55 protein-coding genes and 1 pseudogene (2 of these 56 cut by a window edge) are annotated in these 57671 nt (G+C 38.7%); 27 read left to right on the top strand and 29 right to left on the bottom strand.

Annotated elements, in window-relative coordinates; translation table 11 throughout:
• From I6F54_RS07730 to I6F54_RS07740, 3 genes are all read right to left on the bottom strand, one after another.
• On the bottom strand, positions 1-54 hold the 5' portion of the coding sequence (locus tag I6F54_RS07730; protein ID WP_007586810.1) for an outer membrane beta-barrel protein. The gene continues 516 nt to the left of window position 1, outside the view; 54 of the gene's 570 nt are visible here — the first part of the coding sequence; the start codon lies at positions 52-54; its stop codon lies off the left edge, out of view.
• Positions 55-313: 259 nt separating this feature from the next.
• A complete protein-coding gene (locus tag I6F54_RS07735) occupies positions 314-778 on the bottom strand; it encodes an acyl-CoA thioesterase (RefSeq protein ID WP_007586808.1) in 465 nt (154 codons plus the stop codon).
• A 132-nt stretch (positions 779-910) separates the two neighbouring features.
• A complete protein-coding gene (locus I6F54_RS07740; RefSeq protein WP_165741278.1) occupies positions 911-2557 on the bottom strand; it encodes an electron transfer flavoprotein-ubiquinone oxidoreductase in 1647 nt (548 codons plus the stop codon).
• A gap of 221 nt (positions 2558-2778) precedes the next feature.
• On the opposite strand from I6F54_RS07740, the gene I6F54_RS07745 reads away from it, so the two are divergent.
• Both I6F54_RS07745 and I6F54_RS07750 read left to right on the top strand, forming a co-directional pair.
• Positions 2779-3528, top strand: a complete 750-nt coding sequence (locus I6F54_RS07745; RefSeq protein ID WP_165728683.1) for an electron transfer flavoprotein subunit beta/FixA family protein — start codon at positions 2779-2781, stop codon at positions 3526-3528.
• Positions 3529-4455 carry an electron transfer flavoprotein subunit alpha/FixB family protein gene (locus I6F54_RS07750; RefSeq protein ID WP_197140597.1) on the top strand — a complete coding sequence of 309 codons (927 nt, stop codon included), beginning with the start codon at positions 3529-3531 and terminating at the stop codon, positions 4453-4455.
• Positions 4456-4595: 140 nt separating this feature from the next.
• On the opposite strand, the gene asnS is transcribed toward I6F54_RS07750, so the two are convergent.
• Positions 4596-5993 (bottom strand): asparagine--tRNA ligase, encoded by a 1398-nt coding sequence (gene asnS, locus I6F54_RS07755; protein WP_010552735.1) that lies wholly within the window; start codon positions 5991-5993, stop codon positions 4596-4598.
• A gap of 297 nt (positions 5994-6290) precedes the next feature.
• Between asnS and I6F54_RS07760 the strand changes: the two genes are divergently transcribed.
• Positions 6291-6725, top strand: coding sequence for an ATP-binding protein (locus tag I6F54_RS07760; RefSeq protein ID WP_007586798.1), 435 nt, complete (start codon positions 6291-6293; stop codon positions 6723-6725).
• Between the two features lie 218 nt (positions 6726-6943).
• Here the strand turns inward: I6F54_RS07760 and I6F54_RS07765 are convergent, their stop codons facing one another.
• The 8 genes from I6F54_RS07765 to bioA all read right to left on the bottom strand — a co-directional run bounded on the left by I6F54_RS07765 (position 6944) and on the right by bioA (position 16136).
• A complete protein-coding gene (locus I6F54_RS07765) occupies positions 6944-8008 on the bottom strand; it encodes an HD domain-containing phosphohydrolase (protein ID WP_165728680.1) in 1065 nt (354 codons plus the stop codon).
• A gap of 40 nt (positions 8009-8048) precedes the next feature.
• Positions 8049-8414, bottom strand: a complete 366-nt coding sequence (locus tag I6F54_RS07770) for a response regulator (RefSeq protein ID WP_010552738.1) — start codon at positions 8412-8414, stop codon at positions 8049-8051.
• Complete coding sequence (locus I6F54_RS20455; protein WP_010552739.1) at positions 8389-9579, bottom strand: sensor histidine kinase; 1191 nt, start codon at positions 9577-9579, stop codon at positions 8389-8391. The genes I6F54_RS07770 and I6F54_RS20455 overlap by 26 nt, the downstream gene beginning before the upstream one ends.
• Positions 9580-10020: 441 nt before the next feature.
• Positions 10021-11037 carry an ABC transporter ATP-binding protein gene (locus I6F54_RS07780; RefSeq protein ID WP_197119336.1) on the bottom strand — a complete coding sequence of 339 codons (1017 nt, stop codon included), beginning with the start codon at positions 11035-11037 and terminating at the stop codon, positions 10021-10023.
• 14 nt (positions 11038-11051) lie between these two features.
• Positions 11052-12551 carry an ABC transporter permease gene (locus tag I6F54_RS07785; protein WP_197140599.1) on the bottom strand — a complete coding sequence of 500 codons (1500 nt, stop codon included), beginning with the start codon at positions 12549-12551 and terminating at the stop codon, positions 11052-11054.
• Positions 12551-13591 (bottom strand): extracellular solute-binding protein, encoded by a 1041-nt coding sequence (locus I6F54_RS07790; protein WP_197140607.1) that lies wholly within the window; start codon positions 13589-13591, stop codon positions 12551-12553. The genes I6F54_RS07785 and I6F54_RS07790 overlap by 1 nt, the downstream gene beginning before the upstream one ends.
• A complete protein-coding gene (locus I6F54_RS07795; protein WP_007586790.1) occupies positions 13592-14404 on the bottom strand; it encodes a hypothetical protein in 813 nt (270 codons plus the stop codon).
• 424 nt (positions 14405-14828) lie between these two features.
• Complete coding sequence (bioA, locus tag I6F54_RS07800) at positions 14829-16136, bottom strand: adenosylmethionine--8-amino-7-oxononanoate transaminase (RefSeq protein WP_197140609.1); 1308 nt, start codon at positions 16134-16136, stop codon at positions 14829-14831.
• Between the two features lie 94 nt (positions 16137-16230).
• Here bioA and bioB point away from each other — a divergent pair, with 94 nt between their 5' ends.
• From bioB to I6F54_RS07835, 7 genes are all read left to right on the top strand, one after another.
• The gene (bioB, locus tag I6F54_RS07805; protein ID WP_197119338.1) at positions 16231-17271 is read left to right on the top strand and encodes a biotin synthase BioB; all 1041 of its coding nucleotides are present in this window, start codon (positions 16231-16233) and stop codon (positions 17269-17271) included.
• Positions 17272-17283: 12 nt separating this feature from the next.
• On the top strand, positions 17284-18435 hold the full coding sequence (locus tag I6F54_RS07810; RefSeq protein WP_197140612.1) for an aminotransferase class I/II-fold pyridoxal phosphate-dependent enzyme: 1152 nt from the start codon (positions 17284-17286) through the stop codon (positions 18433-18435).
• Positions 18432-19295, top strand: a complete 864-nt coding sequence (locus tag I6F54_RS07815; RefSeq protein WP_197140614.1) for a methyltransferase domain-containing protein — start codon at positions 18432-18434, stop codon at positions 19293-19295. The genes I6F54_RS07810 and I6F54_RS07815 overlap by 4 nt, the downstream gene beginning before the upstream one ends.
• Before the next feature lie 28 nt (positions 19296-19323).
• Positions 19324-20007, top strand: a complete 684-nt coding sequence (gene bioD, locus I6F54_RS07820; RefSeq protein ID WP_197140616.1) for a dethiobiotin synthase — start codon at positions 19324-19326, stop codon at positions 20005-20007.
• A gap of 129 nt (positions 20008-20136) precedes the next feature.
• A complete protein-coding gene (locus tag I6F54_RS07825; protein ID WP_197140618.1) occupies positions 20137-21720 on the top strand; it encodes an FAD-dependent oxidoreductase in 1584 nt (527 codons plus the stop codon).
• Between the two features lie 212 nt (positions 21721-21932).
• Positions 21933-22796 carry a protease HtpX gene (gene htpX / locus I6F54_RS07830; protein ID WP_197140620.1) on the top strand — a complete coding sequence of 288 codons (864 nt, stop codon included), beginning with the start codon at positions 21933-21935 and terminating at the stop codon, positions 22794-22796.
• A gap of 246 nt (positions 22797-23042) precedes the next feature.
• On the top strand, positions 23043-23558 hold the full coding sequence (locus tag I6F54_RS07835) for a hypothetical protein (protein WP_197140622.1): 516 nt from the start codon (positions 23043-23045) through the stop codon (positions 23556-23558).
• Between the two features lie 70 nt (positions 23559-23628).
• Here I6F54_RS07835 and gloA read toward each other — a convergent pair whose 3' ends face one another.
• The gene (gloA, locus tag I6F54_RS07840; protein WP_165728670.1) at positions 23629-24156 is read right to left on the bottom strand and encodes a lactoylglutathione lyase; all 528 of its coding nucleotides are present in this window, start codon (positions 24154-24156) and stop codon (positions 23629-23631) included.
• A 253-nt stretch (positions 24157-24409) separates the two neighbouring features.
• Here gloA and I6F54_RS07845 point away from each other — a divergent pair, with 253 nt between their 5' ends.
• Positions 24410-24952: a hypothetical protein gene (locus I6F54_RS07845; RefSeq protein ID WP_165728669.1), complete on the top strand. Its 543-nt coding sequence runs from the start codon at positions 24410-24412 to the stop codon at positions 24950-24952.
• Positions 24953-24957: 5 nt separating this feature from the next.
• Here I6F54_RS07845 and I6F54_RS07850 read toward each other — a convergent pair whose 3' ends face one another.
• Positions 24958-26547 carry an MASE1 domain-containing protein gene (locus I6F54_RS07850; RefSeq protein ID WP_197140624.1) on the bottom strand — a complete coding sequence of 530 codons (1590 nt, stop codon included), beginning with the start codon at positions 26545-26547 and terminating at the stop codon, positions 24958-24960.
• The gene (locus I6F54_RS07855) at positions 26534-27163 is read right to left on the bottom strand and encodes a response regulator transcription factor (protein WP_165728667.1); all 630 of its coding nucleotides are present in this window, start codon (positions 27161-27163) and stop codon (positions 26534-26536) included. Before I6F54_RS07855 ends, I6F54_RS07850 begins: the two co-directional genes overlap by 14 nt.
• Before the next feature lie 147 nt (positions 27164-27310).
• On the opposite strand from I6F54_RS07855, the gene I6F54_RS07860 reads away from it, so the two are divergent.
• Positions 27311-27763: a DUF302 domain-containing protein gene (locus I6F54_RS07860; protein WP_165742091.1), complete on the top strand. Its 453-nt coding sequence runs from the start codon at positions 27311-27313 to the stop codon at positions 27761-27763.
• A gap of 64 nt (positions 27764-27827) precedes the next feature.
• Complete coding sequence (locus I6F54_RS07865; protein ID WP_165742093.1) at positions 27828-28331, top strand: DUF421 domain-containing protein; 504 nt, start codon at positions 27828-27830, stop codon at positions 28329-28331.
• A gap of 81 nt (positions 28332-28412) precedes the next feature.
• Here the strand turns inward: I6F54_RS07865 and I6F54_RS07870 are convergent, their stop codons facing one another.
• Positions 28413-29030, bottom strand: coding sequence for a trimeric intracellular cation channel family protein (locus I6F54_RS07870; protein ID WP_165742095.1), 618 nt, complete (start codon positions 29028-29030; stop codon positions 28413-28415).
• 460 nt (positions 29031-29490) lie between these two features.
• Here I6F54_RS07870 and I6F54_RS07875 point away from each other — a divergent pair, with 460 nt between their 5' ends.
• Both I6F54_RS07875 and I6F54_RS07880 read left to right on the top strand, forming a co-directional pair.
• Positions 29491-30090, top strand: a complete 600-nt coding sequence (locus tag I6F54_RS07875) for a cold shock domain-containing protein (protein ID WP_197140634.1) — start codon at positions 29491-29493, stop codon at positions 30088-30090.
• 182 nt (positions 30091-30272) lie between these two features.
• Complete coding sequence (locus tag I6F54_RS07880; RefSeq protein WP_197140642.1) at positions 30273-31004, top strand: SinI family restriction endonuclease; 732 nt, start codon at positions 30273-30275, stop codon at positions 31002-31004.
• Between the two features lie 26 nt (positions 31005-31030).
• Here the strand turns inward: I6F54_RS07880 and I6F54_RS07885 are convergent, their stop codons facing one another.
• Positions 31031-32458 carry a DNA cytosine methyltransferase gene (locus tag I6F54_RS07885; protein ID WP_197140644.1) on the bottom strand — a complete coding sequence of 476 codons (1428 nt, stop codon included), beginning with the start codon at positions 32456-32458 and terminating at the stop codon, positions 31031-31033.
• Positions 32459-32788: 330 nt separating this feature from the next.
• Here I6F54_RS07885 and I6F54_RS07890 point away from each other — a divergent pair, with 330 nt between their 5' ends.
• Positions 32789-33232: a hypothetical protein gene (locus I6F54_RS07890; protein ID WP_024598369.1), complete on the top strand. Its 444-nt coding sequence runs from the start codon at positions 32789-32791 to the stop codon at positions 33230-33232.
• 253 nt (positions 33233-33485) lie between these two features.
• Here I6F54_RS07890 and I6F54_RS07895 read toward each other — a convergent pair.
• Positions 33486-33707, bottom strand: a pseudogene (locus tag I6F54_RS07895) (thiamine biosynthesis protein ThiC); the annotation flags it as partial.
• 77 nt (positions 33708-33784) lie between these two features.
• Between I6F54_RS07895 and I6F54_RS07900 the strand changes: the two are divergent.
• Positions 33785-34759 carry a transposase gene (locus I6F54_RS07900; protein ID WP_197140646.1) on the top strand — a complete coding sequence of 325 codons (975 nt, stop codon included), beginning with the start codon at positions 33785-33787 and terminating at the stop codon, positions 34757-34759.
• Positions 34760-35218: 459 nt separating this feature from the next.
• Here the strand turns inward: I6F54_RS07900 and I6F54_RS07910 are convergent, their stop codons facing one another.
• The gene (locus tag I6F54_RS07910) at positions 35219-37285 is read right to left on the bottom strand and encodes a hypothetical protein (protein WP_197140648.1); all 2067 of its coding nucleotides are present in this window, start codon (positions 37283-37285) and stop codon (positions 35219-35221) included.
• 772 nt (positions 37286-38057) lie between these two features.
• On the opposite strand from I6F54_RS07910, the gene I6F54_RS07915 reads away from it, so the two are divergent.
• Complete coding sequence (locus I6F54_RS07915) at positions 38058-38624, top strand: PD-(D/E)XK nuclease family protein (RefSeq protein ID WP_165742165.1); 567 nt, start codon at positions 38058-38060, stop codon at positions 38622-38624.
• 271 nt (positions 38625-38895) lie between these two features.
• On the opposite strand, the gene I6F54_RS07920 is transcribed toward I6F54_RS07915, so the two are convergent.
• Together I6F54_RS07920 and I6F54_RS07925 are read right to left on the bottom strand one after the other, a co-directional pair.
• Positions 38896-39498, bottom strand: coding sequence for a thiamine biosynthesis protein ThiC (locus tag I6F54_RS07920; protein ID WP_197140650.1), 603 nt, complete (start codon positions 39496-39498; stop codon positions 38896-38898).
• 355 nt (positions 39499-39853) lie between these two features.
• Positions 39854-40555: a metal-dependent hydrolase gene (locus I6F54_RS07925; RefSeq protein WP_165728657.1), complete on the bottom strand. Its 702-nt coding sequence runs from the start codon at positions 40553-40555 to the stop codon at positions 39854-39856.
• Positions 40556-40781: 226 nt separating this feature from the next.
• Here I6F54_RS07925 and I6F54_RS07930 point away from each other — a divergent pair, with 226 nt between their 5' ends.
• On the top strand, positions 40782-41204 hold the full coding sequence (locus tag I6F54_RS07930) for a hypothetical protein (RefSeq protein WP_165728656.1): 423 nt from the start codon (positions 40782-40784) through the stop codon (positions 41202-41204).
• A 31-nt stretch (positions 41205-41235) separates the two neighbouring features.
• Here I6F54_RS07930 and I6F54_RS07935 read toward each other — a convergent pair whose 3' ends face one another.
• The 3 genes from I6F54_RS07935 to I6F54_RS07945 are packed head-to-tail and all read right to left on the bottom strand — an operon-like array spanning position 41236 to position 44562.
• Positions 41236-42864: a sensor domain-containing diguanylate cyclase gene (locus I6F54_RS07935; RefSeq protein WP_197140652.1), complete on the bottom strand. Its 1629-nt coding sequence runs from the start codon at positions 42862-42864 to the stop codon at positions 41236-41238.
• The gene (locus tag I6F54_RS07940; RefSeq protein ID WP_165728654.1) at positions 42851-43297 is read right to left on the bottom strand and encodes a hypothetical protein; all 447 of its coding nucleotides are present in this window, start codon (positions 43295-43297) and stop codon (positions 42851-42853) included. The genes I6F54_RS07935 and I6F54_RS07940 overlap by 14 nt, the downstream gene beginning before the upstream one ends.
• A gap of 2 nt (positions 43298-43299) precedes the next feature.
• Complete coding sequence (locus I6F54_RS07945; protein WP_165728653.1) at positions 43300-44562, bottom strand: hypothetical protein; 1263 nt, start codon at positions 44560-44562, stop codon at positions 43300-43302.
• A 473-nt stretch (positions 44563-45035) separates the two neighbouring features.
• On the opposite strand from I6F54_RS07945, the gene I6F54_RS07950 reads away from it, so the two are divergent.
• The 4 genes from I6F54_RS07950 to I6F54_RS07965 are packed head-to-tail and all read left to right on the top strand — an operon-like array spanning position 45036 to position 50646.
• The gene (locus tag I6F54_RS07950; RefSeq protein ID WP_165726101.1) at positions 45036-45752 is read left to right on the top strand and encodes an ABC transporter ATP-binding protein; all 717 of its coding nucleotides are present in this window, start codon (positions 45036-45038) and stop codon (positions 45750-45752) included.
• Complete coding sequence (locus I6F54_RS07955) at positions 45752-47200, top strand: ABC transporter permease (RefSeq protein WP_197140654.1); 1449 nt, start codon at positions 45752-45754, stop codon at positions 47198-47200. Before I6F54_RS07950 ends, I6F54_RS07955 begins: the two co-directional genes overlap by 1 nt.
• A complete protein-coding gene (locus tag I6F54_RS07960; RefSeq protein ID WP_197140656.1) occupies positions 47197-48510 on the top strand; it encodes a DUF3526 domain-containing protein in 1314 nt (437 codons plus the stop codon). Before I6F54_RS07955 ends, I6F54_RS07960 begins: the two co-directional genes overlap by 4 nt.
• Positions 48511-48534: 24 nt before the next feature.
• On the top strand, positions 48535-50646 hold the full coding sequence (locus I6F54_RS07965; RefSeq protein ID WP_197140658.1) for a TonB-dependent siderophore receptor: 2112 nt from the start codon (positions 48535-48537) through the stop codon (positions 50644-50646).
• Positions 50647-50741: 95 nt separating this feature from the next.
• On the opposite strand, the gene I6F54_RS07970 is transcribed toward I6F54_RS07965, so the two are convergent.
• Both I6F54_RS07970 and msrA read right to left on the bottom strand, forming a co-directional pair.
• Positions 50742-51656, bottom strand: coding sequence for a 2OG-Fe(II) oxygenase family protein (locus I6F54_RS07970; RefSeq protein ID WP_197140660.1), 915 nt, complete (start codon positions 51654-51656; stop codon positions 50742-50744).
• A gap of 226 nt (positions 51657-51882) precedes the next feature.
• On the bottom strand, positions 51883-52482 hold the full coding sequence (gene msrA / locus I6F54_RS07975) for a peptide-methionine (S)-S-oxide reductase MsrA (protein ID WP_166420300.1): 600 nt from the start codon (positions 52480-52482) through the stop codon (positions 51883-51885).
• Between the two features lie 287 nt (positions 52483-52769).
• On the opposite strand from msrA, the gene I6F54_RS07980 reads away from it, so the two are divergent.
• Positions 52770-52964, top strand: a complete 195-nt coding sequence (locus I6F54_RS07980; RefSeq protein WP_166420301.1) for a CPXCG motif-containing cysteine-rich protein — start codon at positions 52770-52772, stop codon at positions 52962-52964.
• A 61-nt stretch (positions 52965-53025) separates the two neighbouring features.
• Here I6F54_RS07980 and I6F54_RS07985 read toward each other — a convergent pair whose 3' ends face one another.
• Positions 53026-53226, bottom strand: coding sequence for a hypothetical protein (locus I6F54_RS07985; protein WP_002962626.1), 201 nt, complete (start codon positions 53224-53226; stop codon positions 53026-53028).
• Positions 53227-53332: 106 nt separating this feature from the next.
• Here I6F54_RS07985 and I6F54_RS07990 point away from each other — a divergent pair, with 106 nt between their 5' ends.
• The 3 genes from I6F54_RS07990 to I6F54_RS08000 all read left to right on the top strand — a co-directional run bounded on the left by I6F54_RS07990 (position 53333) and on the right by I6F54_RS08000 (position 55506).
• Positions 53333-53815 (top strand): GNAT family N-acetyltransferase, encoded by a 483-nt coding sequence (locus I6F54_RS07990; RefSeq protein WP_197119842.1) that lies wholly within the window; start codon positions 53333-53335, stop codon positions 53813-53815.
• A 167-nt stretch (positions 53816-53982) separates the two neighbouring features.
• Complete coding sequence (locus I6F54_RS07995) at positions 53983-54594, top strand: MarC family protein (RefSeq protein ID WP_024593948.1); 612 nt, start codon at positions 53983-53985, stop codon at positions 54592-54594.
• A gap of 30 nt (positions 54595-54624) precedes the next feature.
• A complete protein-coding gene (locus tag I6F54_RS08000) occupies positions 54625-55506 on the top strand; it encodes an alpha/beta hydrolase (RefSeq protein ID WP_010552777.1) in 882 nt (293 codons plus the stop codon).
• A gap of 527 nt (positions 55507-56033) precedes the next feature.
• Here I6F54_RS08000 and I6F54_RS08005 read toward each other — a convergent pair.
• Positions 56034-57173: an MFS transporter gene (locus I6F54_RS08005; RefSeq protein WP_197140662.1), complete on the bottom strand. Its 1140-nt coding sequence runs from the start codon at positions 57171-57173 to the stop codon at positions 56034-56036.
• A 24-nt stretch (positions 57174-57197) separates the two neighbouring features.
• Positions 57198-57671, bottom strand: partial view of an MFS transporter gene (locus tag I6F54_RS08010; protein ID WP_197140664.1) — the 3' portion only. 699 nt of this gene lie beyond the right edge of the window; the window shows 474 of its 1173 coding nt (coding positions 700-1173); its start codon lies off the right edge, out of view; it ends in the stop codon at positions 57198-57200.

A 57671-nucleotide genomic window follows, 5' to 3' on the forward strand; every position in this document is an offset into this window, starting at 1 on the left:
GTTAAAACCCAGTGTTGCTAGTGCAATAGCTGAAAGAGAAAGTGTTTTAATCATTGAATAGCTCCTTTACAAAAAATAATCAAATGCTTGATTTCATTAATCAAACTTCAATTATCTACTTGCAGCGAGCGTGCCAATATTAAAATGAATTAAAAACACGCCTTAATTAATTCTTTTGTATTGGTTTTTACGGTGTTTAGCGTGTTTTATAATCAAAGTGAACTTTTGTGTAATTGAGTACTCTAAAATAAGTTGTATCTTTTACAAAGTATAATGAGTTTTTTACATAGCCTGACTTTATTTAAACTAGTAATTACACTGTATGAAGCAAGTTTTCTGTTTCAATTGCTATTTCTTTCATTTTTATAGCGTAATTTTCTAATTTAATATCTTCTTCTGTTACAGCTTTAAACGAAGGCACTTCTATTGGGTAGCCCGTTTCATCCATAGCAATAAAGCTGATAACACAATGATTTGTTTCAACCATATTTTGTGTTTTTGGATCGCCACAACGCACTTGTATAAATATTTGCATACTACTTCTACCCGTATGGGCAATTTTAGCTTCTACTTCGACTATTTGACCTACTAGAATTGGGCGTCTAAATTTAACACCCGCAACTGAAACCGTTACGCAGTAGTGACCACTCCAACCCGCAGCACATGCATAGCCTGCTTGGTCAATCCATTTCATGACGGCCCCACCATGAACTTTACCACCAAAATTAACATCGGTAGGCTCTGCTAAAAAACGAAAAACAACTTTTGACGACGGCATAGATAACACTCTTATTATTAAAACTACTATTAGCATAACGTAAAAAAGGGGCCGAAGCCCCTGCAATTTAGGATATGTTTATAATTTATATGTAAAAAAAGTGATTATATGTGTATATAACGCATAATTTAGTTACATATTAGGGTAGTTTGGCCCACCAGCACCTTCTGGGGTTACCCAAGTAATGTTTTGGCTTGGGTCTTTAATATCGCAGGTTTTACAGTGCACACAGTTTTGGGCGTTAATAACAAACTCTTTATTGCCTCCTATTTCTTGTACTTCGTAAACGCCTGCTGGGCAATAACGTTGTGCGGGTTCATCAAATTTAACTAGGTTTACGTTAATAGGAATTGACGCATCTTTGAGCTTTAAATGACAAGGCTGTGATTCTTCGTGGTTAGTATTTGATAAAAACACACTTGAGAGTTTATCAAAGCTAAGGTGTCCATCTGGCTTTGGGTACGCTATTTTGTCAGCGGCGTTAGCATCAACAAGGGTTGAATGATCGGGCGTATTATCTTTAAACGTAAAGGGTAAACCACCATTAAAAATGTTTTGATCAAGCGTGTTATACGCACCCCCTATAAACTTACCGAGTTTGTGCATTGCAGGGCCAAAGTTACGAGATTGATATAACTCTTTATATGCCCACGATTTCTCAAACGCAGTTTGATAATGAGTTAAATCGGTATTTGCCAACTCATTTTGCAATGCTTCAAAAATAACCTCAGCGGCAATCATTCCCGATTTCATTGCAGTGTGATTACCTTTGATTTTTGCAAAGTTAAGTGTGCCTGCATCACAACCAACAATTAAGCCACCCGCAAAATGCATTTTTGGTAATGAATGCAAGCCACCTTTAGCAATAGCACGTGCGCCGTAAGCAATACGTTCGCCACCTTCTAGTACGTCTTTAAATACTGGATGGTGCTTCATTCGCTGAAACTCATCGAACGGGCTTAAATGTGGGTTCGAGTAATTTAAATCAATAATCAATCCAACAACAACTTGGTTGTTTTCACTGTGATACATAAATGCACCACCATTAGTATCGCCGCTAAGTGGCCAACCTGTACCATGAACAACTTTGCCAAGCTCATGCTTACTTTCATCAATTTGCCAAATTTCTTTAAAGCCTAAACCGTAATGCTGCGGCGATGAATCTGCATCAAGTGCAAACTCATTAATTAGCTGCTTACCTAAATGACCTCGGCAGCCTTCTGCAAATATGGTGTATTTTGCACGAAGCTCCATACCTGGCATGTAACCGTCTTTTTCATTACCGTCTTTGTCGACACCCATATCGCCAGTAATAATCCCTTTTACTGCTTTATCTTCAATTATTAAAGAGTGAGCACTAAATCCTGGAAAAATCTCTACGCCTAAGCTTTCAGCTTGCTCTGCTAGCCATCGACATACATTACCCATAGATACAATGTAGTTACCATCATTATGAAATGTTTTTGGCGTAGCAAAGTGGGGGATTGATGTCGCTTTTTGCTCGTTATTAAACCAATAAATTTCATCGTTGGTTACTTTGGTTGTAACCGGTGCGCCAAGCTCCTGCCAATTTGGTAGCAGTTCATCCAAAGCTTTGGTTTCAAAAACAGCACCAGAGAGTACATGTGCACCCACTTCAGAACCTTTTTCGACTACGCAAATCATGCACTCTTGTTGTTTTTCTTGTGCTAGTTGCGCGAGTTTAATTGCACTTGAAAGCCCCGCAGGGCCAGCGCCAACAATTACTACATCAAATTCCATGGTTTCACGTTCGACCATAATAACCTCTTTATCTATGACGGACTTATTCGAATGTTTACTACGCATTTAAATAAGGTGTACAGCCTATTTTTAACCTTGCAAATTAAACGTTACAGACTGTGAATAGTTAAAGGTTATTTTAGGTTGACGTTTACGTCAACAGGAAGTAGTCTAATTTCATAAAATAAATAAGTTGACGTGCACGTTACCTTGTAGGTTTAAATAATTATGGAGTTCCTATGAAAGTTCTCGTACCAATAAAAAGAGTGATTGATTACAACGTAAAAGCACGCGTTAAAAGTGATAACAGCGACGTTGATTTAACTAACGTAAAAATGGCAATGAATCCGTTTTGTGAAATTGCCATAGAAGAAGCCATTCGCCTTAAAGAAGCTGGTACAGCCAGTGAAGTTATAGCTGTTACTATTGGTCCTAAAGCATCGCAAGAGCAATTACGCACAGCATTAGCACTGGGTGCCGACAAAGCCATTCACATCGAAACCGATGAAAAGCTCGAGTCACTCCATATTGCAAAGCTCTTGGCTAAAATTGTTGAGCAAGAGTCTCCTGAACTTATAATTTTAGGTAAACAGTCAATCGATTCAGATAATAATCAAACAGGTCAAATGCTTGCTGCGCTTACTAATCGTGGGCAGGGTACATTTGCATCCAAGGTTGTTATTGAAAATGGCAAAGTAAACGTGACCCGCGAAGTTGATGGGGGCCTGCAAACGGTAGCACTTAATTTACCGGCGGTTGTTACAACTGATTTACGCTTAAACGAGCCTCGTTACGCATCACTGCCAAATATTATGAAAGCCAAACGTAAGCCGCTTGAAGTAATAGCAGCTGATTCGCTTGGTGTTGATTTAACACCGCGTATTCAATTAATAAGTGTAGAAGAGCCAGCTAAACGTACCGCAGGAATTATTGTTGAAGACGTTGCACAGCTTGTAGAAAAATTAAAAACAGAGGCAAAGGTGATTTAAATGAAAACACTCGTAATTGCAGAGCACGACAACGGTGCCTTAAAACCAGAAACCTCAAAAACGATTAACGCTGCAGTAAAAATAGGTTTTCCTGTTGATGTGCTTATTGCAGGGAACAGCCTAAGCGCAATGAGCTCACAAGTGGCCAGCATTGATGGCGTAGCTAATGTTTTAGTTGCCGATAATAGTGTTTATGAACATCAGTTAGCTGAGAGCATGACCGATTTAGTTTTATCGCTTAGCGACACCTACAGCCACATTGTTGCAAGTGCAACGACAACAGGCAAAAACTTTATGCCACGTGTTGCTGCGTTATTAGATGTTGCACAAATTTCTGAAATTATCGCAGTAGTGGACGCCGATACATTTAAACGTCCTATTTATGCAGGTAATGCAATCGCCACGGTTAAATCACTCGACAGTAAAAAAGTAATTACCGTACGTGCCAGTAGCTTTGATTTACAAGGTGAGCAATCAGCTGCTGCTATAACAAGCATTGATACAGTGTCTGATTCGCAATTAAGTAGCTTTGTAAGTGTTGAACAAACAGAGTCTGAACGACCTGAACTTACGGCTGCCACTGTGGTTATATCGGGTGGTCGCGGTATGCAAAACGGTGAAAACTTTGCACTACTTAATGGTATTGCCGACAAATTGGGAGCAGCCATTGGTGCGTCGCGCGCAGCAGTTGACGCAGGCTTTGTACCTAACGATATGCAAGTAGGGCAAACAGGTAAAATTGTAGCGCCTAATTTATACATTGCAGTAGGGATTAGCGGTGCTATTCAGCATTTAGCCGGTATGAAAGACTCAAAAGTAATTGTCGCGATTAATAAAGACCCTGACGCACCTATTTTTCAAGTTGCAGATTACGGGTTAGTGGCTGACTTATTTGAAGTACTGCCACAGATCGAAAGTGCTTTATAGCGCTTAATTAAGCAAAATTTATTCTGGTTGAAAGCCGTGGTGCTCTTTGAGTGCTGCGGCTTTTTTATTCGGTAAATCAAAGACACAAAAAAACCAGCCAATTGGCTGGTTTTTAGTATTTATAAACGGCTAACTTAGTATTAGTAAGTTGCGCTGCCTTTAGTACGAGGGAAGGCAATAACGTCACGTACGTTGCCCATACCTGTTACATAAGCAACTAAGCGTTCAAAGCCTAAACCAAAGCCTGAGTGCGGCACGCTACCGTATTTACGTAGATCGCGGTACCAGCTGTAATCTTCTTTGTTTAAGCCCATTTCTTCTAAGCGTGCATCAAGTACATCAAGGCGTTCTTCACGTTGTGAACCACCAATGATCTCACCAATACCTGGTGCTACAATGTCCATTGCGGCAACGGTCTTACCGTCTTCGTTTTGGCGCATGTAGAATGCTTTAATATCACGTGGGTAGTTTTTAATAACTACCGGTGCTTTAAAGTGCTCTTCAGCTAAGTAACGCTCGTGCTCAGACTGTAAATCTACACCCCATTCAACAGCGTACTCAAACTTTTTACCACAGTTTTTAAGGATCTCTACTGCTTCAGTGTAATTTACCTGCGCGAAGTCTTTTTCTACAAATTCTTCTAAACGCGTAATTGCGGTTTTTTCTACACGTTGTGCAAAAAATTCCATGTCATCACGGCGCTCTTCAAGTACGGCTTTAAACACATACTTAAGCATATTTTCAGCAAGTTTTGCGATGTCTTCTAAATCAGCAAACGCAACTTCAGGCTCTACCATCCAAAATTCTGCAAGGTGGCGTGATGTATTTGAATTCTCTGCACGGAATGTTGGGCCAAACGTGTAAATTTTTGACATTGCAGACGCGTAAGTTTCGCCATTTAACTGGCCAGATACAGTAAGGAATGCTTCTTTACCGAAGAAATCTTCGCTGTAATCAACTTCGCCTTTGTCTGTAAGCGGTAAGTTTTGCATATCAAGCGTAGATACACGGAACATTTCGCCAGCACCTTCACAGTCACTTGCCGTAATAATTGGCGTGCTGATCCAGTAAAAGCCTTGCTCGTGGTAAAAACGGTGAATAGCTTGTGCTAAACAGTTACGTACACGAGTTACCGCGCCAATCATATTTGTACGAGGGCGAAGGTGAGCGTGCTCACGTAAGTACTCAATGCTGTGGCGCTTTGCCGACATTGGGTATGAATCTGGGTTTTCTACCCAACCTAATACAGTCACTGTATTAGCTTGAATTTCGTAAGATTGACCTTGACCAGCAGATTGTACTAAAACACCAGTAACCGACACAGAACAACCGGCTGTTAAGCTAGTAACTTCATCATAATTATTCAGTGAATTAGGAACTACCGCTTGAATAGGATCAAAACACGAACCGTCATGAACGGCTAAAAATGAAATTCCTGCTTTTGAATCGCGGCGAGTACGGATCCAGCCCTTAATTGTTACTTGGCTGTCTACCGCAACATTGCCTTTTAATAGCTCTGAAATCGCTAAATGGCTCATCTTCACTCCAATGATATAAGTTGCCTAACTATTTTATTTTAACTGTGCGCAGCACTGTGGCATAAATTGCACATAAACGGCGCTGCACTTGAACCCTGTATCTTACCTAGTAAAGTTGAATAAAAAAACTATTGTGGGCAACTCTTTAAAAGTTTTTATGCATGCGGTTTATTTTTAAACAGTTTTTAGAGTTTAATTACTACTATTATGATTTGTTGCTCTTAAATTTAATGATTTTGTGGCATTATTAACAAACAAATCAAATTAATATTTATTCACACTTAAAAAATCGATGCTATGAAACAAGTTTTTATTTTACGAGGACTACCAGGAAGCGGTAAGTCTTACTACGCGCAAAGCCTTGCTGACGAATTAGGTGGAGTTGACGAAAGCCAATACCTAATCTGCTCAACTGATGATTACTTTATTAATGAGCAGGGCGAATATCATTTCGATAAATTTAAATTGTCGCAATTTCATAATTTAAATTTAGCGCGCTTTATAAATGCACTTGCTCAAGGTATGCCATTGGTAATTGTAGATAACACCAATATTAAAAAGTGGGAATTTATAGCTTACACTCAAGCTGCTGTTGCTTTAGGTTATCAAGTAAAAGAAGTGATAGTGGGTGAAGTGAAAGACAAATCAATGCAGCACTTATATGCTAAACGTAACTCGCATAATGTCCCGCTTAAAACCATAAGCAAAATGGCCTACATGTTTGAGTGGTAGTGCTGAATTTTAGACAGCACGTCTAAATTATTTTGAGTTATAGTATTTAAATGAGCAGTGATTTTATCATTGCTCCAATCTCACCAAGATATATCTAGCAGCGTATTTATTGTTTTATCGTCAAATATAAAAACCTACTTGAGGAAAACCTTCCATTGGTGAAGGATTATTGGGGTTTGGTCCGTTCATTGGGTTTTCTCTAATTAATTATGGACGTGTTACTTTTCAGCATACTTTTGTTTAATTGCTAAAATTTCTTCTTGAACTGCAAAAAAAGCATCCACTACTGCGGGGTCAAAGTGCTTCCCACTACCTTCTTTAATAATGGCAAATGTTTTTTCTTGTGAGAATGATTTTTTATAAGGACGCTTTGACGAGAGAGCATCAAATACATCAGCAATAGCAACTACGCGTGCTGCAATTGGAATTTCACTACCTTTTAAGCCATCAGGATAACCAGAGCCGTCCCACTTTTCATGATGTGAGCGTGCAATAATTTCACCGAGTTTAATAACCTCAGAATCAGAACCCGAAAGTATGCTAGCGCCTACAACGGTGTGCTGTTTCATTATTTCCCATTCTGCAGCATCTAATTGTCCTGCTTTTAGCAAAATATGGTCAGGTGTAGAAATCTTTCCGAGATCGTGCATCGACGCTGAAAATAAAATATTTTCAACTGTTCCCTCATCTAACCCTACACTGCGTGCAACGGCCTCAGAATACAAACTCATGCGTTGAATGTGCGCACCCGTTTCTTCATCTTTGTATTCAGCAGCTTTGGTTAGTCTATTAATTGTTTCTAGTGATGCGGCTTTAATGCTTAGCATTGCTTGCTTTAATGATTCAGTTCTTTGAGCAACTTCAGCTTCTAATTGTTTCTGATAATTTGTTCTTAAATCGTTATAGTCTTTAATCTTAAGAAGGGACTTAACGCGCGATAATAGCTCGTTTTTATCTACAGGCTTTGTAATAAAATCATCGCAACCAGCATCAATCCCTTTAACTCGCTCTTTTGTCTCTCTTAAAGCAGTAATAAGGACGATAGGTAATAGCTTTAATAGGGCGTCTTCTCTAACACGGCGTGTTACTTCAAAACCGTTCATACCGGGCATCATTATATCAAGTAAAATAAGGTCTACAGGTTGTTGTGCTAAGATATCTAATGCTTGTTGCCCGCCAGTCGCTGTTACTGTTTTATATCCCTTGGGTTCAAGATAAGCTTGCATGAGTTCAATATTTTGAAGGTTGTCATCTACAACCAAAATTAAAGGGCTATCTTTCATTAACTGTTCCTGTGTATCAAGGTTTAAATAATTGTAGTCATTACTTTATATATAAACTTATTTGTTGAGCAAACGTGCGTGTATCTATAGGTTTAGAAATATACGCACTGTTAGGTATACACAGTAATTGGTCTATATCTGCGGGTAAAACAGAAGCGGTAACAAAAACAATAGGAATATCTGCCGTTTCTTTTTCATCACGCAAAATTTTTGCAACTTCTGTTCCAGACATATCTGGGAGTTGGACATCTAATATAATAATTTTTGGAGTTTCACGCTTTATTGTTAAAAGCGCATCTCTTGCATTCATAGCAGTGAATACTTCAAAATTTGCCATGAGTAAAAGATCTTCCTCTAGCAATAGGTTATTCGCATTATCATCAACTATAACTATTTTGGTTTTCATTATGCTTTACCACAGACTTTTGTTTAATTGGCAAAGTTATACGAACCGATGTGCCTTTATTAACACCTTCAGATTCAATAACAAACTCGCCTCCATGCAACTTTACTAGACTTTTTGCGATTGGCAGCCCAAGTCCTGTACCTTCTGTTAATCTAGAATAGGGGGTTTCTATACGGAAAAAACCTTCAAATATTTTTTCCATATTTTCAGCAGCAATACCTATACCCGTATCCCAAATTATTATTTCTATTTCTGTATCAGTATGTCGTGTTTTAACGCCAATTTGACCCTCATCGGGTGTAAACTTCACTGCATTTGAAAGCAAATTATAAAGTATCTGTTTAACCTTAAGGGAGTCAGCTTCAATTGGTGGCAAGTCATCAGCAATATCAAGACACATATTCAATTTTTTCTGGTTAGCTGTATCTGCTGTAAGCCCTGTAATTTCGTGCAATACTTGGCGTATCGGCAAATGAGAGATGGTGAGACTCATTTTGCCTGCTTCAATCTTTGCCATATCCAGTATTTCATTAATAAGTAACAGTAAATGTTTGCCGCTCACCAATACATTTTTAACATACTGTTTTTGTTTGTCATTTAAAGTGCCAAATGTTTCATCGTAGAGCACCTCAGAAAAACCATTTATAGAATTAAGTGGGGTTCTCAGTTCATGCGACATATTTGCTAAAAACTCTGATTTAACTCGAGCAGCACTTTCCAAGTCACTCGTTAGCACTTCTAGCTCTTTATTCGCTTTTACGAGTCCTTCTTGAATCGCGTTACGTTCAGTAATGTCCTCGATAGACAATAAAATAATACGATCTTTTGACTGAGTACGTTTAATTTGCCTTGCGTTGAGCAGCATTGTACGCCAACCAATTGTTTTAAAATTGTGCTCAACTTTATAATCATCAAAGCTCGTTTTTTGAGGCAATATGGTTTCTAATAATTCACGAAGCTTGGGAATGTTCCATTGATTATTACCAAGGTTGTATATTAGTTTCCCGACTGTGTCTTTATGATTAGCGCGAAAAAACTCATAAAATGAGCGGCTTGCTGTAACTACTCTTAAATGTTGGTCTAAAACAATCAGTGGTTCTCGAACCGTGTTTACAATACTTTCGGAGTATTCTAAGAGTTCTTTCTTGGTACTTATTTTATTCACTATCTAGATCCTTTGTACCATTAAGGGCTGAACAACTTTATAAACGTTTAAAGGATAATTAAGGTTCAGCAATGCTTGAATATAGCTTTATTTTTATAATACGTTCGCTAAAAGCAATGCTTAATAATGTGTTTTAATGTTTGTGTGTGGTTCTAACTAATATAAAAGACGTAACCTGATAAGTGATATCTGAGAGGAACTGTTTAACATTAATCTTTGTTCAGTAAACAGCAACAGCTGATTAATAGCAAGAGGTTCATAATTTAACCTGCATATTATTATTGTTTATTGACTATAGTGAGTTTTTTAAAGGTAAAAAGTATTAGTTTTAAGCGAGATAGGGTTTTAACGGGGAACGTATTTAAACTGAATTTTGGGTCTAAATAGTAAGTATTGATGTAGGTATTAATGTTTAAATTAATGCCTACATCAATATTTTAATCAGTCTATAGATTTATAAACCGCTAATGGGTGCGAGGTACTTAGTGATACATGCACTTCGTCGCCAGGGTTTACCACAACTTCATGGCTTACTCGGCTAGTTACAACCGTAGAGCACGCAAGTTTTACAGCGCACAAGCGGCTGCCACCTTCAAAACGTACCCAAATTACTTCGCCGTTATTGCCAACACTGCTTTGTACAAGTAACACATCATCTGGTCGAAGTAGTACATCAACGTCGCCACTTTCACAGTCAACGCCATGAGCGGGAGCATTACCAATTGAGGTAGTGGCTTGTCCTTGGCTAAATTGGCCGCTAATAAAGCTGGCTTCACCTAAAAAGCGTGCCACAAAGCGATTATTTGGGGTACTAAAGCAGCGCTCGGGTGTATCGATTTGCTGAATTTTGCCGCCTTTAAGTATACCAACACGATCGCCAACTGAGAGTGCTTCTTCTTGGTCGTGTGTTACCCAAATCGCCGGTACGCCAGCGGCTTTAAGTGCGTTTCTAATGTCCCAACGAAGCATGTCTTTAAGGGCGGCATCTAAGTTTGAAAGCGGCTCATCAAGCAATACAAAATCAGGTTGGTGGGCAAGGGTGCGCGCAAGTGCAACACGTTGCTTTTGTCCGCCAGAAAGCGTTGCTGGTTTTTTATCTCTAAAATCGCTCAGTCCAAGTAGGTTTATCCAATACTCAGCAGGGGCTGTATCTTTTAATCTAAAGCAAATGTTTTGCTGTACGGTTAAGTGCGGAAATAACGCAAAATCTTGAAACACCATACCTACACTGCGTTTTTCAGGAGGTAGTGTTAATTTGGGTGTAGCGCGCCATTTACCCGTGTTTATTTCGCCTTCGCTAATAGGTATAAGGCCAGCAAGGGCTTGTAAAATTGTACTTTTACCACAACCTGTTGGCCCTACAAGCATAAGGATTTCGTTTTCACCCAGCGATAAGTTTAAATCGCTTACTACGCGGTTACTGCCATAATCTATAGACAACTGACTTACAGATAGCATTGTTTCTTAAATCCTTAATGTTCAAACTGGTTGCGTTTTTCGCCAGACATCATAATAGCTAACCCGCAGGCAGATATCACTACTAACAATAATCCAGGAATAGCAGCGCGACCAAAATAGCCCGCTTCGTATACACGCCATAAATATGTAGAGAGGGTTTCAAACCCTGTTGGGCCAAGTAATAGCGTGGCTTCGAGTTCGCGCATTGACTCTAAAAACACCAGTGCTGCACCGGCAATAATACCGCGCATTGTTAAAGGCAGTGTTATACGAGTAAATACTTCACGTGGGCTTGCCCCTAATACGCGCGCAGACTTTACTAAGCTTGGGTCTAAGTGTTCGGTGCTTGTTCTAACAGAGCCCACAGCAAGTGGTAAAAATCGCAGCATATAAGCAATAATAAGCAATCCCAGTGTTTGATATAAGAATGGCAGCTGTAATCCACCATAAACAAGGGCTGTGCCCATAACTATACCCGGTATACCAAATCCAAAATAAGTAACGCGTTCCATCACCTTACCTGCTTTTCCACTCAGTGCGGCATGTGCAACGGGGATCGCAACGATAACGGCTACAATTGCCGCAATACCCGATGCATACGTAGAGTTCCACGCAATATTAAAATCAAATGAGCTAAAACCATCACGAGCTAACCAAAGCGAAAATATAGCCAAAGGCAAGCCAATAGCGAGCAGTAAAACAGGTGCAAACGTAATAAATATTGCACTTAACTGTAGTTTGCTTGGGAATAAAATTAACGGGCGACCTTGGCGCTCAGGGGCTGTTTTTATTTGTGATTCAACTAAAAGTAAAAAGCCAACAATAACCATCAGTTGAAGCGAAAGCATGGCTGCGCGCCCTAACGCAAAAGCGTTGTATTCAACGTAAATTACGCGGGTAAACGTATCTAAGCGCATCATTGCGGGCGTGCCAAAGTCTGATAATGTATAAAGGGCGACTAACAAAGAGCCTGCTGCAATACCGTTAACTACGCGCGGTAATATAACTTTAAATATACTTTGCGTCATCGACATACCCAGCGTTCGTGCAGCATTAACCATGCTTGCATCAAGGCTTAGTAGGGATGAGCGAGTTGTCATCATTACAAACGGGAAAGTATAAAGCGTCATCACAATTGCAGCGCCTGTTAGGCCATACATTGATGGTGTTTCTATTCCTGTTAAGGTGTTTATTTCGCCACCGGGGCCAAAAGCAGCATAAAGTGTAAACGCGCCAATATAACTGGGGATTGCCAGCGGCGCCGCAAATACAACTAGCCAGAGTTTTTTAAATGGCAAATGCACATACGCGCTAATAAACGCCAGTGGCACACCAATTAAAATAGATCCGAGTACCGTCAAACCCATTAACGATAACGTGTTGCCTAAAATTTGCAGATTGTGGGTGTCAAATACTGAGCTTGCATCGCTTGCAAGCACTATTAATACATAAACAGGGGTAAGCGCAACAAGCGCTGCAAGCAGCGCCATTGGATAAGAGGCAGGTATTCTCATTACAATACGCCGCTGCTACGCATCAAATCTATAGTAGGGCGTAAATCAGCAAGCTGTGTTAAATCTACTTTAGGTGGAGAAATATTAGCAAGTGATGGTAGACCCTCAGGTTGGGTAATACCATTTACTAACGGAATTTCGTACGCTTCACTGGCTAAGTAACCTTGTACTTCTTTACTAAGTAAGTAACGCATAAAGTTAGTAGCAAGCGGATCGTCGTTAAGGGCTAATACACCCGATGCATTAACTAAACAGCCCGCATCATTTTGTGTAAATGCTAAATCAAGCTTGGCATCAGGCTTGCCTGATTTTAAACGCAATGTGTAATAGTGATTAGCAAAACCAATATCAACTTCACCGCGCTCAACGCCCATAACAACACCTAATTCGCCAGCGTATGTTTTAGCACGTTTTTTAATCTTTTTAAGCCACTTAGCGGTTTTGTCGTCGCCTTCTAAAATTCGCATTGCGGTTACAAATGATTGAAAAGAAGCGTAGGCGGGTGCCCAGCCAATACTTAAATCGCTGTCGGCAATTTCCATAATACTTGTTGGAATTTGATCTTTGGTCAAACGCGACGTGTTATATGGCAATGTACGAATACGGCCAGTTACTGGAGCCCACTCTTTATATCTAAATTGTGGTTGTAACTGAGCAGATAAATCACTTGGGATAGGTTGTGCAAGGCCTGCATCGGTTACTAAACCAATCGCGCCTGAATCAACCGCCCAAAATAAATCAGCGCGGCGAACGCCGGCTTTAGCTTCTGCAACAATCGTATTTGCTAAAGCAGCAGTAGGACCTCGGCGTATACCGAGTTTAAAGTCTGGATTTTTTTTCTGGATTGCTTGCAATACGTTTTCATACAAACCACCTTCGCCTCGGCCTAAATAAAGAGTTAACTCGCCTTTAAGCTTTGGTAAATCATCAACAGAAACTGGGGTTGCTATATCAGCGGCTAGCGCACGAGAAAGAGGCAGTGGCAATGAGCCAACCACCCCTAACGCAGCTAGGCCTTGAATAAAGGTCCTACGCTTCACTTAAAATACATCCTTACGGGCTTTTTCGGCTTTTTCTATTAAAACCTTAGCGCGGTCTAATTTTGTTTGCATATCACTGATCACATCGCGTACTTCATCGACGCTTTTGCTGTTTTTAATTGCTAGTGGCAGTGTTACGTTAAAGTCTTTTTCCAGCACTTCAACTAGGTTAGCGTCTTGCTCAATAAGTGTACCTTCAACGCCTTCAAACAGGTGTAGATAAGTATCGTGAACAATTTCAGTTGCTTCGTCTTGTAAACGCTCAGCAAATTTAGCTACTACACGGTCTAATTTGTGCTTAATTTCATCAATTGTGGCACTTTGTGTCATTTCTTTTGTAGCGGTTGCTTTTACAGTGTCTAACAAGCCTTTTTGCTGGAATTTTGCAGCAAGCTTAACAGCCCCAAGGCCTTGCCACAAGGCTATGTTCATCGCTTTTTGTTGTTTACGAACTTCCTCAGCAGGCTGTTTATTATCAATGGCCATTTTTACGCCATAAAGACCCTGCCAAATAGAAGCGTATACCGGTACGAAGTTAGTTTCTATTGCGCTGTGAAACTTAACTGACTCCCAGTATTCAATTAAATCATCAGTTTTTACAGCTTTTGCGCCTTTAGTGTCGTAGTCGCTTACCATGGTATCAACTTTGCCTACCATCCATTCTACTTCTTCTGCGTAACTTTTAAGGTTAGCTTGAAGATGATTAACATGCTCGCCAATAGGGCCGTTAGCTAATACTGGTTGAGCCATAAACGCCGAGGCTAGTAAAAGGCTTGCACCTAAAGTTTTGGCTGGTTTAAATAGTAATTTCATAGCAAAGAAGTCCAAAAAGGTAATTGTAAATGATAGACATTATCATATAGCTAATAGTTAACGAGATCAATAACTACAAACTCGCTTAATAGATAAAAACACTAAATGTAGCGGTAGGTTACAGCAAATAGCGCTATAACCTGTATTACTATTAGGGCGTGTTGACCTTTGCGGATTGAAATTTGTTCAACCCAGGGACGATTAGATCGCGGCGCGAGGTTTGTAACCTAGTGGGCTAAGTAAAAACCGAGTAACAAGGAGTTTATCGTCCCTAGAAAGAACCCAAAGGGCAGCGCATGTTTGTCATTTATGCTGCGTTATCGCCAATTTATGGGGAATAACCACACTACATAGGCTCTGCCTTGCCTAAAAACCAAACATACTGCTGCAAATTCACCTACCAAAGATCAACACGCCCTAGCTATTAAGCGTAATGCTTGCCTTTAATGGCATTATAAATGGCATCACACAGTGTTTTTATACTGGTGTCATCACTTATATACGGTGGCATAAGGTAAATTAGTTTACCGAATGGACGTATCCATACGCCTTGCTCTACAAAATAAGCCTGAATTTTAGCAACATCAACATCAACATTGCCAGCAGCCTCGTTTAGTTCAACAACGCCTATTGCACCTAAGGTACGCACATTGGCAACCGCATCTAATTCACTGCATTTATTAAGTTGTTGTAGCTGGGTGTTTATTTGCTTTATTCGTTGTTGCCAGTTTTGCTCAAGTAATAAATCAATACTTGCGCAGGCCGCAGCACAGGCAAGCGGGTTACCCATAAAAGTAGGGCCGTGCATTAAAACACCTGCTTCACCTTCACTGATGCCAATGGCTATTTTATTGCTAGTGATAGTTGCCGATAGCGTCATTGAGCCGCCAGTTAATGCTTTACCAATACACATTATATCGGGCTCTATATTGGCGTGCTCTACAGCAAATAATTTACCTGTACGGCCAAAGCCTGTGGCTATTTCGTCGCAAATTAGTAGTACATTATATTGCGTACATAACTTACGTACGCAGGCTAAATAATCAGGGTGATAAAAGTTCATACCACCCGCGTTTTGTACTATTGGCTCAATTATAAATGCAGCAACTTGGCTGTGGTTTGCTTTAAAATATTCTTCAAGCTCTTGAGCTTCAGCTTGGTTAAACTCGCCCCCAAATTGACTAACCGGTGCAGGTACAAAAACGTGTTCAGGTAAAAAGCCTGAATATAAACTGTGCATTGAGTTAACGGGGTCGCATACGCTCATGGCTGCAAAGGTGTCGCCATGGTAGCCCTTGTAAGGCGTCATTAATTTTTGTTTTGTTGTAATGCCTTGGCTTAACCAATACTGCAGCGCCATTTTTATTGCTACTTCAACACTTACCGATCCGCTGTCGGCTAAAAACACTTTAGTTAAACTCGGCGGCGTTATATTTACTATTTTTTTGCAAAGCTCTACCGCGCTGTTATGTGTAATACCGCCAAACATAATGTGGCTCATATTATTAATTTGCTCAATCATGGCGTTATTTATAACAGGGTGGTTATAGCCATGTATTGCGCTCCACCACGAGGCCATGCCATCGATTAATTGCTCGCCAGTTTCGAGGTGAATAATGTTGTGGTTTGCATGTGTAACAGGGTATACCGGAATTGGCTTAGTCATAGACGTATATGGATGCCAAATGTGATCACGATCAAAATCAAGGTCAATCGTATTCTTTTTAATCATATGTAAACTTTAACTTGGTGGGCTTCGTTGACAATGTTACTTCAACTCGTAGACTAAGCCAATATCACCACTGAGAAAAAAATAAGAGAGTATTATGGAACTTGCACCTGTTCGTCACAATTGGACCCACGCTGAAGTTAAAGCATTATTTGAAATGCCATTTAACGATTTACTTTTTAAAGCCGCATCGGTTCACCGTGCTAACTTCAACCCAAATGAAGTGCAAATTTCTACGTTGTTATCAATTAAAACAGGCGCTTGCCCAGAAGATTGTAAGTACTGCCCGCAGTCGGGCCATTACCGAACCGATTTAGAACGTGAGCGCTTAATAGAAGTAGAAAAAGTAGTAGAGCAAGCACGCCTTGCAAAACAAAAAGGCGCTACCCGTTTTTGTATGGGCGCTGCATGGTCAGATCCAAAAGACAGAGACATGCCATACATTTCGCAAATGGTTAAAGAAGTAAAAGAGCTAGGGTTAGAAACCTGTATGACGCTGGGTAAACTCACAAACGAAAAAGCTCATGAGCTTCGCGACGCTGGGCTTGATTACTATAATCACAACCTTGACACGTCACCTGAGTATTACGAGCAAATTATATCAACCCGTACTTTTCAAGATAGATTAAATACCATTGACCACGTACGCGATGCCGGTATGAAAGTATGCTCAGGCGGAATAGTCGGCATGGGCGAGCAAGCAAGCGACCGCTTTGGACTACTTATGCAACTAGCTAATTTACCACAACAGCCAGAAAGCGTGCCTATTAATATGCTCGTTAAAGTTAAAGGCACACCGCTTGAAAACGCAGACGATTTAGATCACTTTGAATTTGTACGTACCATTGCAACAGCGCGCATTATGATGCCACACAGTTATGTGCGTTTATCGGCAGGGCGTAACGCCATGAACGAGCAAATGCAGTCAATGTGCTTTTTTGCAGGCGCTAACTCAATATTTTATGGCGACAAACTTCTTACCACCGAAAACCCAGACGCTGATGCCGATATGAACCTAATTAAAAAATTAGGCATGAACCCAGAAAAGCGTCACGACTATTCAGACGAAGCAGTAGAAGCTTCGCTTTCATCGCAAGTAGCCGACAAAGCAACCTCTGAATTGTTTTACGAAGCGTAGGCTTTTATATCTATGCCTTTTGATTTTATAAACACGCATCTGCAGGCTCGCCTGCAAGATGCGTTACTTCGTAAACGCCACGTAGTGCAACATGCAACAGCGCGTACTATAACGGTTAATAATAAAACCTATCTTAATTTTGCCAGTAACGATTACTTAGGCTTTGGAGATGTGGCTGTTAACCTTAATAACTCCCAAGCATTAGGCAGCCACAGCTCCGCATTGGTTACAGGTTATCAGGCGCAGCAAAAAGGGCTTGAACAATATTTATGCGAGCAATTTGGTTATGGCGCAGGGATGCTATTTAACTCAGGGTTTAGCGCTAATAGCAGCGTAATTAAGGCGTTGTTTCTAGATAAAGCCGCTGCACAAAACAGCGCTATTTTTCAAGATAAGTTAAATCATGCAAGCCTGATTGACGGTGCTCTGCATTGTAACGCGGCTTTAGTCCGTTTTAATCACAACGACATGAACCATTTACGCTCACGGCTCGAAAAATCAAAAGCGCAAAACAAGCTAATTATAAGCGAAGGCGTGTTTTCGATGGATGGCGATACCGCGCCTCTTAAAGAATTACTCGCACTTGCAAAACAGCACAACGCATGGCTAATGATTGACGACGCACACGGCTTTGGCGCATTAGGTAAAACAGGTTTGGGCAGTTGCGAAGCATTTATTACTCAAACGCTTCCAGATATATTAGTCATTACCTTTGGTAAAACAGTGGCTAGTAGTGGTGCGTGTGTATTAGGCAGTAAACAGTTTATTGATTACATGCTGCAATTTAATCGCGATTACACGTATTCAACTGCTATGTCGCCGCTTATGGCAAGTCACACACTTGCGCGTATTAAAAGCATAAAAACAGCTGATGATAAACGCGATAAGCTAAATGCCAATATTGCGTTATTTAAGCAACTCGCTAAAACCCATAATATTGCTGTAATGGAGTCAAACACAGCCATACAGCCCATTGTATTAGGTTGTGCTGAGCAAACGTTGCAAGCGGCAGATAAACTTAAACAACAGGGTATTTGGCTCACTGCAATTAGGCCGCCCACGGTTGCACATAATACCTCACGTTTACGCGTTACTTTAACCGCCGCACATACTGAGCAAGACATAACGCACTTAGTTAAGCATTTAGTAGGTGCAATAGCATGACTGCTCAGCCAGTATTAAAAACAGACCTAGTGCAAACACAACTTGTAAAACCGTGCCTAGTAAGTAGCGAATTGGATATAGAGTTAAACAAGGAGCTAAATAAGGAGCTTAAAAAGTCCACACAAAGTAAATTTTCAAAGGCGGCGGCGAGTTATAACACCCATGCAAATGTACAAAAACATGCTGCGAGCGATCTATTTTCACTCATAAAACCAGGCATTAATAAAAATAAGCTTTGTGTTGATTTAGGCGCAGGCCCACTTGTTAATACACATACCTTACAAAGCGTATTTGAAAGCGTTGTGGCAATGGATTTGAGCTTAAATATGCTGCAAAGTAGTGATTTAACCGCACCAAAAATATGCGCCGATATGGATAACTTACCGCTACAAGCAAACAGTGTTGATGTAATTTACAGTAATTTTGCAGTGCAGTGGTCTGCTAATTTTTCGGCTTTAATGCAATCACTTTACAGCATATTAAAACCAGGCGGGCAGGCGTACATAAGCGCTGTGGTAGAGGGCTCACTTAACGAAATAAAAACAGCCTTTGCAGCGCTTGATTCTAACAGCCACATAAATACCTTTAATAGTGAGTTGCATATAAACCAATCAGTCCAAAAAGCAGGGTTTACTATTAACAGCGCTCAAAAACGTATTTACACCGATGAATACACAACACCTTTAAAAGCTATTGCCTCAATTAAAGCTATAGGTGCAACTACGCAAAATCATACCAATACACGTCAAGGGTTACTTACTAAATCGGCGCTACAAAAAGTATGCAGTTCGTATCCGCTTATAAATAACAAAGCATGTGTGTCTTATCATGTGGTGCTGTTATCATTAGAAAAACACTAAATAAGCCCAAAGACATTAAAGGCAACGCATGAAAGAATTTTTTATAACAGGCACCGACACCGATGCCGGAAAAACCCACGTTACCAGTTTGCTATTAAAGTTACTTGCCCAACATAAAAAACAAGCTATTGGCTTTAAACCCCTTGCTGCTGGCTGCGAAATGGCGTTTGAGCAGCTAGTAAACGCCGATGCCCTTATACTAATGGAAAGTGCAACAGTCAGCGCTAAATACGACGTAGTAAATCCGTTTGCGTTTGCACCCCCTATTGCGCCGCACATAGCAGCGGAGAAAGTTGGGGTTAGTATTACTATTGATAAACTAAGTGATGCTTATAATGATGTAAAACAGCAGGGCGCTAATTACATACTTACCGAAGGTGCTGGTGGCTGGGCGTTACCTATTAACAATACGGAGTATTTATACGACTGGGTTAAAGCAGAGCAACTGCCGGTAATACTCGTTGTTGGTATGAAATTAGGTTGCTTAAATCATGCGTTACTAACCGCTGCGCATATGCAAAGTATGGGTATAAACTGCGTTGGCTGGATTGCAAACCAAGTCGATAAAAACATGGACGAGTATCAAGCAAACCTTGATTCACTTAAAGCACGTTTACCGTTCCCAATACTTGCTATAAGCCCATACAGCGAGCAAACTCCTAAGTTACAAATATACAAAAGCTTGCTTAGTGCATTATCTATAAACACTTAAGTGGTTTAAAAAGATTTACTTTTTTAGGTAAATCTTGAAATAGTCAGCCTTAGTACACATATAAACATTTATAAATACATAGCTTGCTTAAAGACAATGTTACTAAGTTACTAAGGACATAACGACTATATGACGCACCCATTTATTGAAAGCTACGCCCCAGATGCGCACGTAAGCGCCGAGCCAAAAGCACTAAACTATGGCTTACCTAAAAAACGCGTAGGCATAATAGGTGGGGGCACAGCTGGCGCCACAATAGCCATTAGACTTGCTGCGTTAGGGTTAGAAACTTATGTACTTGAAAAGAAAAAGTCGTTAATTGATGGCCCTCCAATGTGCCATTTGCATGCAGGTGGCAACTTATACCGTGAAATACCCGATGAAGACTGCATAGATTTACTCAAGCAATGTATAGACATTGCGCGCCTTTATCCTCACACCATCGATGTTCGTCCTACCGTATTTGCCGTACCTAAACGCGATGACGACTCACCCGAGGATTTATTTCCGCGTTTAAATAAATTAGTAAAAGCCTACAGCGAGCTTGTAGAGCAAGACAGCGCTAACAAAGTATTAGGCGAGCCAGAACATTATTATCAGTTATATAGTTATGAGCAAATGCTAAAGCTTGCTAAGCAAAAACAAGTAGCCAAGCCCACGTCGTTAGATGAGTGGATGATACCCGTTGCTAAGCATTTAGATTTAGATAAGCTAAAGTTTCCGCTTATTGTTGCACAAGAATATGGTTGGAATATATTTCGTTTATCGGCCAGTGCACAACTCGCCCTTGCACAGTACAAACACGCTCACGTTTTAACAAGCACCAGTGTTAAAAGTGTATCGCCAGTTATAAATACCAATAATGATAAGCAAACACTTAAGTGGCGCATTGAATACCAATCAGAGCCAAGCCTTGATGAACAACCTGATACTCAAACCGATACACAAGTCGATACACAAACGATTGAGGTAGATTACCTTATTAATGCGTGTGGTTTTCAAACCGGTATTATTGACGACCTGGTTGGGGTAGATGTAAAACGCATGGTCGAATTTAAAGCCTCTTACATTACTCATTGGCAAGGTGCTGGTGGGCAAATACCCGAAATAATTATTTATGGTAACCGTGGTACGCCAGAAGGTATGGCGCAGCTGACGCCTTACCCTAACGGATATTTTCAAATACATGGAATGACTAACAACATTACATTGTTTAATGATGGGTTAGCTGATGCAACGCCAATGAGCGCACAACCTAAACTTCCCAATAAATACCTGCATTATATTAAAGATGGCTGGGATGAAGCAGCATTGCAAACACGTACCCAAACAGCAATTGATTATGTAGCCGAGTTTGTACCTGCGTTTAAAACTGCTAATAAACAAAATAATGCCTTGTTTGGCGGGCAACAAATCCCAGGGGATGACGACACTTTGCGCGTAGCCGATGTAAGTTTATATTCGCATATTAATTATGCGCGGGCCGAAAATGTTAAAGCATCGTCAACGTTAATAGCGGCAGATCAAATAGTGGGTGAGTTTATAAAATTGGGAATAATAAGCAGCGATCCTGCTGTAAATCATCACCGCAGTACCCACCAATGGTCGTACCTTAAACATAATAGCGGCGAAAAAATTGACGAAGTTGCACGCATATTGGCACACGAGCGTGGTTTTCCAATTGATATGGCAGAGCTAAATCACAGCTTGTAATAAGCTGATTTATAAAGAAACTTCAGTTTTAAAATTGCTGTAAAACTCTTCCTAAAAAAATTATCAATAAACACATAAATAACACTTGTGTTATGACATAGTTTGTCACTAAATAGCGCTAACGTTATGACATAGTGTGTCATAGAGCAGTGATTGCTTTAACCTAATTTAATTTTATGTTCGGTGATCAAACCTATTTTTGTGAGGACAATATGAAACGTGTATTTTTGTTTTTATTAACTAACCTAGCGGTTATGTTGGTATTAGGTGTAGTGCTTTCAATAATCATGAGCGCGCTGGGCTTAAGCCATCGTAGCCTAGGCGGAATTTTACTTATAGCCACCGTATTTGGTTTTGGTGGATCGTTTATTTCGTTATTTATGTCTAAATGGATCGCTAAAAAATCAACAGGCGCGCATGTAATTACGCAGCCTCGAAACGAAACCGAACATTGGCTTGTACAAACGGTATCTGCGCAAGCACAAAAAGCAGGTATTAAAATGCCAGAAGTGGCTATTTACGACAGCCCAGAAATGAACGCGTTTGCAACCGGCCCGAGTAAAAACAACTCATTAGTGGCAGTAAGCACAGGCTTAATGCACAACATGACCCAAGATCAGGCCGAAGCTGTACTTGCCCACGAAGTGTCGCACATTGCTAACGGCGACATGGTAACGCTTACGCTAATACAAGGCGTGGTAAACACCTTTGTAATATTTGCTGCAAAAGTACTGGCAGGCATAGTAGATAACTTTATAAATAGCGATGAAGAAGAGGGCGGCAGTAGCTGGACTTATTTCTTATTCGATATGTTATTCCAAGTATTATTTGGCGTACTTGCCAGCATAGTGGTTGCAAGCTACAGCCGTAAACGTGAGTTTGCAGCCGACAGTGGCGCAGCTAAATTGGTAGGTGCAGACAAAATGCGCTCAGCGCTTGAGCGATTAAAGCAAAACCACCCGTCGCAATTAGAAGGTTCAATGATGGCCTTTGGTATTGCAAGTGGTAAAGGTATGGCTGAGCTGTTTTCATCTCACCCACCGCTTGATGCGCGAATAGACGCACTTCGTAAGTAGCTATGTAAGTAACTATATAAATTAGTAAATATACTAAGCCAGCTTAACCGCTGGCTTTTTTGTGTTTACGTTAAAATACTAAAAACACGAGTACTGTGTTTATATACAGTTATTTTTAATGGGTGCTAAAATCGTTACTTATTTAAGCTATTTGTGTTTACGGATATTCTTTGCATGCGTACACTTAAACTCCTTAAAAGTCAGCACTGCTGGTGGTTTTAATACTTAACAAGGATGCTTATTGTAATGGTAGATATTCAGCAAACTAAAGAATGCATTATGTGTTTTAGCTCAATTGATTCTCGCGCTAAAAAATGCCCGCAATGCACCTCTCTTCAAGCTAAGTACTCTAACTTAGAAAATAATCCCATAATTATTGGTGCATTAGCCTTAAGTATCGTTGGTATTTTTGGGTTTGTTTTTTATCAAAATATTTATGTAGCAGGGCTTGAAGAACAAGCACAAAAAAACCTAACTGCTAATGTAAGCCAAATAAGCACTAAAAATGAAACCGATGGTTTGTATGTTGCGTGTATAGGGCAAATAAAAAATGAATCAGACTTTTCGTTTAAAAATATAAAGTTTAAAGTCGACTTTTTATCAGAGCAAAACGCACTAGTCGATACGCTATCAATAACTGACGAAGACCTAATAATAGCGAATGGCTTAACTAATTTTAGAGTAAGAGGGATAGCCCAAAAGTCTGCTACTAGTTACAGCAAGTGCCAAGTGTTTATAACCGATGCTTGGGCTTATAAATAGAGATAAATTTTTACGAGTAAAACAAAAAAACCAGCAAAAAAGCTGGTTTTTAATATAAACAAATCAGTAGTTACTGAGAAAGTATAATTTCGGTAATTCCCTCAGCAGAGAGTATTTCAATCCAGTAGCCGTCAGGGTCTTTAATAAACGCAAGACCTTTCATTGAGCCATCATCTGGCTTTTTAACAAACTCTACATCGTATTTTGCAAAGCGCTCACTTGCTTCGTAAACGTCGGGTACGCTAATACCAATATGGCCAAAGCCTTTAGGTTCTTGATTGCCACTGTGATAGCCCTCAAAGCTGTCGTCGTTTTCAGTGCCCCAGTTATGGGTTAACTCAATTAACGCAGGGCGGCGAAACACCCATTCAGCTTTTGCTTTATCATCGCCTTCTGGCAGCTCTTGTTCGTAGCCTAAAAAGTAAAGCGTAAACTTCATACCAGGAAAGTCATACTTACCTAACAGCTTCATACCTAATACATTTTGATAAAATTCTAAAGACGGCTTTGGATCTTTAATACGCAACATTGTTTGCTGCATTACATAGCCTTGTGTGGCCTGTTCAATTTGCTCTGGAGATTCGTTATAGCTAGACATGGCGATCCTTTCAAAATAATAAAGCGAAAACACAGATATAGTACTTAATTTATCATAATCAACCGTGCGATAAATTTAAACCACTGCTTAACATTTAAACCATTAATAATGGGTTTAAGCTCGTAAATGGTGTTTTATAAATGGCACATGTTATTTACTAAGCCATTTTCCTAGATTGATTAGGAATATGGATGATTTTTTACTTTCATAATTACTAATAAACTCCTTACAACTAGGACGTTGAGATACAAATATGACTTTATTAGATGAAAGTACAAAAGAATTTGGTAGTATGAGCGTATTACTTCACAACATTAATACAGCAAGTTATTGTATTGAATGGTTTAGTAAAATGACTGGAGCGTCAATTACCTTAGCAAGAATGGAAGCTGGCAAGTATTTAGTTACCCGAAAGTGGGCAGCAGGGCGAGAGCTAGACGATGTTACTAGTGACTTTAGCCGCGCTAACCAAGCCATTATTCATTTTTTGAATAATGTTGATATAGCTAAAATGAACGAACAAAGAGTTGCCGCAGCTAAACTTTATTGCATAAATTTATTTGTAAAAGCAGAAGGGTTAAGACCTGTTACTAACCCTAATTTACCAAAGCCAAGGCTGCAAGACGCTATAGGCAAAAAGGTGGTTGTAAAATCAACCTTAGGCAATTGCCAAATAGCGACCGGGTTATTGCTACAGCTGGTGGGCAACCAAGTTGAAATACAGGTAAACCCCGATGACGCATTTGATGATCAACCAAGGCAAAAGTTTTACACTAAGCAAGTATCAATTTGTTAAAGCGTTTAACGCCCAACACTTATAGGCAGTTTTACTTTAATGGTAAAGCCGCCTTGATCAGTAACCTTAAAGCTACCCCCTAGCGCAATAGCGCGCTCTTCCATAAATGCTAAACCATAGTGACCTGAATTTTCGGTCGGTTTTACTTTGCTTCCGTTATCACTAATTTCTAATTTTATAAACTGACTATCCGTTTTAATATTTATAATAAGATTGCCAGCATTACTGTGCTTAATACAATTGGTCACGGCTTCTTGGCAAATTCGGTAAATGGCAATTTCATGCTCTTTTGTCAGCGCATTATCTACATTAAAATTAACCTCGTAGCTAATATTTGCTTTGGTAAGTAAGCTTTTTAATCGCCCTTGGGTCATCGCATTTTGTAGCCCTAATTCGTCCAGTTCACGAGGGCGAAGGTAATGCATTAATTGATAAACAGAATCGTACATAGAGTTTGCATTGCTTTTTAACGTGGCCACAAACGATTGCGTTTTTTCATCACTAAGGTGCGACAAAATAGCCAAATCGGTTTTCAAAGCCGTTAAGTTTTGCCCAAGTTCGTCGTGTAACTCTTGTGACAGATGCTTTCGCTCGTTTTCTTGCACGCTCACCATTTTAGCCCCAAGAAGCGTGTTTTGCTCAAGCTGCTTTTTAAGCGCGCGGTTAATCTTTTTTAATTCAGTATTTTTACGTTTAAGCTCTGTAATAGCCGCGCCTAACACCATACTGGTAATCGCATTAGCTAAAATAAACAACTGGCTAATATAGGTATTGCTAGGCTCATGGGTAATACTTGCTTCAACTATTATTAATGCATTTATAAGTGTAGCGCTAGTTACCGCGCCTAATACGCCAAAGCGATACGAAAACCAAATAATAGGTAATAACGATGCAAGGCGAAGCAATGGGTAGGTATCAGGGCGTATCAGGTATACAAGCATCATAACAAGTAAAAGGGTAGCCAACGTAACCGTTAAATTAGTTATTTTAAGTAATGCAGGGCGATTTAACGGAAGGTTTAAAGAATGAAGTAGCATAATAAACGGCGCAATTAATAACGAGCCAGTTATATCGCCAAGGCACATATTTAACTGATACTGTAATATCTCTTTAGCAACCAATATGTTTGTAAATTCAAACGCACTGGAAAACAAAAACCACTTTATTGAGGTGCTCGTAACACACAATAAAATCAACGAAAGTATACCTAAACTATTATTAATGCTCGGCGGCCAGCGGCTATGTTTAAACGCATACACAAGGGCAAAAAAGCAAAGCTCCTGCCAAAAACCATGCAGTAAATTAAACTCCCAAGCGCCTGTCATTGTATACCCTAAGTGAGCAGCCAAAGCACGAGACGATATCCACAAAGTAACCCAATACCGAGTTGGCGAAAGTACATAAAAGGCAATTTTTATCCCTGCCGGAATAAATATAGCGCTACTTTCGGGCACTGTTTCTAAATTAGCTCCCACCCAAAAAGCAGCAATACAGGCAATAAAATAAATTACGCCAACTACAAACTGCTTTGTAATTTCTTTAACTGTCGCCGTAATAGTAAAGTTAAAGGCGGGCAGTGCACTAGGTAAGTTCATCTAGCTTTATTACTCCCGCATCAATAGCTATTTTTAACAGCTCAAACGAAGTTGTAACATTAAGCTTGCTGTAAATATTGGCTTTATGTACATGCGCTGTTTTAGGCATTATTTCTAATTTTTGCGCTATTTGCTTTGCATTAAAACCCTTTGCTAACAGCGGTAAAGCTTCAAGCTCGCGGTTAGTTAAAATAGTTAATGCTAAGTTTGGTGTATTTAAAGCAAAATTTACGTCTTCACTTATGTAGCGTTTACCTAATGCAACTGATTTAACGGCATCAATTAACTCCTCCGACGCAGAACGCTTAGACACATAACCAAGCGCACCTAGTCGTAACGCATTACTTACATAAGGTTCGTAATCGTGCATAGAGGCAACAATAGTTTTAATTTCAGGGAAATTTTCGTTAAGGTAGGTTAAAAATGTAAGGCCGGTTTCTGATTCATTAAGTGATATATCAACAATAAATATATCGGGTTGTTCAAGCTCAACAGCCAGTTTTGCTTGGCTAACGTTGCAGGCTTCTATTATTACTTCCCAGTCTGCTTGTAGCTCTAGTAGTTTTTTAAAACTGTCGCGTACTAATTGATGATCTTCAATTATTCCAATGTGCATGTATTTCTCCCTTTAAATTTATTATACATTGAAATACATAACCATCAGCCAAAAAATTTATTAAATTTAATTACCTAGCAAAAATGTACACTGTAAAAATTAAAGGAGCAATAACGCTCAGTATTTATATATTTAAACGGAGGCACTATGAAAACACTAAACATTATTTTTGGACTCGCATTACTTTTTACTATTACAAATGCTAACGCAGTAGAGGGGCTAATTTCAGTAAAAAGCCCATTAAGTGCAAAAGCCACAATGGATAAGTTTGAGAATTTGGCAAAACAAAAAGGGCTAAATATATTTGCACGAATAGATCACGCAGCCGGTGCTAAAAAAGTAGAGCAACAACTACGCCCAACAGAGGTTCTTATATTTGGTAATCCTAAAGGCGGCACACCACTTATGCAATGCGCACAAACAATCGGTATTGATTTACCGCTAAAAGCACTGGTATGGGAAGACGCACAATCGCAAGTGTGGTTAAGTTACAACGATCCTGCTTATATAGCTGCGCGTCATAATGCTGTAAATTGCCCAGCGGCTAAAAAAATAAGCAAAGTATTACACACACTTGTAACAACTACGGTTAAGCAATAAATTAAAAAAATGTAAGTAAATAACGAGCACTTACATTAAGCGTTAAAATAGAAAAGGAGCCATTATGTTTTACGATGACATGCAGGGGTTATTACGTGTACTTATAATTGGTGTGCTGGGTTATATAGCTCTGGTGTTTTGGCTGCGTATATCGGGTAAACGTACGCTTTCAAAGTGGAACGTGTTCGACTTTGTAGTCACCATTGCGCTGGGCTCTATATTAGCGTCTGTTATTATTTCTAAAAGTGTCCCGCTGTTTGAGGGCATTCTTGCCTTTATTGTACTAATAGGGCTGCAATACGCTATTACCTGGTTTAGTGTGCGCTCGTCACAATTTGCAGCGCTTGTAAAAGCAAAACCCACGTTATTATTAAGTAATGGCGAGTATTGTGATTCAGCCCTTAAATCACAACGGGTAACAAAGTCAGAAATTCGCGCTGCTGTGCGAGGCGCAGGTATTATTGCAATAGAAGAGGTAGCCGCAGTTGTGCTCGAAACAGACGGCAGCTTTAGCGTAATGCCACACAATAACAGTGGCTCTAAAACCGCGTTAAGCGATGTAGTGTGAGTATTAAATAGTAAGATCATTAAAGAGAAGACAGGCTTTATTGCCTAGCAGATTCAAGCCTGTCTCATATAACTATTTTATCTACTTAGCTGGTTCTAATAAACTAAACGTAGGTAAGCGCCATTTAAAGCGTATTGATGCCATACGTATTAAGTATCCCGCAACTAGGCTTACAATAATGCTTATGTTGTCGTCAATATTGTAATGGTGCAGCGCTAAGTATAAGCACGCTACAATTAGCGATACGCTGGCATACAACTCGTTGTGCAATACCAACGGCGCTTGACGACATATTAAATCACGCAGTAACCCACCAAATACGCCAGTAACAACCGCAGCCACAACACAAATACCATAGTGCAAGCCCATATTTAGCCCCACTTGACAGCCAATAATACTAAAGGCAGCTAAGCCAAGGGCGTCTAAGCGCATAAATATGCCTTTAAATTTAACTACCCACTTAGCAAGCCATGTAGTAACAATACCTGCAATACAAGTAATTAATAAATACTCTGGGTGCTGTACCCACGTAAGCGGGTAATTGCCTAGTAATATATCTCGTACGCTGCCACCGCCAATTGCCGTTGCACTGGCTACTAGCACTACGCCAAACCAGTCCATTTTCATTCGTCCTGCGCTAAGTGCGCCAGTCATGGCTTCTGCTGTAATACCAATAATATAAACAATCGTTAATAGCATGAGATAATCACTTGAAATATGTGCGTAAAAATAAAGGAGTGATTGTATAGATAAATGAGCTAAAAAACGAATGAGAAATCATACTAAAAAAGCTTAATTCAGATAGAAATAACTAATGACAAAATACAGTGTAAACAGCCTGTTAAGTCACTGTAGAGCTGAGGGTTAATTATTAAAATTTAAAGGACATTTATCCGTTAGCCATAAAATAAAGCTGGTTGATTTTTTACTTGGTTTTAGTCCTATGAGCATTTTTAGAGCACTAGTTTTAGCGCTTTAATTAATAGCTAAATTTAATAGTTAAGTTTAATTATTAAGCTTAATAGATAGAGCGTGAAATTAACGCAATATGAATAAATAGTTGCATGGTTTTAATTTAGGAACGTATAATAACAAGTGTTAACTAAATGAAACTAGCGTAAAACGCAGTTTAAGCATTACAGGTTATTAAGGCACACATATGCACAAAGGATTGTTAAAGTCGTGGAAAACAGATAAAGGTTTTGGTTTTATTAAATCAGACACGCTAGAACACGACACATTTATACACATATCAGCGCTCAAACACATGAGCCGCAAGCCAAAAGTTGGCGACACCATTTACTTTGAAGTAGCAACGCAGCCTGACGGTAAAACCAAAGCAATTAATTGCCGCATAGAAGGCGTTGCAGAGCTTAAAGCCCCTTACCAAAAACACAGTAACCAGCCGTACCGTATGGCTAAATCTAACTTTGCCAGTAGCTTTTTAGGTAAAGTTGCCTCAATTGCTCTAATTGCTGCACTTTGTTTTTATGCGATTAATAAATACAACGCTCACTCAAGCAGCCAAACACCCATTATCACCAATGATGATTTAGCCGCCTTTGATGAACAATATCCGAAGCTAGTTACTCCTAAAAGCACGCAAAATTTTACGTGTGATGGCAGGCAGCACTGCAGCCAAATGAACTCGCGAGCGGAGGCTGTATTTTTTATTAATAACTGCCCGAATACAAAAATGGATGGCGATAGAGATGGAAAACCTTGTGAGAGGGATACGCGGTTCAAAACTGAGTGGTAATTTTATAATTCGTTTAGTTAAAGGTTGGGTTGAAAAAAATAGAATTAATAGCTGTGTATAAATACAGCTATTTGCAATTTGTCCCATAACATTATTAAAAGTCGTTTTGTGGTGTTATAACCCCCAAAAGGTGTTCAATAAGCTGTTAGGGAACATTCTAATATCAAATATCGGAGTATAAATTGAAATTAAGAGAAGCAATAAGCACTTTAGGTCCAGATCAAGCTATTAATACGGCTATGCTAATAGCTCAACAATACAATATAAATTGGAATGACGGAATTGGTGATGTCTTCTATGTTATTGCAAATGATCTTGAAAGAGTTCCTGGGAATATTGGTGGTAACAGTGACAATGAGAGTTCGGCTATTGAAAAATGGATTCGTAAATATGAAGCAGGTAGGGCTTCATGTGCGAGCATGAGAACCTCTAATTTACCAGGAACTATTGCAGACCCAATAATTGAGCAAATTATCGGAGCAAGAATAAGTAGGTTAAATCGAAATGATTTAAATTTAATTACATATGCACACCGTCTTGGTATGTCCGCTGAGAATATTTTAGGGCTGATACTGGAAGAGTACCTATCTGTCAATCTACGTGATTTTGGTTGGCATTGTGCTTGGGGCGAAACAGTTAAGTCTGTCGATTTTGTTCATGAATCAGGTCGATTGTTGCAGATTAAAAACCGTAGTAACTCTGAAAATAGCTCAAGTAGTGCCGTAAGGAATGGTACTGAAATAGAAAAGTGGTTCCGTATTAGAGCTAATACAGGACAATATATGTGGGAAAGTTTAAATTTTATTTGTGAAACCACCCATTTAAGTGAGCAGGAGTTTTCAAATTTTGTGAGGGCAACTATCTCGTCAAACCCTGGTTGTCTTGCAATAGAGCTAAGCAACCCCTGGATTTAGACGAGAAAACTAGACTTTAGCTAGAATTAGCTAAAGTCTAGTGAACTTTGTTCACATTCCTTTTCATGTGATTGTACAAGCTTTTCAAATTGTTTTTTCCAGTCAACGTCGCTTGTATTTTTATATCTGGAGTATTTGAAATTAGTAAAATTAGCAATTTCATTTCCATTAAGTAAATTAATAATATGAGTCCCTACGGCATTTCCCATACTTATTGGAACAGCATTTCCAACTTGTTTATATTTCTGAATTATAGGGCCAGCTAAATCCCAATCATCAGGGAATTCTTGAATTCTTTTATACTCTTGAATAGATAGCGGTCGATCTTCAATAGGGTGTGCAAGATCTGTTGCTGGCATTGCTGGATGAGTGACTAGGGTTGGTGAAGGCCTATCCCAGTTCAGCCGTCTTAAAAACCCTGTTTTTCCACCGCCAGAATAAAAAGATTTACCCATTGCTTCTTTTTGTGTTTCGATAGGCAAGTTTTTCCAATTTTGACCAGAAGAAAGCATTCTATAATATTTAAGCCTTTTTTCAGGAAAGGTTAAATGATCATGTTCTTGAAGATCGATAATCGCAGGTTTAACAGTATTCCATTTCTGCAACCCGTGTTCTCCAGTTTCTGAATGAGTTGGTACTAAATATGGTGGCTTACTCCCATCTCTAGAACAAATAATAATTACTCGTTCTCTTATTTGAGGAGTTCCAAAGTTAGCTGAATTGTATAAGTTGAAAGAATAAGAGTAACCAGAACTCTCTAGTCTATTAATAATAAAGTTCAATGCTCCACCTTTTAACTCATCTAATTCAAGTTTAGGGAAATCTAAACCTCTCTTTTCATGAGGACGGTGCTCCATAGGGCATGATAAAAGCCCACGTACATTCTCAATTACAAAAAACTTTGGTCTCAACTCTAATGCGAGATCAATGTACTTTAGAAATACGTTACCCCTTTCATCATTAAGCCCTTTTCTTTTTCCTGCAGTACTAAATGCTTGGCAAGGCGGGCCACCCATTATTAAATCTATATCTTCATCTTTGTTCAATCCAGCTGCCAATCTAACTTCACTGGCACTATATTCATTAATGTCAGTTAGCAAAGCAGTATCAGGCTTATTTAAAGCAATAGTTTGCCTACAATATTTATCTACTTCACAAGCAAGTCTTACATCAAATCCTGATTTCTCTATTCCTAAATCTAACCCCATTGCACCAGAGAAAAAGCTTAGTGCAATAGGTTTCCTGCTTTTCTTATTAACATTATATGCTGGATGATCTTCTGCAATTGTATGTGCAGTGCGGAGCCCATATCTATTTATGCTTTCAGCATTTATAATCCATGAATTTCCAAATTTTCTGGATTCTATTTCACTTTGGCGACATAATGTTCTAACTCTTTGTTCGCTAATGTTTAGTTGCTTAGCCGCATCTTTAATGCTGATTTCGGTACTCATTCAGAGTTTCCTTTTCGAAACATATAATAAGTACCATTATAACTGTGTATAACAACAGGTCAAGCCTAACAATAGAAAGTAGAATTAACAGGACACCCATTCTAGTAGAATTAACAGTGACACCGAGATAACAGTGACACCCATCCTAAATTTTACAATTAAGCAGACACACATCTTAATTTTTTGCACTTTAAACGCAAAACATCGGCGAATTAGCATCTCTAATACACGCCGATGTTTATACTTTATTTATGCAGGAAATTAATTAGACACCCATCTTAAATTTCAGCTTAGTCAGCAGTGCAGAGCAAGTTTTCGGAGTATTAAAAAATGGACTTTGTTATATGCTTAATTTTATTTTTATTGTTCTATATTTTAGTCAATTATATCCAAAGCATTATTGGGTATTACCCTAAACTAGCTAGAGAATATAAAACGGATTTAATTATTTCTGATTCCTCACTTTTAAAATCAAGCAGTATGTACTTGACGAATGTGGCAGATATTTCTCGTGAGAAAAACAGTGAATATCGGACTTGGCTAAATATCAAATCATTTCAGCAAGGTATATTTATAAGCCAAAAACGGATGTTGATTCTACTATTTCCCAGGAGTTTTTTAATTCCATGGGAGCAAATTAGTTTAATAAAAGAAAAAACTAATTTTCTTAAAAATCAATATCTTTATAAAGTCGAATGTAAAAAAGAACCTGTTTATATCATTACGAAATTCGATTTATTAAAAAGCGTAAGTAACAAGAATTTACGAGAATAAATGAAGTCAAATTTTGACTTCACACACCAAAGCTTAACTGAGTTAAATCGCTTTGATATAAGCCATTATCCTCTCTAAAAGCGAAGCGCCTCATAGCCTCTTTGTGAATTAACTTTAGATTACTAAGAGGGAACAAACTAGGGATGCGCTAAGCGTATACATTAAACGTAAAACATCGGCGAATTAGCACTCTAATACACGCCGATGTTTAAACATTATTTAACTTAATACCTTACTAATAAGGTATTTAGCCTCAGTCTTGTTTACGGTTAAGGCTTATTAAACATATCGCTAAAAGTAACGTTGCAATCATGCCCGAAGCACCAGCAACACCTGATGGCATAAATCCATCACGGCCAAAGATGATTAATATAGCATTGGCAAACATAGCAACCAAACCAGCTAAGGCAGTAAGCCCTCCAATCGCTTTGCCACCTTTAGCGATAAAAGACAGGCCAAACAAAAAATTAACAAGACACCCACTCTAAATTTTGCACTTTTCGAAGTTAGAGGCTAGCCTTTGTTTAGTGCAAAAAACGAGCAGGGTGTCTTATGGCAATTGCAAGAAAGCGTCAAGTAAGTTTAGTTGATACAAAGTACTACCACTGCATCTCACGTTGCGTACGCCGTGCATTTTTATACGGTGAAGACCACTTTACGGGTCAATCTTACGAGCATCGACGAGGGTGGGTTAAAGATAAGCTGCTTGAATTAGCGAAGGTATTTTGTATTGATGTATGTGCTTATGCCGTAATGAGTAATCACACCCATTTAGTACTGTATGTAGATGATAAGAAAGCAAACAGGCTGAATGATAAAGCGATTGTTATTCGCTGGCATAAACTCTGTAAAGGCACATCGTTAACGCAAAAATATGTACAAGGTGAAAAGCTAAGTAAAGTTGAACTCATCTTTTTCAATCAAACGGTTAAACAATACCGCGAACGCTTAGCAAGTATCAGCTGGTTTATGCGGCTATTAAATGAAGATATTGCGCGCAGGGCAAATAAAGAAGATAACTGCACAGGACGATTCTGGGAGGGTAGATTCAAATCGCAAGCATTACTAGATGAAGCAGCACTTGCAGCCTGTATGGCCTATGTCGATTTAAATCCCATTAGAGCTAAAATGGCTAAAACACCAGAAGAATCAGATCATACAAGTGCCCAACAACGCATAACACACGCAGAAGAAGGTAAACAACCAAAACAGTTACTACGTTTTGCAGGCATGCCACGTCAGATTATGCCTAAAGGGCTGCCGTTTGAACTTAAATCGTACCTTGAACTTGTTGAGTTAACAGGGCAAATAATAAGAGAGGATAAACGCGGGCACATTGATAGTATGAACCTTCCTTTGTTAGAAAGACTTAATATATCCCCCGAAAACTGGTTAAAACTCACCACACAATTTACGCGCGCATTCCATGGTGCAGTAGGTAGGCCCACTTCACAAGCAAGTTACTGTGAAAATTTAAAGCGTAAACGGCGCTCAAATATCAGTAATTGCGAAAAGCTACTCGCATAAAATTTAAGCTACTCAGTAAAACCATTCAGTAAAAAGTTAAAACTGCATTATGCAGTTATTTTCATGCGTGTAATTTAGTAGGTTTGTGCAAAAAGCAAGCAGGATGTCTTATTGCAATCGCAAGAAAGCGTCAAGTAAGTTTGGTTGATACAAAATACTATCACTGTATTTCACGCTGTGTTCGTCGCGCATTTTTATGTGGAGAAGACCGTTTTACTGGTCAATCTTACGAGCATCGACGAGGGTGGGTTGAAGATAAGCTGCTTAAAATTAACAAGACACCCAATCTAAATTTTTTATTCAAAAATTAATGCTTAAGTTTTTTTATGCGTTAACGACTAGTTATGCATTTAGTAAGTATTACAAACAACAAAATGGTATTCATAATTTATGAATACCATTTTAATGTTCAGTAAAAGCTTATTTAAACTACTTACCTCAACTGCTTATAATAGAAATTTAAAGTCTACGCGTAATACTCTCGTCTGAGTTTATTACTTGTAAAGCTGCACTTGTGGCAAAACCACCCGCATCATCAAAGGTGACATTAATCCAGTTACTGCCTTGTAAAATGTCATGAGGTACAGGGATTTCAATCACGCCAAAGAAGCTTGCACGACCGTTACGGGTTTTACCGTTCTTTTGGTCATATCCTCTAAAGTCTTTTGGCACTGTTACCGTAACACCATTCACTTTTACAACTGGAACAAGAGACTTACCATGAGCACGCCCCATACCTAAGCGTAATACAGCTTCACCTTGGGCTCCCACTTCAACATTTTTAATATTAAATAATAAACTACTATTCGCCTTAATCGGCTTTTTATAAGTTGTTGCGTAATACTTTGTTTCTTGATTTACTTTATCAATGTTTATCTTGTTTTGATAAGTAATGGTCATAATCTTAGTACTTTCTTTCGGTAAAAATACGGTACCTGGCACACTCGTTAGGTTTTTAGTTTCCAATAACGCATGGTTATTATTATCGTAAGATAACGTTTTTATTTGAACTGATTTAACCGAGTTACCCGTAATACCCAATGCTTTCAATGAAACATCAGTATCTTCAAACTCTAAACTCGTCATGATGATGTGTGCTTTATTATTTTGCACATACGCATCAACCATTATATCTAAATCTGATGCCCAACTATCAACATGCGTACCTCGAACATTCGACCATAATTGATAAAACTTCACTAAATCAGTGTATACCCATTGTGTACCTGTTTGACCTGCTTTCTCAAAATTTTGACGCATTAAACGGTTTTCATATGGGTAACCGGTATCACCATGTCTACCCCATTCAGCTTTCACTGGAATAAATGGGATAGCTTTAGCAATAACATTAGGGCGTTCTAAAAATTGTGTTAATAACGCATTATAACCACGTAATTTTTCAGCATCGCGAACATGCGTCCATGGTTTATTACGTAATGCATGCACCGAAGCACCATATTCAGAGATTAATAATGGTTTAACTCGACCAAACTTAATCGTTGAATATTGCTCTAACATATCAAGGGTTGCTTCAACATTACTACCACGTCTATATTCTTCGCCGCGTGGGTGAGTAGGAAAATCATATAAATGAATTGAAAAAACATCCATATCTTTGCCTCCCGTGTCGATAAATAATTTATCGTTGTCTTCCCAGCGTTGGAAGTTATCCCAATCATAATTAGGGAATGCTGTGGTATATCCAGCAATTTTAACGCCTTTATTTAACTTTTCGTTATTTGTTTTACGAACTTCTTTAGCGACACTGGTGTGGTAACTAAAAATATCAGAAATAGGAGCTTTTGCTCTGCCATCTTTAGGATCGATATTAAGATCGTAAAGAGGTTCGTTAACTACCTCTATAAACGCAGGTTTTGGATGACCTACTGCAGTATTACTTTGCGCAAAGTAATTTTTTAAGAACTGGCCCATATAGTGACCTGTTGCTGTACCAAGTGGCTCTTGCGCTGTATCTGTTTGTGAGAAAGCCCAACCAGTATTGCCAATGTTAGTACCATCAGGATAATACGGGTGAACTTGACCTGCAACAACCATATTTTCTGATCTATTTTTAAAACGTCTACCATTAACGAATCTGGCCTGAGTGCTTTTTTCAAAGGTATTTACTGCTGCTTTCCCTAGAGTTGTTGCGGTTGATTCGTCAATAAAACCTGAACGGATGTTATCTTGTGCTTGACCAAAAAGTTGGTTTTTCATATACCCTGTATCACGACCAAAATATACGTCGTAACCTTTGATGAATTTTCCGATCAAATCATCTAATTCATTATTACCTTTGCTATCATCATTCCAATCATTTTCAGTTGGTGCTGAATGTAACGAAATAAACTTTTCACGATTGAAACTTTGAATATTACCGATACGATGTTTAGTATCTAAATTAACATCAACGTTAACTTTATTTGTAGCCGCTATTACATTACTTGTAAAAGTAGCTGTAAGTATTGGTAGAGCGATAATTAATGCTTTATATAGCATTGAATAATTTTTTTGCTTGTTTATCATATAGTATCTCGGATGTTTAGATGTTGTAATTATTTCCATATAAGAAAATCCTCTATTTCTTTTTTATCCTTTTTATTTCTTCCATTAATTTTTCTATTCCATCTGACATAAATCATTAATTAACAGCGATTTTTTATAATTTCAACTACTCGCTGTTAATTTATATTAATAATTAAAGTCAATATTTTAAATCTGAATAGAGCAATAAAACTTCTTTAAAAAAATAGCTCTATTCAATAAATACCTAGCCAAGATACATTGTAAACAATTAACTATCAACCAAAGGTGCAATTTACTCAGTATGCGTCACGACAAGAAAATATCAGCAATTACGAAAAGCTACTCGCATAAAATTTAAGCTACTCAGTAAAACTATTCAGTAATAAATCACAACTGTATTATGCAGTTATTTTCATGCGTGTAATTTAGGTTTAATAGGGCTAATTACTTATTTAACGGATGAAATAAAGTACCCAGCAATAAAAGATAAATTTTGAACTTGAAGAGCAAATTTAGTGTCACAGTTTTGTTTGTTCAATAAATGTGGCTGTCTAGTTTGGTCTGTTCCATAAAGATTGGCCTATTGAGAATACGCAAAACTAGCAAGAGACTTTAGATTGGGCAATTTTATAAGTTGTCCATGTTCTACAGGCTATTAAAAAGGCTGCTTAAATTAAGCAGCCTTTTACATTTAATGTTTTTGAGATTAACCTCAGAGGAAATAAAGAATTAATCTACTGAACGATTAATTTTTAAGGCAAGGAGTCTTCAATTGACAACAAAAAGAAAATTCATCCAAAGTATTCCTAATGAAATGGTAGATCCAATTACAGGTCTTAAAGCGAGTAATGAGACAGAGTTGAGCTCGTTATTGGCCTATCATCATGCAAATAGCTCTATTGACTGGGGTAGTGTTAACCTTTATTCAATTCCATATTTATCTGACAAACTTTGTTCTTCAGAATATATTAATTGCTCAACCCCATTTTATTGTGAATATCCTCTTTTTTCAGATTCAGAAACTGTAGATATATGGGGGCAGATGCCTGCAGATTTACTTTCGTTTTCTAAAAGCGAAAATACAATCGTGTTAATCGAAAATAAAATTGGAAGTAAATTTACAAGCGCTGGTACTCAGCTTATAAGGCAAGCAAAGTTCCTTGAGAAAAGTGGTTTTAAAAACAAAATATTGATAGTTCTTACTTCAGAGTTATTTTTGTCTAAAGGCTGGTATTTAAGTGAAATGCAGAATGTAATCGACAACGTTGAAGGTGTTAAAGTTTTTGCTATGAAATGGGAAGATATCTTCAATGCTATTGAATCTAAAGGTATTAATTAGGGAAATAAGAATCTAAAGGGGTCAAATGTTGACTTCATACATCAGAACATAAATTGGTTAAAAGGTTTTGATATTAGCTATTTTTACCCTCTAAAAGCGCAGCGCCTCATATCCTCTTTGTGAATTAATCTTAGTTTACGAAAGTAGGCATTAACTTGAGGTACGCTAGGCGAATGCTTTAAACATAAAACATCGGCGAATTAGAATATCTAATACACGCCGATGTTTATACTTTATTCAAATGAATAGCTTACTTGAAAGGTATTAAGCCTTAGTTTTGTTTGCGGTAAAGGCTTATTAAGCATATCGCTAAAAGTAACGTTGCAATCATGCCTGAAGCGCCAGCAACTCCTGATGGCATAAAACCATCACGGCCAAAGATGATTAATATAGCATTGGCAAGCATTGCAACTCCGCCTGCTAAGGCAGTAAGGCCGCCAATTGCTTTGCCACCTTTAGCGATGAAAGACAGGCCAAACACAAGTGCTGCTAATCCCAATAATAATTTAGCTGCGTAGTAAATCATGAATGACAAAGAAACCACGCCACTAATTAAAGGTTGTGCGCCTTCTACTGCACCCGCTACTTTTCCAAATGTAGAAAACAAAGTAAGGCCAATGCTTACCTGCACTATGTTAAGAATTGCGCTAAATGTTATAGCCGACCATCCTAGCTGAGAGTTTTGTGCTTGCACCATAGCAGAACCCGCAAAGGCAACAAGTAGAGTGAAAACCACGGCTTCTAGTCCCCATGCATACTGCCTTGAAAAACTAATTTCTGCACTGTAAAGGGCAGTAAAAACAGCCTGTGTTAACGCTAATACCAACAATAAAGATGCCGTAATTAGCATGGTGCGTTTATTCGTAAGTTCCATTATGTACCTCTTATAATTTTATATTTTATGCTTTTTAAAAAACTGTAATAGCTCTCATACTTGGGTAGAAGACAGGTAAAGCTATTTAATTATTTCACTCAAACCTACAAAAGTAATAATTAATAACAAATAGGCTCAAGCTACGGATTTTAATTAAAACTTAAATCGGCAAAGTCGTTGTGATTCAAGCCATTTATGCCTCTAAAAGCGCAGGGTCTCACACCCTCTTAGTGAATCAACTTTTAGATTACTAAGAGGGCATTTTACACGTATTCTAGCAATGGACATAAGTGACTTTGTAAAAGCCACTTATTGTAGTCAGGCAATGCTGTAAAATAGCTTAAAACCTACTTTGTTAAGATAGAAATATAAAGTGAGACCAATCACTTAACGCTGTGATAGTTTGTTCTGTAGGGGGCGCAACATAGATTAAACCTGCAATGGCAATAATTGAAGCTAGCGTAATTAACTTATTATCAAAGTCAGCTATTTTTAAAGCGGTGCCAAAAGAGCGTTTAATTCTGACATTACTTAAATCTACACTGTAAATTTCATCCAGCAATAAATGAATTAATCCGCCTAATAAAATAAACCCACCCGTTAACCAGGCAAAGACAGCTGCTTGTGTGGTTGATTGGTCATTCAGTTTCCATGTTACTTGAGTCGTTAATAGCGCGCATAACAGTATAAATAGTAAAGAGTGGCAACTACCTCTATGTACTGTGATCCATTCAAAAATTGGTCTAATAATATATTTCATAAATCCGTAAACCAATAATGGCACTACGATTAACTCGATAAAGCTAATTTCAATAATGAGCTCGGTGGTTATGTAATGCAGTACCAGTAATACAGCGCTCAGTGCAAATAAGTTAAAAATAGTATCGAGTGATGTTGAGTTATCTGAATCTATGTCGGGTAATAAGCCGCCAATTGAGCCTAAAAACCATAGCCAGAGTGCGCCGTTTAAATCAATATGGCCTGCAGATAATAAAGTGGCTGAACTTAAGCCGGTGATGATTACGGCAGTATTAAGATGAGTATTGAAGTTTGCCATTGTATCTCTTGATAGAAAAATAGGTTGGCATTCTATCAATTGAAAACTTAATTGTTCAATTTACTTTAAAGGTTTGGATGTAAATCTATGTTTTAGGGGTCTGGTTTATCACTTTTTACTAGTGTGGTTTTTTGTGGTCAATGAGGTAAGTTGTAATTGTTATTATAAAAATCAATAATAAGCGTAGTTATTTTAGCTTAGCATACTAAATGAAAGGTCACTTCTTATGAATCAAAATAGATATAAAGCATCGTTTCCTGCGCCTGACATTGGTAGTAACTATTTTGTCTCATCAACTTGGAGCAGTTATGGTTTCTGGGCTTTATTAGCACTGACTCCGCTCGCTCATTACATGATGTACTATACCGAAGATGGTTTAGCGTATGGGGAAGATTTAAACACTTTAGTGTATGTAATACTTGGTGCTATTACCTTGTTTGTTTTAAATATTGCAGCCCAATCTATATGTTGTTTAGGCAGGCTTTTGGCAGTGGTTTGCTTTAGCATTAGTCTGTTTTTTATATTATTGCTTATTTACCTCAGCGTATATTCACACTTCCCAATTGCTTATTTAGGTGTTATTTCGTATTTTGGGTTAGCGGCTTATTTTTATAATAAAGATTATTTGAAAGCCATAAATACGTTATAGCATTTACTATGTAGTTACTCATTCACGCCATCTAATTTTTTATATCGTCATAAAAGGCGACTTTTCCTCGGCCTGTTTCTTTTACGTGATAAAGGGTTTTATCACCGTTATGCATTAATTGGTGTAGTTCATTGCCATCATATGGGGCTACTGCAATACCTATGCTTGCACCTACTGCGCATGTTTTAGTGTTTGAAATACTAACCTGTTGTTGTAGCTCTTTAAGCAAAACAATAGATTGTTCACGCGTTGCTGCTTTGTGGTAGGTATTTACCTGTTGCGCAATTATAAATTCGTCACCGCCTAGGCGGATACAAATGTCGTTTTTTTCGTGGAAAAGTGTTTTAAATCTGTGCGCTGTTTCAATAAGCACTTTGTCACCGGCTTCGTGGCCGTAGGTGTCGTTAATGGGTTTAAACTTATCTAAATCAATCATCATTAGTACTAGGTGCTGATTGTGTTTAATACACTCGCGCAGCGCTTTTTTAAGTCGTTTTTCGCCGGCTCGACGATTAAGTAAATCGGTAAGTGGGTCGTGATCGGCTTCAAAGCGGGTTTGAAATTCGCGTTCGGCGCGCTCAGTTACATCATGTAAAATTACTTCAACTAAGTGTTCTTGTTGAACGCTTCGCTTTGTTTCACGTTGCTCTGTTAATCTAACAAATAAACAGTGCAGCCAAATGGTTTTATGGCCCACTTTACACTCTATATCTAGGGTTGCTTGTGGTGGGTTTTTATCACAACGTATATCTGCAAGTAGGTTTTGTAATTCATCAACGTTATTTAACAGAGCAGGAAAGTGCAAGGTTGATAACTCTTCTTCGCCGGGTACGGTAAAGTAATGTTTAAACGCGGGATTAAAGGTGGTGATAATATTTTTGTCATCTAATAAACAAATACCGGCGCTGGCTTGTTCAAAAATAAGTCTAAATTTAGCTTCTAGTTCTTGAGTTTTTTTACGAAGGGATTGCTCATTACTAATGGTTAGCTTTAACTCATGCATTAAGGCATTTATACCTTGCGTCAGTCTGCTTATTTCGTCTCGCTTACCTTGCTTAAACTCTAGCATTGTCATGGTTTCGGGATTGGTAGGATCAATTGTCGCAAAGCTGTCTGTTAGGTTTTGAATAGGCTGAGTGAGCCATTTGCGTACAACCAGTGACACAAAAAAAGCGATGACGATTGATTGAATCAGCATTAAAATAAATTCTTTTATAAGTGATGACTGTGCTTGTTGTTCAATAAAGTTATCGTCGGGGTATATGGCCAGTACACCTATAAAAGTGTCTTCTATAAAGGGGTGAACTAATTTAATTAAAACAGCTTCTTTTTTCTTGTTAGTAGAGCCACTTGCAATAAATAAATCCATTTCTCCTTTTGGGTTTACCTCTCCTTCTAAGCTTGCGCCTTGCACTAAGTCGTTACTTAGCAAGCCATTAATAATTTCTTGGCTTAATTCACGATCGTTTAGGTAGGCTGCTATAGCGGCTGTTTTTCCCATTGTTTGTGCTAACTGCTGCACGAGTAGGTAATTGGTGTTTTTCTTTTCTTTAAGACCCGAGTAATAAGAAAGTGTTGACGACACTAACGTTACTACAATGGCGACAATAGCGATTGATAGAGCAACGCGTACGTAGAGTGCTTGGCTAATTTTTATCAAATGTGTATACCACTTTTACTGCGTCTGTAACCTGCGATTGAGGAATATAACCAATTGCAAATTGTGATGCAGCTATTTTGTTTAACGCGTCTTCAACGGATGTTGACGGTGATGGGGGCTTTGCGCGCCCTGAAAATAATAACCTTGCCCAATAAGCATTAATTTTTTGCTCATTTTTGTTGACCAGTTGCAGGTAAAAATCATTTTTTAATGCAGATTGCGCCGGTAAATCAAGTGGCTTAGAGGTTTCACCATCAGGAAACGTTAAATAGCGACCCATATAAATATCGATGACTTCGCGTTTGGATAAAGCGTTAATTGTATTGTTTTTATTTACCACCACTACAAACTCTGTAGATTTGGCATTAACACTAACAAGAAGCAGGCAAAGCGGCAGCAACACATAAAGGAGTGAGTTACGATAGCTCATCATTGTTAAAACACCATACTAGCGTTCAAACTTAGCATATGTACTTTGTGGCCTTTGTCTACATCTGCAGGATTACTAAGACTCCATAAACCCGCACCTTCGGGCTTTATATCAAAGCGGTCTAGTTGAGCTTTTAGCGCTAATCGCTCCGATAGTTGCCATTTTACACCTATGTTAATTGAATGCTGATGAACATAAGGCACCTTAATAGCAGCTTGTGTTGCAAATGCTAGTTGTTGTATTGGCTCTGAAATTTGATCGGGTATGCCTGGTGAAAAAACAGGTTCGTTTACTTGTATAACATCGTGACGATTTTTGGCTGCAGAAAAGCTCGTGTAAAATATTGCATTATTTACCCTATAACCAGCGCTAATATAAGTATTGAGTACTGATGGAGCTATTATCCAATCGGATTCCGAAATACCTACTTCAGATTGAATAAGCCAATTATTATGATCGTAGGTTAGTCCAAATGCCGCGTATTCTATACTGTGGCCTTTGGTATTAAATTTGTTAGATATCGTTTGTGCTTGTGGCCATATACTTTGTGGTACTGCGTCTAGTAAGGCTAAAAACTCATCCAATGAGGTTAACTTATAGCCACCAAAATCAGATTTAGATAAAGAGAAACGTGCGGTCCATGCGTCAAGTGAATAGGTTACACTAAAGGTGGTTAAATTATCAAAATCAATAAAAAAGTCGTCATTATCGGCTTTTAACTTTGCTGTAGAGCTTCCATATGCGAGCTTTAAACGTAAAAAACCTTCATCAATGGCTTTACTGTATTCAATATCCACACCGTCGTAATTTCCTGCAATGTTTGCAAAAGAGTAGTATTCATGAGGAGGGCGGATCCACAAATAGGCGTATCCTACATAAGGATATTCAGAGAGTAAGTAAAGATCGCTGTTTAGCCTGCCAGCACGAATAGCCCAATGGCGCGAGGGGCGATAACGAATAAAAGCGAGTTCTAAAAAGTTATCAAGACTTTTGAAGCTATGATCTTGTACTACTACTTGAACCACAGAGTCCCAGTTTTTTGAGAGCGAGATATTAGCTTGCCCACCTAAAATTGAATCACGCGTTACTGAAAAACCGGTATCGTTTTCGTTTAAATAATTTGATGCAAAGCCGATATCTGAATCGTCAGTGTAACTGAGTGTTAAAGATGCAAAACCACTAAATTGCACGTCTACTTCATTTGCATCGCTTTTATTAGCAGCAGAAATTACCAATATGGCTATGGCAATTGTACCTCGGAACAACATGTTAGCGCTTATTTTTATGATATGGATAATAAAAAGATAGCACATTTTTTAAAATTACCAACTTACTCGACATAAGGTTTTACCAAAGGCGTTAGCATGGCAAAGCTAAAAAAATTACACTCTTTATGCTTGGTTTATAATTTACGTTAAATTGTAAATAAGCACACATAACACCATCCTAAATTCCATATAAAAGGGGTAATTAAAGTTGCTTTAATTTTTACCTCCTAAAGTAATAATTTATTAACTAAGTAACCTATTAACTAAGTAACCGTAATTATCTTATTTGTTAATTATTGCGATGTTATATTGTTGCAATTGGTATTTGATATAGTATAACATACACGCCATCTAATTTTCCTAAATAGAGTTTGAGTGTGACAACACCTACCGCGATTAATAAAACACCAACAATTGCCCCTAAAACTTTTGATAAACAACTTAGCAATGCAGACGCCGTCCTAAGTGATGCGATGATTGAAGTGAGTTCTTTAAATTTTAGTATTAAAAATAACGCTATTTTAAAAAACTTAAGCTTTAGTGTGGCTGCAGGTGAGGTTTATGCGCTACTTGGTGGTAATGGTGCGGGTAAATCAACCACGTTAAAAACGCTACTTGGGTTTAATAAACCAACCGAAGGCTCTGTAAAAGTAGCGGGTAAAGAGGTGAGTAAAGCGCTTGATTTTGTGCGAGGTAAAACAGCGTATTTGCCAGAGTCGGCTACGTTATATCCGCATTTAACTGCTCGTGAAAATGTTGAATATTTTTTATCACTCGCTGATATTAAAAAATCAGATGAGCAAATTAACGCGGCTTTTAATCGAGTTGCATTGCAACACGATGCATGGGATCGCCACATGCAAACTTATTCAAAAGGTATGAGGCAAAAAACAGCAATTGCACTTGCGATACTGCGTGAAGCACCCATTTTTTTACTTGATGAGCCAACCTCTGGCCTTGATCCTGTTGCTATTGATGAATTTAATCAACTTGTACGTGAGCTTGCATTAACGGGTGCGACTATTTTAATGGTTACCCACGATGTATACGGTGCCTGCCAAGTCGCTAATCGAATTGGTTTACTTAAAAACGGTGAGCTGGTGGGAGAGTTTGATGCGCCCCAAAGTGGGCGTATTGATACCGAGCAAGTACACGCTGCGTTTGGGCATCACGCTAAAAGAGGTGCTTAATGAGTATAAATAACTTTTCAAAGGTGGTGATTGTTGCCAAAGATGAGTGGCGTTATTGGCTTCGCTCAAAATTAGCAATGACCGTGCTTGCTATAGGTTTGGTGCTCACGCTTGCTTCGGTAATTGTAACGGCTATTACCATGATGGAGCTAAGCCATGCTCGTCATGAGTTACAAACAACAAGCGATAAGAGCTTTGTTGATCAACCCGACCGCCATCCACACAGAATGGTGCATTACGGGCATTATGCATTTAGAACGCCTTCGCCACTTAGTACGCTAGACCCTGGTATTGACGCTTACACAGGCAACTCTATATTTTTAGAAGGGCACAGACAAAACAGCGCAATGTTTGCAGATAGTCGCCAAGGGACTGCATTAACTAAATTAGGCAGTTTAACGCCTGCATTTATTGTGCAAACACTCGCACCGTTATTATTAATATTAATTGGCTACAGCGGTATTAGCCGAGAGCGCGAATCGCAAACGCTTTCTTATTTGTTATCGCAAGGTACATCGGGTGTAACGCTAATTGCAGGTAAAGGATTGGCGCTACTTTCTGTTGTGGGCTTAATTTTAACTCCGCTTACGGTATCGGCTTTATTTACGGTTGCTGCGGGCGAAAGCTTACTGGCAGTTGTAAGTTTTGTTGTTGGCTACGCTTTATATTTAACTGTGTGGGTATTACTGATTTTACTGGCATCGAGCGTGTTTAGTAAAAACAGTGGCAGCTTTACCGCACTTGCCTTTGTGTGGATTTTACTGTGTATTGTTATGCCACGCGTAGCAAGTACCAGTGCTTCAACGGCTGTGCTATCTGCCGGTAAAATAGAAACAGACTTTGCTGTAAAAGCACAACTTAGAAAATTAGGCGACGGCCATAACGCAAACGACCCTGCCTTTATGCAATTTAAACAATCACTTCTTAAAAAGTACAACGTTAAAAGTATAGATGAGCTACCCGTTAATTTTAGAGGATTAGTAGCCAGCGAATCTGAAGCAAAATTGACTAACGTACTAAACAAATTTGCCGAGCAACGTATGCAAGCTGAGCTTAAACAAACGAAGGTATCTCGTTATTTTGGTTGGGTTTCACCTATGGTGGCTATTCGGTCGTTATCGATGATAGTGGTAGGAACGAGTATTGAAACTCATCACCGCTTTTTGCGTGAAACCGAACAGTTGCGTTTTGACTTTGTGCAAGGGCTTAACAAAGTTCATGTAGAAAAGCTTAGCTACCAAGACGATATGAACCGCAATGCCAGTACCGAAGCGACTAAGCAGGCTCGTGTAAGTGCACAAAATTGGCAAGTACTGCAAAACTTTACTTTTAATGTAGATAACGCACAAGTGAGAGCGCAGCGAAGTATCCCTGCATTTTTACAGTTATTTATTTGGATTGCAGTGCTGTTAGGCGGTATTAAATTTGTAGGGAAGCGTTTGTTATGAGTTATGTATTTTCACAGCTAATTCGTGAATGGCGTTTTTTACTTCGTCAAAAATATTTAGTGATATTACTAGCATGTACATTTGCTATATCGGGGTTTGCAGTTTTCAGCGGCCTTAGTGAAGTAAGCCAGCAACAACATACTATTGAGCGTTTAAAAACGGCTGATTTAACTGAATTAGCTAACGTACAAAATAAATACAGTGATGCTGGTTCGCTTGCCTATTACAGCTTTCATTTAACGTATTCAGCACCTTCAAATTTAGCGTTTGCTGCTTTAGGCGAGCGCGATATTTATCCGTGGAAACACCGCTTAAATTTACTTGCCCTAGAGGGGCAAATTTACGAGAGCGATTCACAAAACGCAGAGCTAGCGCAGGTAGGTAAAATTGATTTTGTATTTGTAATTAGTGCATTAGCACCGCTGATAGTTATTTTATTATTTCATGATTTATTTGCTAATGAGCGAACAAGCGCCAGGCATGACTTATTAGTGACTACGGCTAAGTCGTACTTTGCATTATGGGGGGCGCGTATAGCTGTAAGGTTGATAGCAGTAATAGTGTGTTTAATGTTGCCATTTTATTTAGGTACATTTCTTAGTCATTCGGCCCTTGCTGATGTGGGGTTTGTTACTTTTATATGTGTAATTTACATTGCGTTTTGGACTTTGCTCAGTGTGTGGTGGGGCAAAAATGCCAACAGTGCGCCGCGTGTTGCTTCAACATTAATCGGTTTTTGGGTGTTAGTTGCCTTTATTATTCCTATTTTAGGCGATTTAGTTATAAACAAAACTGTTCACTCACCAAAAGGCGGCGACATTGTGCTTACTCAGCGTGAGGCGGTTAACGATGCATGGGATTTACCAAAGAAAACCACAATGGATGCTTTTGTAGCGTCAAATCCACAGTGGAAAGATCATGTTGATATGCAAAGCGAGTTTGAGTGGAAATGGTATTACGCATTTCAGCAAGTTGGAGACGAAAAAGCAGGGGAACTTTCGCATGCTTATCGTGATGCAGCGCACACAAAGTATCAACTAGCAGGGATTGTATCGTGGTTTTCACCACCACTATTGCTACAACGCAGTTTTACCCGATTGGCGAGCACTGATGCTTTAGCTGCATTTAGATATGAATACCGTATGCGAGGATTTCATAAAAGTTTAAGGGAGTTTTACTACCCTTGGCTGTTTATAAAAGGCAACCCACCTAAAGCTGCGCTTAAGAGTATACCTAGCTTTAAAAAAACAATGCTTAATGAAACGGATGAGCCTGACGTTACAGGCGTTAAGCTAAAAGAAAATTTATGAGTCAACTAATTAACAAGGTTTATAATGAATACCAATAAAAATGGGCTAAAGCTCAGCTATTTAAGCGCATGCTTAGTCAGTTTGTTTAGCAGCCACGCTATGGCTGCTGAACAAACCCCAAAGGATGACAGCGTAAATAATAGCCCTATAGAAAGATTGGCAGTGATTGGCTCGCGCCAAGCTTATCAAGGCAATTTTAGCCCTTTAGAAACACCGCAATCAGAATTAAAAATAGATTTAGAAGCGCTTGAAAACGCAGGTGCTATAAATTTAAATCAAGCGCTTGATTTATCGGCATCGGTAGCGCGTCAAAATAACTTTGGCGGACTTTGGAATAGCTTTGCGCTACGCGGCTTTGTAGGCGATGAAAACTTGCCAAGTAATTACCTTGTTAATGGGTTTAATGCAGGGCGTGGTTTTGGTGGCTCACGTGATTTGTCGGGTATTGAATCGGTTGAGGTGTTAAAAGGTCCACGTGCTGCTTTATTTGGCCGTGGTGAACCTGGCGGTACAGTAAATCTCGTTACTAAGCGCCCAACGTTTGATACAAGCGGCGAGCTAAAGCTAAGCGTAGGCAGCTTTGACACCTACCGCGCTGATGTAGATTACACCACACCCCTTAGCGACGACGTAGCAATTAGACTGGTTGGTTTTTATGAAGACGCAAAAAGCTTTCGCGATACAATAGAGACAACTAAACAAGGCTTTAGCCCATCAATAACATGGAATATTAATGATAATAGCCAACTAATATATGAGCTTGAATACAGCGACCAAGAGGTCCCTTTTGATAGGGGCGTATTAGCCATAGATGGCGAACTTGGTTTAATACCAGAGAGCCGCTTTTTAGGTGAGCCAGGTGATGGCCCAATAGAGGCTGACGTACTTGGCCATCAATTAGAGTTTATTCATGACTTTAATGATAATTGGAGCGTATTGCTGGGCGCTAACTACCGTGATACTTCGCTTGAAGGGTTTGCTACCGAAACTGGTTTTGCAGTTGTTGTTGATGGTGAAGTAAATCGCTTTAGGCGCTACCGTGATTACAATGCAAAATATCAGGTATTTAGAGCCGAAGTGACAGGTAATTTAGAGGTTGCAGGGTTGGATCACCGTTTAATAATTGGTGTTGATTCTGATAAGTTCGAAAATGATCAATTTGTTCTTCGTGTACGTGGCGATCAGTATATAAATGTTTTTAATCCTGTATATGGAGCATATGAGTTACCTACGCCAACGGCCAATACCGATAAGTTAGAAGTCCAAGAGTCGTTAGGTGTATTTATACAAGACCAAATAAGCCTAACCGATAAGTTTGATGTACGTATTGGTATACGTTTTGATGACTACGAACAAACACTTAATAACCGCTTAGCTAATACTCAATCAAAGCAAAACGAATCGCGTGTTAGCCCCCAACTAGGTGTTGTGTATGAGGCGAGCGAGTTTGTATCTGTTTATGCCGCTTATGGCGAAAACTTTAGGCCTTTATCTGGCACTGATACAAATGGCGATGGGTTTGAACCAAATCAATCTACTTCAACAGAGTTGGGAGTTAAATTTACTTTAAACGATGGCGCTTTATTTGGCACTATCGCGATGTTTAAAGTAGAGCAAGACAACATGCTGGTGGTTGACGATCCCACTGCATTTACTTTTGCTGCAATAGGCGAAGCACAAAGCAAAGGCATAGAGATTGATATAAACGGTGAGCTAACGCATGATGTGAGCCTATGGTTATCGTATGCGTATGTTGATGCAACTATTGAAAACTCATTTTTTGATGCTAACTTTGGCTATACCGTTGAAGCGGGTAGTTCTTTATTAAATATTCCTAAACATCAACTTAGTTTACAGCTTGTTAAATCAGCCGAGTTATATGGCAAAGCAATTAAGTTTGGCGCAGGTTTAGTTTATGTAGATTCTCGAAACGGCTTTTTTGGTACCGATTTTGAGCTACCAAGCTATACAACAGCGCGTACTTTTATAGATGTTGATGTAACTAAGGCAATTGGCTTGCGTGCAGAGGTAGATAACCTGTTTGATGAAACCTATTACACTAACTCATTTGCTGATGCCTGGGTTCAACCTGGCACACCCAGAAGTGTAAGGCTATCTGCAACGTATAAATTTTAAACGTAAACTAAAACGATACTAACGAAAAGGCTGCTTAAATTAAGCAGCCTTTTGTTTAGTTAAAAGCTTAGTTAAAAACTTAGTTAAAAACTCGATTAAAACGGTGCATAGCCGTCGTTCGTCTTTTTAGGGTTAATCCAGCGCTGTTTAGCATCAATAGGAATGCGTGGGGCACCTTGTGCTGGCAATCGCCCGCGTTCTCCATACAACCACAAAACAAAGTTAGTTCGCTCACCACTGGTAATAGGCTTTGCTGCGTGTGCAATATTGCCACGATGTAACATGGCAGTGCCGGGCTTAAACGTAAGTGATTTAATGTCGCCTGTGTACGGGTGATAAAAGTCAACTTCTGACCCTGTAAACTCTTCGCCTGGTAAGTTTAAGTTAATATTAAGCGTTACGGCCGATGCATCGGTATGTGGGCGAATTGACGAATCTGTGTTTGGCTCATAATAAATTGAAAAACCAAACGTTTGTGTATCAAACCCCGTAACCTCCGGGAACAGCATACGCGAAATAGGGCGCATGTAAGTGTTTAGTATTTCGTTATAAAACGCTTGAAAGCTTGGCGCTGCAAAATAACCTTCTGATCGGCTATCAAGCATGGCACCACGGCGATTTAACACGATGCCATATGGTGGGCGCATAGGAATTTGCGAATTCCATACTTGTTCTAAATACCCGCGTAATACGGCAAGGCGCTCTGGATCAAAAAATTGAAATTGAAATACATCAGGCGCTACTTCGTGTAATAACGCTTTTACGGCCAGCTCTTTTGATGGATCTTCCCATGCTTGCTTTACTGCTTCACGTAGGTTTTTATCAAGTAGTGTGTCGTCAAGCGTAAACGTTGAGCCATCTATTGATGTTGTTTCCCATTCGCTCCATGCGTTTGTAATTAGGTCGGTGTTGCTATTCCAAAAATGTTGTACTGCTGGTTCACGGTAAAGCATGGCTTGGCGTGTAGGTAACTCTAGAGCACGCGCTAGCTGTAATTGATTGGCAAACATTTTGTGTAACTCCAGTTGTTGAATTTGGTTTATATCAATCTAGGAGTGCAATTTATTGCATTTGATTTAGTAGATAAACAGCCAGCTTTAGGAAACAGAATATACTATTTATTGATAATGAAGGTTTGTATACTTTTTGAAGCAGAGAAAGCTAGCTTTGTAGATATGTAAAAGGCTGCACAATATGCAGCCTTTTGTTGGTGTAATTTAAGTTGCTTAATAAATACTAGTGGGTTGCTCTGTCGCCCCAAATATCTTCTAGGCGGCTATCGCGACCACAACGCCAACGATAAGTGTTGTATCGGATTGGATTGTTTTTGTAATAATCTTGATGAAAGCTTTCCCTCCCTTTAATAGGGTAAAAGGTACTTGCGTTTAATATAGGCGTAACCACAGTTTGATTAGGAAACTCGGCTACCACAGCTGCTTTTGTTTTTTCGGCTAATTTACGTTGTTCGTCGTTTTCTACAAAAATAGCGCTTAAGTAACTCGGGCCTTTATCGCAAAACTGGCCTCTGGCATCAAAGGGATCAATATTAACCCAGTAATGATCAAGTATGCCCTTATAGCTTACTACATCCGGGTCGTAAGTGATTTCTACCGCCTCGTAATGGCCTTTATGGTTACCATTGTATGTTGGGTTTTTAAGTTTGCCACCAGTAAAGCCCGATATTACATCGGTTACACCTTCTAGTTTTTCAAAATCGCTTTCCATACACCAAAAGCAACCTCCAGCTAAAACAGCTTTTTCGGTTTTAGCTGCATGCGTAAACGTACTAAACAATATTGCGGCAGATGTTAATGCTAATGCGAGTGATTTTTTCATAAAATTATCCACCTGAGGTGTGAGTTTAAATACTTATAAAGTTAGACCCGCCAAGTGCTAATACTATTTCATTGTAGTGGCATAGTTTTAGCCGGTTAACTATTTATGGTGCAAAGTAATGTCATAAAAAGGTTTTATAAGCATCTCACTGGGAGTGAGATCACTTTTAAAGCAAGCAGTATGCTTTAATTAATTCAGTAAAATAAACGCTATTTGATACGCTGTTGTATTATGCGAGCTTGTTTATTAAAGTGGCAACATTCAAGATATAAATTAGCAGGTGATAAATGAACCAGTTAACCGAAAAATCAATAAGCTGTCCTTATTGTGGAGAAAGTATAGAAATATTACTTGATGCAGCAGATATTGATGAGCAATACATTGAAGACTGCCAAGTATGCTGTAAGCCAATTTCGTTTGTGGTATTTGAGGATGAAGATGAGTTAAATGTTAATGTATACAGTGAAGATGATACATTTTAAATTGGCATAAATTATAAAATAGGCTGCAACTCTGCAGCCTTTTTATTGTGTACGGAACTAACTAGCTATTTTGTTCGCGTGCTAGTTGGTTTGGCAAAAGCTCTTCTACTATTTCGCGCGCCGGGAGTGTGTAGCGTGTGCCGTCAAACATTACTGAGGTAAACTCGTTAATATTAGTAATGCCTGTTAAGGTCCAGCCTTCGCCGCGCTTTGGGCAATATACTGTGGTAGTGGGTTGTATTACTTTAAAATCGTCACTCATTACGTTATCTACTCTTTTTGCTTTAAAGATAATGCTTGTTAATGGGGTATGGTAAGTTAATAATGCGTGCCCATAAAGAGCTAATTTAACTAACTACTTAAATAAAATGTTTAATACCATAAAGCTTGAACGCGTTACGCTGCGTTTAATTACCCACAAACACGCTACGTGTTTATTTAATATTTTAAACCACCCGCATGTGTCAGAATTTAACGACTACGAAACACCGCTCAGCAAAACACAAATCAAACAATTAATACAAGATGATATTAGTGCCTACTACGAAGGCGAAGTGATTAGAGTTGCAATTGAACATAATACATCTGGAAAATTAATGGGTACTTGTGGGCTTTATAATTTAACGCCGTGTAAAAGTAGTGCGTTTATAGGATTTGAGCTACACCCCGACTTTTGGGATAAAGGCGTAATGTTTGAAGTAGTCACTGGTTTTATTGAAACGCTACTTAAGGATATTGCGCTTAAACATTTATCGGCTGAGGTGAGTGCACACAATGCACGTTCCCATAATTTACTTATTAAGTTAGGTTTTAGCTTAAGAGAAAATTCTATTTGGCATAAATCACTTTAACGAATGACGGCAATTATAAGTGCTTATCTTTTTTCAATCCTGAAAGGTCAACGCCTCCAAGTGTAAATAAAATACAAAAAATAACGGCTTTCTATTATAGTTAAGCGTAAGCAAATGAATTTGTTACCCGTGTTTTATTAAATATTTACGCTTAACAAGGATTTTATATGCTAGAAAAACTATCTCAAGATGCGCTTGTTATTTGGGCTACCATTGACCCAATAGGCACTATGGCGCTGTTTGCTGCGCTTACTTCTCATTTAACAGATCAACAACGTCGTAAAACAGCCTTTAAAACGGTGCTTTATGCTGGTTGCGTACTATTGGGTTCTATTTTAATAGGGCAGCTAATACTTAATGCGATGGGAATTAGGTTGGTGTCGTTTCAGTTAGGGGGCGGAATTATATTGTTTTTGTTTGGCCTGCAAATGATATTTGGAAACGATTCTAACAAAGCTAAACAAGACCCCGATCACGATATAGCAGTGTTTCCGCTAGCTATACCTGCAACGGCGACTCCTGGCGCTATTTTGGCGGTGATACTACTTACCGACAACCACATACACCCAATTACCACACAAATAGGCACAGCGCTTGTTACACTTGGTGTGTTGGGTATTACTTTAATACTGTTGCTGCTTTCGGGTAAAATAATTAAGCTTATTGGTACTGGCGGCGCGTCTATTTTAACGCGTGTGATGGGGATGATTTTAGCCGCGTTTTCGGTTGAGCTTATTATGACCGCGCTTGAAATAAAACAATGGGTTAAGCTCGATTAAATAACTCCTAAATATTTAAAGGAATGCCGCATGGCAATAAAAATAACAAAACACTATTTTATTAATTTAAGTTTAGCCGTAGTCATTTTCGCTATCGGTATTTTAGCCATACGCTATTACAACCATTATGTATCGGCCTATACAGACGTAACAATTAACTCAAGCGTGCTTAATGAGTCGCGCAAAGTGTTTATAAGATTACCCGCTAATTACAATCCTAAAAAAGCGTATCCGTTAATTATTAAAACCGATGGTAACTTTAATTTAGATACATGGGACAAAGCACTTACAAAACAAGCTAAGAGCGAAAAAGGGGATAAGGCTATATTGGTGTCTATTCCTAATTTATTTTTTACAGATACACGTAATCGCGATTTAGTGCCTCCTTATGCTCGCCAAGATGTAAATACACAAGCGCGCCCTGAGGGCGAAACACTTATAGAGCCTAATGGTGAAGCCGACAAGTTTTTAGCGTTTATTGAAACTGAGCTATTCCCGTATTTATCGGCAAAATATAAGCTTAGTAATAACCGTGTATTAAGTGGTTTTTCGGCCGGTGGCAGCTTTGTACTTTATACACTGCATACAAGGCCTGAACTGTTTAATGGCTACTTTGCATTTAGCCCAGCGGCTTGGTATGACGACATGACAGTGGTTAATAATGTAGAAGCGTTTTTAACTACTCAAGCTAACAAAGTTAAGGCGCCTACTTATTTATATCTTTCGGTGGGTGGAGCAGAGCATCCGTTAATGTTAAAAGCGTTTAATAATTTAGAGTCTGCTTTAAAAGCAAACCCCAATAATAACCTTGCGTGGCAAAGCGCTATAAACGAAGGTGCTGAGCATTCAGATAATCCACCACTCAGTGTATCAAAGGCATTAGCTGGTTATAGTGCGTTTATTAAAAAGTAGGTTAGATAGGTTTAAATGCTAACTGTATGTATATACAGTTAGCGCTGTTTTATCTATTTATGATAACGAATCAGTTTTATAGCACTTTATTTAGTTTAATATTATTAACGACTTACAAAGGGAAGTTGGTTTAAGTTATTTTTGACAGGAAATATATGCACTGTGTTTATATACAGTATGCAGCTATTGAGTTAGAATCCAGTCAGTACCTATGAGCATATACATATCTATTTGTTACTGCTTTTAATCAGCCTTACGCCTTTGTGATTAGTGATCAGCAATAAGCGGTGTAAGTACTTTGCAATTTCAATATAATTTCACCATCTTTTTACACTCTTAATGCAGTTAATATAAATTAGCTGGTGGCTTTACAGCAAAAGAACACATCATACTAAATGTTGTTCTAATGCTAAACTTAGCATTAGAGTCAAATTAAAAAAAAGTAATCAGTAAGGTAGTGCAAATAATAAAGCGGGAGGTTTAGATAAAAAAGAGCATTTATAAAAATGCTCTTTTTTAAGTTACTACTACTTTGCTTTGATAGGTTTAAAAAACAATACCAGTGCAATTATAAATGCTGAAACGCTACAAATTATAAATACGTTTTTTTCACCACCAGGTATGTACTGCATAAATGAGGTAAAAAACTGACCCGAAAATACAGCCATCGTAAAGTACGATAAGTTACGGCCGCGTACTTTCACATCGCTGAGCTCTACCGTCATATGGTTTAAAAGCGGAATACTAAAACCAAATCCTATGCCTATTAATATTGCGCCTAAAATTAAAAGTAGGGTGCTTACTTGTGTAAAACAAATATACGATAAACTAAACGCTAAAAAGGCAAATGCCAAAACCTCGGGCTCACCAAGCTTCTTTGTTATTTTAGGCATAAAGCCTGCGGTAACTACAGCCACTAAAGATATAAATGCGAGTAGTTGGCCTATTTGTGACTCATTAAAGTTTTCCTCGTTCATTGTAATGGGCAGTAACACAGTAGACGTAAAAAATATGGTCATCGCGAGTGTTGAAATTACATAAACGCTTTTTAACGAGAGGCCATTGTTAGCTTTATGGTGTAGATGTTCTGACACTTCATCGCTATTACTAGCCAGTGAGTTTTTACTTGGCACAAATAATAAAAGCATAGCCAAAAATACCCACGCTATTAAATAAAGTGAAAATGGCAGCGCCCAAAATTGCGACGCTAATAATCCGCCTAAAAATAAAAATATAACACCGCCTAACTCTATCGCCATGCCTTGTTTTGCAATCATGCCAAGGCGTGCTTCGCCTGTGTACCAAGCAGAAATTAAAACCGTACAACTTGCCATTACCACAGCAGTTATACCGCCGAGTAAAAATCGATTAGCAAATACAAGCGTTGGGCCTTTTAAAAAGTAAGCGCTGGCACCTGCAACCCCATATAAAAATAATCCAATTACTAAAAGTTTATAAGCTCCGTATTTATCTATTAATTTTCCTGCTAGCGGCGCAAAAACCACAGCGCCTAACGATGGCAACGTAATTAAAAGTACGGTGTTATCGGTTATACCTAATCCTTGTGAAATACTTACTAAACCTGGCGCAAGTAGGGTTCCCACCATAATAGTTAAGCTGGCGATACACAGTAATGTAAAGCTACCCGCTGTTTTTAACATACCCATTTTTACTCCTTAAGTTTTAAGCGATTACTTTTTAGCAAATGAATTAAAAATGCCACTTAGCAAAATAAATATAATGCTTACAGCAACAACGCCAGGCCATTGATAAAGTGCAAATGCTTTAACACCAACCATTGAGCCAACAGCGCCTCCAAGGTAATAACCCAGCATGTAAATTCCATTTATGCGACTTTGCGCAGTGGGGTCAATACTAAAAACACGCACTTGGTTAGCCACTTGCGCACTAAATATGGCAAAGTCGATTAGAATAATGCCAATAACTAACGACGCTAAACTGCCATTAAACAAACCTGTAATAGCAAAGCCGATTGCCGCAAGCGTAAGTGCAATCATAATTAGAGCTTTAGATCCCAGTTTGCTGACCCATTTACCCGATGACTTAGCCCCAATTACGCCAGCCAATGCTATTAAACCAAATAAACCAGCTTGTTGAGCGTTGTAGTTAAATGGCTCGTTACTTACATAAATGGCAAGTGTTGC

Origin of the sequence: Pseudoalteromonas sp. SWXJZ10B (assembly GCF_015864475.1) — a bacterium.
In the GTDB taxonomy this organism is placed as follows: domain Bacteria; phylum Pseudomonadota; class Gammaproteobacteria; order Enterobacterales; family Alteromonadaceae; genus Pseudoalteromonas; species Pseudoalteromonas arctica.

What these genes read in the sequence shown, in the direction of transcription:
- I6F54_RS07965 (WP_197140658.1), top strand. Translation starts at nt 48,535, where the DNA reads ATGAATACCAATAAAAATGGGCTAAAGCTCAGCTATTTAAGCGCATGC.
- I6F54_RS07825 (WP_197140618.1), top strand. Translation starts at nt 20,137, where the DNA reads ATGACGCACCCATTTATTGAAAGCTACGCCCCAGATGCGCACGTAAGC.
- I6F54_RS07795 (WP_007586790.1), bottom strand. Translation starts at nt 14,404, where the DNA reads ATGAAATTACTATTTAAACCAGCCAAAACTTTAGGTGCAAGCCTTTTA.
- I6F54_RS07785 (WP_197140599.1), bottom strand. Translation starts at nt 12,551, where the DNA reads ATGAGAATACCTGCCTCTTATCCAATGGCGCTGCTTGCAGCGCTTGTT.
- I6F54_RS07900 (WP_197140646.1), top strand. Translation starts at nt 33,785, where the DNA reads ATGGCAATTGCAAGAAAGCGTCAAGTAAGTTTAGTTGATACAAAGTAC.
- I6F54_RS07740 (WP_165741278.1), bottom strand. Translation starts at nt 2,557, where the DNA reads ATGGTCGAACGTGAAACCATGGAATTTGATGTAGTAATTGTTGGCGCT.
- I6F54_RS07850 (WP_197140624.1), bottom strand. Translation starts at nt 26,547, where the DNA reads ATGAACTTACCTAGTGCACTGCCCGCCTTTAACTTTACTATTACGGCG.
- I6F54_RS08005 (WP_197140662.1), bottom strand. Translation starts at nt 57,173, where the DNA reads ATGGGTATGTTAAAAACAGCGGGTAGCTTTACATTACTGTGTATCGCC.
- I6F54_RS07885 (WP_197140644.1), bottom strand. Translation starts at nt 32,458, where the DNA reads ATGAGTACCGAAATCAGCATTAAAGATGCGGCTAAGCAACTAAACATT.
- gloA (WP_165728670.1), bottom strand. Translation starts at nt 24,156, where the DNA reads ATGTCTAGCTATAACGAATCTCCAGAGCAAATTGAACAGGCCACACAA.
- I6F54_RS07920 (WP_197140650.1), bottom strand. Translation starts at nt 39,498, where the DNA reads ATGGAACTTACGAATAAACGCACCATGCTAATTACGGCATCTTTATTG.
- I6F54_RS07845 (WP_165728669.1), top strand. Translation starts at nt 24,410, where the DNA reads ATGACTTTATTAGATGAAAGTACAAAAGAATTTGGTAGTATGAGCGTA.
- htpX (WP_197140620.1), top strand. Translation starts at nt 21,933, where the DNA reads ATGAAACGTGTATTTTTGTTTTTATTAACTAACCTAGCGGTTATGTTG.
- I6F54_RS07985 (WP_002962626.1), bottom strand. Translation starts at nt 53,226, where the DNA reads ATGAGTGACGATTTTAAAGTAATACAACCCACTACCACAGTATATTGC.
- I6F54_RS08000 (WP_010552777.1), top strand. Translation starts at nt 54,625, where the DNA reads ATGGCAATAAAAATAACAAAACACTATTTTATTAATTTAAGTTTAGCC.
- I6F54_RS07955 (WP_197140654.1), top strand. Translation starts at nt 45,752, where the DNA reads ATGAGTATAAATAACTTTTCAAAGGTGGTGATTGTTGCCAAAGATGAG.
- I6F54_RS07770 (WP_010552738.1), bottom strand. Translation starts at nt 8,414, where the DNA reads ATGAAAACCAAAATAGTTATAGTTGATGATAATGCGAATAACCTATTG.
- I6F54_RS07875 (WP_197140634.1), top strand. Translation starts at nt 29,491, where the DNA reads ATGCACAAAGGATTGTTAAAGTCGTGGAAAACAGATAAAGGTTTTGGT.
- I6F54_RS07960 (WP_197140656.1), top strand. Translation starts at nt 47,197, where the DNA reads ATGAGTTATGTATTTTCACAGCTAATTCGTGAATGGCGTTTTTTACTT.
- I6F54_RS07735 (WP_007586808.1), bottom strand. Translation starts at nt 778, where the DNA reads ATGCCGTCGTCAAAAGTTGTTTTTCGTTTTTTAGCAGAGCCTACCGAT.
- bioD (WP_197140616.1), top strand. Translation starts at nt 19,324, where the DNA reads ATGAAAGAATTTTTTATAACAGGCACCGACACCGATGCCGGAAAAACC.
- I6F54_RS07835 (WP_197140622.1), top strand. Translation starts at nt 23,043, where the DNA reads ATGGTAGATATTCAGCAAACTAAAGAATGCATTATGTGTTTTAGCTCA.
- I6F54_RS07945 (WP_165728653.1), bottom strand. Translation starts at nt 44,562, where the DNA reads ATGTTGTTCCGAGGTACAATTGCCATAGCCATATTGGTAATTTCTGCT.
- msrA (WP_166420300.1), bottom strand. Translation starts at nt 52,482, where the DNA reads ATGAAAAAATCACTCGCATTAGCATTAACATCTGCCGCAATATTGTTT.
- I6F54_RS07760 (WP_007586798.1), top strand. Translation starts at nt 6,291, where the DNA reads ATGAAACAAGTTTTTATTTTACGAGGACTACCAGGAAGCGGTAAGTCT.
- I6F54_RS07990 (WP_197119842.1), top strand. Translation starts at nt 53,333, where the DNA reads ATGTTTAATACCATAAAGCTTGAACGCGTTACGCTGCGTTTAATTACC.
- bioB (WP_197119338.1), top strand. Translation starts at nt 16,231, where the DNA reads ATGGAACTTGCACCTGTTCGTCACAATTGGACCCACGCTGAAGTTAAA.
- I6F54_RS07950 (WP_165726101.1), top strand. Translation starts at nt 45,036, where the DNA reads ATGATTGAAGTGAGTTCTTTAAATTTTAGTATTAAAAATAACGCTATT.
- I6F54_RS07910 (WP_197140648.1), bottom strand. Translation starts at nt 37,285, where the DNA reads ATGATAAACAAGCAAAAAAATTATTCAATGCTATATAAAGCATTAATT.
- I6F54_RS07765 (WP_165728680.1), bottom strand. Translation starts at nt 8,008, where the DNA reads ATGAAAGATAGCCCTTTAATTTTGGTTGTAGATGACAACCTTCAAAAT.
- I6F54_RS07815 (WP_197140614.1), top strand. Translation starts at nt 18,432, where the DNA reads ATGACTGCTCAGCCAGTATTAAAAACAGACCTAGTGCAAACACAACTT.
- I6F54_RS07930 (WP_165728656.1), top strand. Translation starts at nt 40,782, where the DNA reads ATGAATCAAAATAGATATAAAGCATCGTTTCCTGCGCCTGACATTGGT.
- I6F54_RS07925 (WP_165728657.1), bottom strand. Translation starts at nt 40,555, where the DNA reads ATGGCAAACTTCAATACTCATCTTAATACTGCCGTAATCATCACCGGC.
- I6F54_RS07810 (WP_197140612.1), top strand. Translation starts at nt 17,284, where the DNA reads ATGCCTTTTGATTTTATAAACACGCATCTGCAGGCTCGCCTGCAAGAT.
- I6F54_RS07745 (WP_165728683.1), top strand. Translation starts at nt 2,779, where the DNA reads ATGAAAGTTCTCGTACCAATAAAAAGAGTGATTGATTACAACGTAAAA.
- I6F54_RS07995 (WP_024593948.1), top strand. Translation starts at nt 53,983, where the DNA reads ATGCTAGAAAAACTATCTCAAGATGCGCTTGTTATTTGGGCTACCATT.
- I6F54_RS07980 (WP_166420301.1), top strand. Translation starts at nt 52,770, where the DNA reads ATGAACCAGTTAACCGAAAAATCAATAAGCTGTCCTTATTGTGGAGAA.
- I6F54_RS07860 (WP_165742091.1), top strand. Translation starts at nt 27,311, where the DNA reads ATGAAAACACTAAACATTATTTTTGGACTCGCATTACTTTTTACTATT.
- I6F54_RS07970 (WP_197140660.1), bottom strand. Translation starts at nt 51,656, where the DNA reads ATGTTTGCCAATCAATTACAGCTAGCGCGTGCTCTAGAGTTACCTACA.
- I6F54_RS07855 (WP_165728667.1), bottom strand. Translation starts at nt 27,163, where the DNA reads ATGCACATTGGAATAATTGAAGATCATCAATTAGTACGCGACAGTTTT.
- asnS (WP_010552735.1), bottom strand. Translation starts at nt 5,993, where the DNA reads ATGAGCCATTTAGCGATTTCAGAGCTATTAAAAGGCAATGTTGCGGTA.
- bioA (WP_197140609.1), bottom strand. Translation starts at nt 16,136, where the DNA reads ATGATTAAAAAGAATACGATTGACCTTGATTTTGATCGTGATCACATT.
- I6F54_RS07940 (WP_165728654.1), bottom strand. Translation starts at nt 43,297, where the DNA reads ATGATGAGCTATCGTAACTCACTCCTTTATGTGTTGCTGCCGCTTTGC.
- I6F54_RS07865 (WP_165742093.1), top strand. Translation starts at nt 27,828, where the DNA reads ATGTTTTACGATGACATGCAGGGGTTATTACGTGTACTTATAATTGGT.
- I6F54_RS07750 (WP_197140597.1), top strand. Translation starts at nt 3,529, where the DNA reads ATGAAAACACTCGTAATTGCAGAGCACGACAACGGTGCCTTAAAACCA.
- I6F54_RS07780 (WP_197119336.1), bottom strand. Translation starts at nt 11,037, where the DNA reads ATGCTATCTGTAAGTCAGTTGTCTATAGATTATGGCAGTAACCGCGTA.
- I6F54_RS07870 (WP_165742095.1), bottom strand. Translation starts at nt 29,030, where the DNA reads ATGCTATTAACGATTGTTTATATTATTGGTATTACAGCAGAAGCCATG.
- I6F54_RS07890 (WP_024598369.1), top strand. Translation starts at nt 32,789, where the DNA reads ATGGACTTTGTTATATGCTTAATTTTATTTTTATTGTTCTATATTTTA.